Below are 55720 nucleotides of genomic sequence, written 5' to 3'. Positions count from 1 at the left end.
CTGGGACCCGGACGAGGCGATGTGCCCGTCCTGGAAGGGCACCCGCGAGCGCCGGCACTCGCCCAAGGGCCGCGCCCAGCTGATGCGCGAGTGGCTGCGCCGCCTCGCGGCGCAAGGCCACGATCCCGTCGCGGAGGCGCACGGCTTGCAGTCGTGGCCGGGCTGGCGCGCGTTCCCGGCCCGCCTCGTCGCGACCCTGCGGTGGCGGGAGGACTTCTCCCACGAGGTGCACGAGGCGATGGCGGGCTGCCTCGCCTGCAAGTCCTGCACGGGCCTGTGCCCGATCAAGGTCGACGTGCCGACCTTCCGGGCGAAGTTCCTCGAACTCTACCACGGCCGCTACCTGCGGCCCCTGCGCCACCACGCCATCGCCGCGCTCGAGGTGCTGGCCCCCTGGCTCGCCAGGGCGCCGCGCCTCGTCAACGCCGCCACCGGGCTCGGCCTGGCGCGAGCGGTCGGGCTCGTCCACGCGCCGCGCCTGTCCGGCCTCGACCTCGGGCGCGAGATCGCGCGCCGGGGCGTGGCGATCGCCGATCCCGCCGCGCTCGCGGCGCTGCCGACGCCCGAGCGCCTGGCGAGCGTCGTGGTGGTGCAGGACGCCTTCACCAGCCATTACGACACGCCGGTCCTCTTGGCCCTCCTCGACCTGCTGATCGGGCTCGGGATCCGGCCCTGGCTCGCGCCCTACCGCCCCAACGGCAAGCCGCTGCACGTTCACGGCTTCCTCGGGACGTTCGAGCGGATCGCGGCGGCGAATGCCGAGGATCTCGGCCGGCTCGCCGCCACCGGCGTGGCGCTGATCGGCGTCGACCCGTCGATGACCCTGACCTACCGGTCGGAATACGCCCAGGCCCTCCCGTGGCGCGACCTGCCGCGGGTCCAGCTGGTCCAGGAATGGCTCGCCTCCCGCCTCGACGGCGCGGCGAAGCCGGAGGCCGAGCCCTACTGGCTCCTGCCGCACTGCACCGAGCGCGCGACCGCGCAGCCGTCCGTGGCGGCGTGGTCGACGGTCTTCGCCTCCTTCGGCCTGCGCCTCGCGGTGCTGCCCTCCGGCTGCTGCGGCATGGCCGGCACCTACGGCCACGAGGCCGAGAACCGGGCGACCTCCGAGCGGATCTACGCCCTGAGCTGGGCCCCGCATGTGGCCGGGAAAGGCAGGGACGGCCGGCTCCTCGCCGACGGCTATTCCTGCCGCTCGCAAGTCAAGCTCGTCGACGGCGTGCGGCTGCCGCACCCGGTCGAGATCCTGCGCGACCATCTCGCGACGACGAAAACCCCCGCGCCCCGCACGGAAGCGGCGGCGCCCCGACCCCAACCCATCTGACACCAGGAGCACAGCATGGCGGATCGCACGCAATTCCGGCTCGGCCTCGTCGGCTACGGCGAGATCGGCAGCACCCTCGGCGCGGGCCTGCGCGGTGCCGGGCTCGAGCGGATCGCCTGCTACGACAAGTACGCCTTCGACGGGCCGTATGCCGACCTGATCCAGGGCCGGGCGCGGCAGGCGGGCGTCACCCTGGTGCGCTCGAACGCCGAGCTCGCCGAGACGGCAGACCTGATCGTCAGCGTCACGCCCGGCGCCGCCTCCCTCGAGAGCGCCGAGGCCTTCGCGCCGGTGCTCTCCGGCCGCCACACCTTCCTCGACTTCGCCTCCGCCACCCCCAAGGTGAAGCAGGGCGTCGCCGCCAAGCTCGAGGCGACCGGCGCCCTCCTCGGCGACGGCGCGATCGAGGGCACGCCGCTGCACGGCTATTCCATGCGCATGCTGTCGAGCGGCCCCGCCGGCGAGCGGGTGTGCGACCTCCTGGTGCCCTGGGGCATGCAGATCGCCTTCATGGGTCCGGCGCTCGGCACGGCGTCAGGCATCAAGATCCTGCGCTCGGTCCTGATCAAGGGCATCGAGGCCCTGCACGACGAGATGCTGCTCGCCGCCCGCCAGTACGGCATCGACGAGATCGTGCTGGCCTCCGCCTCAAAGACCCTGGCCCGGCCCTGGATGGACACGGTGCAGAGCCTCACCCCCTCGGGCGTCATCCACGCCAAGCGCCGGGCGGAGGAACTCGAGATGTCGGCCGATGCCGTGGCGGATTCCGGCGTCGAGCCGATCATGGCCCGCGCCATCGCCCAGCGCCTGCGCTGGAAGGAGAGCCTCGGCCTGAAGGACCACTTCAAGGGCGTCGTGCCCGCCACCTACCAGGAGGCGCTGGACGCGATGGAGCTGAAGGCCGGGCTCAAGGCGGGAAAGTAAACCTCAAGCTTCGTCCGAATTCCTGGACGAGCTTGATACCCTCCTGGCCATCCCGGGGCCGCGCAACGGAACCCGGGATCCATGAGCGCTGACGTTATCAAATAAAAACAGCCGGCATTACGCTTCGTTCTGCACTGTCGGCAGTCATGGATCGCGGGTTCCGCTACGCGGTCCCGGGATGACGTAGCGTATTTCCGAGATCGCGGCGGCGAGACCCTCATCTGCGAGAATGCAAGCCTCGATCGTCACTCGATCCCTCTCATCTTCGGAAGATCCCACCATGCCGATCGGCTTCAAGATCCATCCCCGCACCCGTACGGTCGACGCCGCCACGGTCGAGAAGTTCAAGGCGATCGCGGTCGCCAACATCAGCGATTCGATGGGCCGGATGGTCCATGGCGGGCCGCGCCTGCGCCCGCTCCATGCCGGCGGCGTCCTCTGCGGCGTCGCGCTCACCGTGAAGACGCGGCCGGGCGACAACCTGATGATCCATGCCGCCCTCAACCGCGCCAAGCCCGGCGACGTCATCGTCGTCGATGCGGGGGGCGACCTCTCGAACGCGCTGATGGGCGAATTGATGCTGGCCCATGCCCAGGAGATCGGCGTCGCCGGGGTGATCGTGAACGGCGCCATGCGCGATTCCGGCTGGATCCGCGCCAACACGCTGCCGGTCTACGCCGCCGGCATCACCCATCGCGGTCCCTACAAGGACGGGCCCGGCGAGGTGAACGTGCCGGTCGCCCTCGACGGGATGGTGATCGCGCCGGGCGACCTCGTCGTCGGCGACGACGACGGCATCGTCTGCGTGCCCTTCGACCATGTCGAGGCGGTCTACGCCAGCGCGAACGCCAAGCAGCAGGGCGAGGCCAAGACCATGGCGGCGATCAGGGCGCGCACCGTCGATCGCTCGTGGGTCGAGCGCGCCCTCGAGAAGGCCGGCTGCGAAGGCCTGTGACCGTGACACCCTAACGAGAGACGGGAGGACAGGACGTGAGCGCCACCGGAGACACACCGCAGACCCTCGAGACCACCACCATGCGCCGGGTGATCCTCCGGCTCGTGCCGTTCCTGATGGTCTGCTACTTCTTCGCCCTGCTCGACCGGGTGAATGTGGGCTTCGCGGCCCTGCAGATGAACCACGATCTCGGGCTGACGCCGGCGATGTTCGGCTTCGCCGCGAGCCTGTTCTTCGTCTCCTACTTCCTGGTCGAGGTGCCGAGCAACCTGGCGCTGCAGCGCGTCGGGGCGCGCCGCTGGATCGCCCGGATCATGATCACCTGGGGGCTGATCACGATGGCGATGGCCCTCGTGACCGGGCCGTACTCGCTCTACGCGATGCGCTTCGTGCTGGGAGCGGCCGAGGCCGGGTTCTTCCCGGGCGCGATCCTGTACCTGACCTACTGGCTGCCGAGCCGGTACCGGGCCCGGGTGCTCGCCACCTTCACGGTCTCGATCCCGCTCGCGACCTTCCTGGGCTCGCCGCTCTCGGTCTCGCTCCTCGAGCTCAACGGCATCCTCGGGCTCAAGGGCTGGCAGTGGCTGTTCGTGCTCGAGGGCCTGCCGACCGTGCTCCTCGGCTTCGCCTGCCTGTTCGTGCTGACCGACAAGCCGAAGGACGCGACCTGGCTCGCGCCCGCGCAGCGCGAGTGGCTGGTCGCGCGCCTCGCCGCGGAGGCGGCCGGCAAGACGCCGGTCGGCCACATCTCCCTGTGGGGGCTCGCCCGCAACCGGTACTTCCTCACCATGGCGCTCGTCTGCGCCGGGGCGTCCGCCACCGGCAGCACCCTGTCGGTGTGGCAGCCGCAGATCATCAAGTCGTTCGGGCTCACCAACCTGCAGACCGGCTTCGTCAACTCGGTGCCGTACGGCATCGCCACGGTGCTGATGATCCTGTGGGGCCGCCACTCCGACCGCCAGGCCGAGCGCACCTGGCACACCGCGATCCCGCTGCTGCTCGCGGGCTTCGGCCTCGCCTACCTCAACCTCGCCGGCGGCATCGTGCCGACGATCGCGGCGGTGTCCTGCGCGCTCGTCGGCGCCTACGCCTTCAAGGGGCCGTTCTGGGCCCTGTCGTCGGGCTGGCTCTCGGCCGGCACGCTCGCGGCGGGGCTCGCCGGCATCAACGCCATCGCCAACCTGATCGGCGGCGGCCTGATGGTGAACGTCGTCGGCCTCGTGAAGGAGGCCACCGGCAGCTTCGCCCTCGGCCTGCTGCCGGTGGCCGCCCTCGACGCGGCGGCGGCGGTGAGCGTGCTGATGATCAGCCGCGCCCATGCCCGGTCGGTCCGGGCCGAGGCGGCGCCGGCCTAGCAGACCAAAGATAATCCACACTCGCGCTTCCGCCTCAGAGCCTGTTCGAGCGGGATTTTCTTTTCAAGATTTGAGACGAGTGGAATTGTCCTACCCTCTCACCGCATCCTGAGGTGCCGGCGATCGAAGATCGCGAGTGAAAGGAGCCTCGAAGGAGGGCTCCAGGGATCGCAGCGGCTTCTGGAGCCCTCCTTCGAGGCTCCCTGTGGTCGCACCTCAGGATGAGGTGAGGGGTAGGATATTTCATGCTCGCCTTCAGCTTTTTTCGGCAGATCAACCCGCTCAAACACGATCCCACAGGATCATCGGGTGCTGCTAAAGCGGAGCCCGGGACCTGGAATGACAGATGGTGCAGGGCGGGTGGAGCGCGTTCCGCTTTATTATGGACGTCTTGCGCTTCTGAATCACGGTCTCCGCTGCGCGGCCCCAGCATGACGCCGCGGTCGTCAATCAGGTCGTCAGGCGCTCAGCATCGTCTGCAAAAAACTCTTCGAGGCCCCCGATGTACTTCGCTCCCCCGCCTTCCGTTACGGCCGAGGTGTTCACGCGCCTGCCCGACCGCTACCGCGTCCGCAAACCCACCGCCTGGGCCAACGCCAATCGCGGCGGCGAGGCGATCGACAGCTTCCTCGAGGGGCCGGTCTTCGACCGGGCCGGGCGGCTCTACGTCACCGACATCCCGCACGGCCGCATCTTCCGGATCACGCCGGACGGGGCCTGGGACCTCGTCGCCGAGTATGACGGCTGGCCGAACGGGCTGAAGATCCACGCCGACGGGCGCATCCTCATCACCTGCTACAAGAACGGCATCATGCGGCTCGATCCGGAGAGCGGGTCGGTCACGCCGGTCCTCGAAACGGCGGGCTCGGAAGGGTTCCGGGGCGTCAACGACCTCACCTTCGCGCAAAACGGCGACCTCTACTTCACCGACCAGGGCCAGACCGGCCTCCAGGACCCGACCGGCCGGGTCTACCGGCTGCGTCCCTCCGGCGAGCTGACCTGCCTGATCGACACCGTGCCGAGCCCGAACGGCATCGTGGTCGACACCGCGATGAAGAACCTGTTCGTGGCGGTGACGCGGGCGCAGCAGATCTGGCGCATCCCGCTCAACCCGGGCGGCCTCGTCTCGAAGGTCGGGGTGTTCGCGCAGCTCCACGGCGGGATGGGCGGGCCGGACGGCATCGCCCTCGACGAGGAGGGCTGCCTGATCGTCGCTCATACGGGCTTCGGCTCGATCTGGCGCCTCTCGCCGGTCGCCGAGCCGCTGCTGCGGGTGACATCCCCCGCCGGCCACTCGACCACCAACGTCGCGTATGGCGGCCCGGACCGAACGACCCTGTTCATCACCGAATCCGCCACGGGGAGCATCCTGACGGCGCCGATGCCGGCCCCGGGCCAGCTCCTGTTCTCGCACGCCTGAGGCCCACGATGACCGAGATGACGCGGCGCGGCCACCTCGCCCTCCTGGCCGCCGGGCTGGGTCTCGCCACAGGCGCTCGTCCGGCGGCGGCGCAGGCCGTGCGCTGGTCCGGCGGCACCGGGCGGCCCACGCTCGCCGTGCCGGCGAACGCCACCGATTGCCACCACCACGTCTACGACGCGCGCTTCCCCCCGGCGCCGGCCGCGACCCTGCGGCCGCCGGACGCGAGCGTCGACGACTACCGGGCCCTGCAGCGGCGGCTCGGGCTCTCCCGCCACGTCGTGGTGCAACCCTCGACCTACGGCACCGACAACCGGCTCCTCGTCGAGGCGCTGCAGGCCTTCGGGCCGGAAGCCCGCGGCGTCGCGATGCTCGACGCCAGCGTCACGCCCGACGAGCTGCGCCGCCTCGACGCCGCCGGGATTCGGGGCGTCCGCTTCGGCACGCGCCTGCCGGGCGGCGCGCCGATCGCCGACCTGGAGCCGGTCGCCCAGAAAATCGCGGATCGCGGCTGGCACATCCAGCTCGTCTCGGAGGGCGAAAAGATCGTCGAGCTGCAAGACGTGCTGCGGCGGCTGCCGGTCCTGGTGGTGTTCGACCACATGGGCCACCTGCCGGAGCCCGCTGGTCCCGATCATCCGGCCTTCCGGGTGATCGCCGACCTGATCGAGACGAAGGGCGCCTGGGTGAAGCTCACCGGGGCCTATATCCTGTCGAAATCCGGCCCGCCCCTTTACGCCGACCGCAGCCGGCTCGCCCGCGCCTTCGTGGCGCTCGCCCCCGAGCGCCTGGTCTGGGGGACCGACTGGCCGCACCCGACCTCGCCGGCGGACGCGAAGCCCGACGATGCCGGGCTCCTCGACCTGTTCGCCGAGTGGGCACCGTATCCGGCCTTGCAGGCCAAGATCCTGGTCGCGAATCCGGCGCGGCTGTACGGGTTCTGAGGTGCGGTCCGGCAGGTCTGACCAGACTTTATGAAGTTGCGGGATCTCCTCTCCCACACGGGAGAGAGGAAGCGCAATTTATTGTGAAACGACAATACAGACACGAACAGGGAGGTCACCCATGACACCGAACACGCCATCCCGCCGCACCATCCTCAAGGCCGCCAGCGCCCTGGCGGCGATCTCCGTGCCTGGCGCTCGCGCCCTTGCCCAGGACGCCGTCCCGTTCTCGGCCGGCACCGCGCCCCCGACGACCCCGGTGCCGCCGAACGCCTGCGACTCCCACATCCACATCTTCTCGAAGGCATTTCCCGCCTCGCCGCACTGGAAGGGCGAGCCGGTGGTCGACAGCGACGTCGCGGCCTACCGGCTGTTCCAGAAGCGGATCGGCACCAGCCGCACCGTCGTGGTGACGCCCTCGACCTACGGCATCGACAACCGCGCCACCCTCGACGGCGTCGCGCAGTTCGGCGCCTCCGCCCGCGCCGTGGTGGTGGTCGACCTCGACATCTCGGAGGCCGAGCTCCGCCGGATGGCGGCGCAGGGCGCGGTCGGCATCCGGGTGAACTTCGTGTCCCCGCAATCCTGGGGCGTCACCACGGCGGAGCGGCTGGAGACGATGGCCCGCAAGGTCCATCCCCTCGGCTGGCACGTCCAGGTCTACATGACCGGCGACCAGATCGCCGACCTCGCCGAGGTGCTGGCGCGCCTGCCGACGCCGCTGGTCATCGACCACCTCGCCCGCCTGCCGCCGGCGCAGGGGGTGAGCCACCGCGCCTATCCGGTGGTCCGCCGGCTGCTCGATGGCGGCCGGACCTGGATGAAGCTGTCGGGCGCCTACCTCAACACCGTGAGCGGCCCGCCCGGCTACCCCGATGCGAGCGCGGTGGCGAAGGCGTTTGCCCAGGCGGCGCCGGAGCGCATGGTCTGGGGCAGCGACTGGCCGCATCGCGGCGAGAAGCACATGCCGGACGATGCGGGCCTGTTCGACCTGCTGGCCGCCTGGGCCCCGGACGAGGCCGCGCGCCGACGGATCCTCGTCGACAACCCGGCGACGCTCTACGGTTTCGGGGCGGCGTGAGCGGGTAGCCCCCGCCGCGGGTCCGGCCGACGAGGCTAGCCGCTGCCGTCGGTGACCGGAGCGCCGGTCTGTCCGCAGGCGTACCGAAGCGGAAAGTGCGTGGGGGCGGAATCGCTTGACCCCGGCCCGAACCCGTGGCTTCTGAGCCCGCGTGGCACCCAGGCCCCGTAGCTCAGCTGGATAGAGCAGCCGCCTTCTAAGCGGCAGGTCGTAGGTTCGAGCCCTACCGGGGTCGCCAATAGTCTCAGTAGATTAGCTGAGAGCTTGCGCGCCGCAGTCACATTCAGGACAGCCTGAGGACAGTTTCGGTCCCGGGCCCGGTGATCCATGCGGACGGGTGGCGGGGGATGCGAGGCGCATCGCGCCCGCAAGAACGGTCAGGCCGGGACGCGCCAAGCCTCCCCGGACCCGACGCGTCCGCCTCGCTGAACCGTGACTTGCGCCGCCGGTCGTTCGCCCCGATCTCCGCTGCAAGATCGCTGCTCCCGAGGGGACGAGCCATGCACATCAAGGTCAAGCGCGGCTGGGAGATGCCCGAGCGCCTCGCCACGCCCGAATCGGTCTTCCTCAACCGCCGGGCGCTCCTGGGCGGCAGCCTCGGGATGGCGGCGGCCTCGCTCGCCGGCGGACCGGCGCTCGCCGCCGTCCCCGGGGAAGGGACAGGTGCGGTCAAGACCGCCGACCTCTACCCGGCCAGGCAGAACCCGGCCTATACCCTCGATCGCGCGGTGACGCCGGAGCGCTACAGCGCCGACTACAACAACTTCTATGAGTACGGCACCAACAAGACGGTGACGCCGGGCTCGAACGCCCTGAAGGTCCAGCCCTGGTCGATCAAGATCGACGGCCTGGTCGAGAAGCCGTTCGAGATCGCCTTCGAGGACCTGGTGCGCAAGATGGCGCTGGAGGAGCGGCTCTACCGCCACCGCTGCGTCGAGGCGTGGTCGATGGCGGTGCCGTGGACCGGCTTCCCGCTCTCCGCCCTGGTGGCGCTCGCCAAGCCCACCGGCGACGCCAAGTACATCCAGATGCAGACCTTCCTGGACAAGGCGATGGCGCCGGGCCAGCGGGCGTTCTTCTATCCCTGGCCCTACACGGAAGGGCTGACGCTGGCCGAGGCCAACAACGAGCTCGCCTTCATGGTGACGGGCGTCTACGGCAAGCCGCTGCTCAACCAGTTCGGCGCGCCGTTGCGCCTCGCCGTGCCGTGGAAGTACGGCTTCAAGTCGGTGAAGTCGATCAACCGCATCACCTTCACGGCGGAGCGGCCCAAGACCTTCTGGGAGGGGCTGCAGGCGTCGGAATACGGGTTCTGGGCCAACGTGAACCCGGCGGTGCCGCATCCGCGCTGGAGCCAGGCGAGCGAGCGGGTGCTCGGCACCGACGAGCGGGTGCCGACGCTGATCTACAACGGCTACGGCGCGCAGGTCGCCGAGCTGTACAAGGGCCTCGAGAAGGAACGCCTGTTCGCCTGACGAAGACGCCGGCGCGTCGGACGCGCCGGCGCCGCCATCGACGGCGGTGCCGCCTCGCCTATATCCGGCGCACCCCCAAGGCTGCCTATAGGTCTCGCGCGTGCCCGGTTACCTGCCCTTCGCGGGCGCCCTCGCTCTCCCCGCCTTCGTCTGCGACAATTGCGGCTTCTGGCAGCGCCATTTCGCGGCCCCGCCGAGCTGCCCGCTCTGCCTCGACGCCCGGCACGTCGTGCCGCAGGAGGGCTGGCGGTTCCGCGGCGTGGCGGAGGCGCAGGCCTCGTTTCCCTGCCACTGGGCCGAGGTCGAGCCGGGGGTGTGGAAGTTCTGGAACGAGCCCGTCACCGGCATCGGGCCGAGCGCCTACCTGATCGTGACGCCCGACGGCACCATGGGCTTCGAGGGGTGCCCGGTCTTCAGCGAGGCGGCGCTCGACCACATCGCGTCCCTGGGCGGCATGACGATCCTGTCCGCCTCGCATCCCCACAGCTATGGCGCGCTGCCCCAGCTTCAGGACCGGTTCGACCCCGAGCTGTGCCTGCCGGCGGCCGACTTCGCCTGGAGCGCGGCGCTCCAGGTCTCGTGGCCGTACGACGACGTCCTGGAACCGCTGCCGGGGCTCACGCTCCACCGCACCGCCGGCCATTTCGACGGCCACGCCGTGCTGCACGACCGCCGCCGCGGCATCGTGTTCTGCGGCGATGCGCTGAAGTTCGAGCTCGACCCGGACGACCCGCGCCGGGCGCTGACGATCTCGGCGCACAAGGCCTTCGTGCGCGGCGTGCCGCTGACCCACGCCGAACTCGCCCGCTACCGCGCGGTCTTCGCCGCCCTCGACTTCCACCAGACCTGGACGCCGTTCGAGCAGGCGGCGAATGTCGGGCGCGGGGAGGTGCTGGCCCTCATCGACGGGATGCTGGCCGGGCGGCCGCACGCCTATCCGGTGCCGGTCGCGGAGCTGAACCCGGTTGCCTGAACGCTCATGATGCCGCCGGCATCGCGCCCGTGGCCCCTGTTTGAAGGGGGCGATGCCCTTCCGGGCACAGGGCAGCCTTCGGGTCTCGACGAAGGCGTTCGGAGGGGTGGTGGGCGCGACAGGGGTTGAACCTGTGACCCTTCGCGTGTGAAGCGAATGCTCTCCCGCTGAGCTACGCGCCCTGAGCCGGCCTCGTGCGGGGCGTTGCGCAAGCGCAGCGCGGGCCGGACCTGATGAGCGAGGCCGCGTGACGCCGCACGGCCCAGCAAATGTTCTCGAGAAGGGTGGTGGGCGCGACAGGGATTGAACCTGTGACCCTTCGCGTGTGAAGCGAATGCTCTCCCGCTGAGCTACGCGCCCTGTGAGCCGGCTTCTAGGCGGGGCGGGCTTGCGCGTCAAGGCGCTTCGTCGCGCTCGCGTCGGGCGGTGTCGGGGCGGCGAAAATCGGCTAGAGGACCGCCATGGCACCCGTCGTTCGCTTCGCCCCCTCGCCCACAGGCTTCCTCCACATCGGCAATGCCCGGCCGGCCCTGTTCAACGCGCTGTTCGCGCGGCGGACGGGCGGGCGGTTCTGGCTGCGCCTCGACGACACCGACACGGCGCGCTCGACGGCCGCGTTTGCCGCGGCGATCGCGGAGGACCTGTCCTGGCTCGGCATCGTGCCGGACGGGACGTTTCGCCAATCCGAACGCCTCGCGGTCTACGACGCGGCGGCCGGGCGGTTGAAGGCAGCGGGCCGGCTCTACCCGGCCTACGAGACGGCGGAGGAGCTGGAGCGCCGGCGCCGGCGCCAGCTCGGGCGCGGCCTGCCGCCGGTCTACGACCGCGCCGCCCTGACGCTCACCGCAGAGGAGCGGGCCGCTCTCGAGGCCGAGGGACGCCGGCCGCATTGGCGCTTCCGCCTCGATCCCGGCACCGTCGCCTGGGACGACCTCGTGCGCGGGCCCTGCCACGTCGAGGCCGACAGCCTGTCCGACCCGGTGCTGATCCGCGAGGACGGCAGCTACCTCTACACCCTGCCCTCGGTGGTCGACGACGCCGAGACCGGCATCACCCACGTGATCCGCGGCGAGGACCACGTCACCAACACGGCGGTGCAGATCCAGATCTTCTCCGCCCTCGGCGCCCCGGTGCCGGTCTTCGCCCACCACAACCTGCTCACCACGGCGAGCGGCGAGGGGCTGTCGAAGCGTCTCGGCCACCTCTCCCTGCGGGGCTTACGCGAGGCGGGCTACGAGCCCATGGCCGTCGCGGCCCTCGCGGTGCTCACCGGCTCGGCCGAGGCGGTGCGGCCGGTGGCGGACCTCGACGAGCTGGCCGCCCTCGTCGACCTCGCTCACGTCTCCCGGGCGCCGGCGAAGTTCGACGAGCACGAGCTCGACGGGCTCAACGCCCGCGTGGTCCACGGACTGCCCTACGCGGCCGTGGCCGAGCGGCTCACCGCCCTCGGGGTCGCGCCCGAGCAGGGGCAGGCCTTCTGGGAGGTGGTGCGGGCGAACCTGACCCGGGTGTCGGACGCCGCCGGATGGTGGCGGGTGGTGCAGGGCCCGGTGACGCCGGTGGCCTGCGAGAACCCGGACCTCCTCGCCGCCGCCCGCGCGGCGCTGCCGCCGGAGCCGTGGGACGCCGGCACGTGGAAGCGGGTGACGGAGGCGGCGCGCGCGGCGACCGGCCTCAAGGGCAAGGCCCTGTTCCTCCCCTTGCGCCTCGCCCTCACGGGCCTCGATCACGGGCCGGACCTCGCCGGCCTGCTGCCGCTGATCGGGCGCGAGCGGGCGCTGGCGCGGCTGGGTGGGGAGACGGCTTGAGGGTGGGCGGTCTGCCGGATTGCTGCGGCACCTGCTTCTTCCCACTCGCGAGACCTCATCCTGAGGTGCCGCGTAGCGGCCTCGAAGGATGGCTCCAGGGACAGCGAGACGTCTGGACCCCTCCTTCGAGGCTGCCGCAAGCGGCAGCACCTCAGGATGAGGTCGTGGGTGGGATAAGTCGAAAAAACTGCCGAACGGAATTTGGTTCAAACCATCGTCATTCCGGGGCCGCGCAGCGGAGCCCGGAATGACCCGGTTGGTGTGACATCCGTCGTGCGAGCGTCCTGCTCGTCGACCTACCCCACCACCGGCCACGGCCGCAGGGCCGGCCGGATCGTCTCGAACGCCCGCGCCAGCCGCAGCACGCCGACATCGTCGAAGCGCCGTCCGGCGATCTGCAGGCCGACCGGGAGCCCGTCGGGCGTGAAGCCGGCGGGCACCGCGATCGCCGGCTGCTCGGACATGTTGAACGGCACCGTGTAGGCGATATGGGCCATGGCCCGGGCCGGGTCGTTGGTCGGCGAGGCGTGCTCGGCCGGGAAGGGCGGGTTCGGCGAGACAGGGCCGATCAGAAAGTCGAACGGACGGATCGCAGCGAGTGCGGCGTCGCGCATCGCCGCCATCTGGCTCATGCCGTGGAAGACGGCCGCGCCGCTCAAGGACTGGCCCCCCGCCGCCCAGTCGCGGATGAAGGGCAGCACGCGGGCGCGGCGCGCCTCCTCCAGGGCCTCGATGTCGAGGGAGGCGCGCTGGCGCCAGAACAGGTCGAGCCCGTCGAGCATCGCTTGCGTCAGGAAGGCCGGGACCGGCTCGACGACGGCGCCTGCCTCGGCCAGCAGGCGCGCCGCCGCCTCGACCACCGCGCGGTTGGCCGGATCGAGGGGCAGGCCGGCGCCGGCCTCCATCACCAGGCCGAGGCGCAGGCCCGTCAGGTCCAGCCCGTCGAGGTCGTCCCAGGGCAGGTCGGACGGGGGCAGGGCCGTGGGGTCGCGCGCGTCCGGGCGGCTCAGGGTCCGCATCATCAGCGCCGCGTCGGCGACGGTGCGGGTGAGGGGTCCGGCGCAGCGGCCGTAATAGGGCGGGTCGAGCGGCACGCGGCCGTGGCTGGGCTTGAGCCCGACGACGCCGCACCACGAGGCGGGCAGCCGGATCGAGCCGCCGATATCCGTGCCGAGATGCAGCGGGCCGTAGCCGGCGGCCGCCGCCGCGCCCGAGCCGGCCGAGGAGCCGCCCGGGCCCTTGGCGAGGTTCCAGGGGTTGCGGGTGAGGGGATGGAAGCTCGACAGTCCCGAGGACAGCATGCCGTAATCCGGCATGGTGGTCCGTGCGACGATCACCGTGCCGTCCTCGCGCAGGCGCGCGGCGGCCGGGGCGTCGGCGGGGCTCGGGGGCGCGTCGTCCCGGGCGGCGGTGCCGAGCGGCATCGGCACGCCCTCGGTGGCGACGTTCTCCTTGATGGTGACCGGCACCCCGTCGAGAGGCAGGGCCTCCCCTCGCATCCAGCGCGCCTCGGAGGCGCGGGCCGCCGCCAGGGCCTGCTCCGGCGCGAAGGCGTAGAGGGCGTGCAGGGCCGGCTCGGAGGCCTCGGCCCGGGCGATCACCGCCTCGGCCACGGCGACCGGCGAGAGGGCGCGACGGGCGTAGAGCGCGAGGAGCTCGGTGGCGGGAAGGTCGGCGGGGTTCGTCGCGGAGGGCTGGGCGGAGAGTTGGGACGGCATGCTGTCAGCGGGTCTCGGGAGCCTTGTCGGGCCGCCCGGCGAGGGCGACGTAGAAGCCGAGCCCGTCCTGGGCCGGCAGGGTCTGCAGCCGGTCGACCCAGCCGCGGCGCTTGGCGTCGAGGAGCAGGCGGCCGATCGGCTGGAACAGGGTCTCGCCGCCCCCGGGCACCGGCCCGTCGAGGCGCACCGCCACGGTCTTGCCCTTGGCGAAGCGGCTGCGCTCCAGCATGTCGGAGAGCGAGGCCTCGGCCTGCGGCCGGGGCGCGCCGCGCAGGTCGAGCACCGATTCGGCGTCGGTCACCCCCAGGGTGCCGCGCAGCTTGTTGGCGTAGAATTCGTCGAAATGGGGCAAGGGCGGCTCGGGCGTCAGAGGGGGATGCCGTTGTACAGGGCGGCGACCGGGATCTCCCCGCCGAGATCCGGCAGCGGGATCGCGTCGTCGCGGCCGAGGACGCGCAGGGCCCAGTCCGGGCCGTTCCCGCGCGACCAGACCTCCACCCGGGCCTCGTCCTGGTAGATGATCAGATAGGCGCGCAGAGTCTGGAGGCTTTGATAGAACTCAGCCTTGCGCCCTCGGTCCTTGTGCATGGTCGAGGGTGACAGCACCTCGGCGACGACGAGCGGATCGCGGGCATAGCCGTCAGGAAGGAGCGGGCCGCACCGGACGATCATGTCAGGAATCGGCGCAAAGTCGTCGATGAAGTCGTTGCGGACACCCATCCCCGACAGCGCCCGGCAGCCGAGACGATCGGCAAGTGCCGCGAGCTGGCGTCCCAGGTTCATGGCGATCTGGTTATGGCGCTCGCTGGACGGCGCCATCATCACGGCCTCGCCGTCGAGAAGCTCCCAGCGCTCCTCGTCCGGACGGTCGCGGATCGTCTCGATGAATTCGGCGACCCGCATCCGCGGGGCGCGACGCAGCGCGAGCGACATCACGGCTCCCTGTCACCGCCAGGATCGTAGCACCGGGCGGGGACGGGCGACAGCCTGCGGCGGCGCAGCACCGCGCCCGATCTTCGGGCGCGGTGCTGCGTGTTTGCGCGTCAAGCCCCGTGCACCAGCACGTTGCGGAACTGCCAGGGATCGCTCGCGTCGATGTCCTCCGGGAAGAGGCCGGGGCGGCCGGAGAGCGGCGTCCAGTCGGTGTAGACCCCGATCACGGGACCGAGATACGGCAGCTGCACCTCGAGGCAGCGGCGGAAGTCGACCTCGTCGGCCTCGACGATGCCGGCCTCGGGGTTCTCCAGCGCCCAGACCATGCCGGCGAGCACGGCGGAGGTCACCTGCAGGCCGGTGGCGTTCTGGTATGGGGCGATGCGGCGGGTCTCCTCGATCGAGAGCTGCGAGCCGTACCAGTAGGCGTTCTTGCCGTGGCCGTAGAGCAGCACGCCGAGCTCGTCGATGCCGTCGACGATCTCGTTCTCGTCGAGGATGTGGTGCTGCTCCTGCACCCGGCCGGCCTGGCCCCACATCTCGTGCAGCGACAGCACCGCCTCGTTGCAGGGATGGTAGGCGTAATGGCAGGTCGGCCGGTAGACCGCCTTCCCGTCCTGGCGCACCGTGTAGTAGTCGGCGATCGAGATCGCCTCGTTGTGGGTGACGAGGAAGCCGAACTGCGCCTGCGCGGTCGGGGTCCAGGAGCGCACGCGGGTGTCGGCGCCGGGCTGGAGCAGGTAGATCGCCGGGGCGTCATTCGGGAGGGTGCGGCCGTTCTCCGGCATCCAGGTCTCGTGTGTGCCCCAGCCGAGCTCGGCCGGCTGGTTTCCTTCCGAGACGAAGCCCTCGACCGACCAAGTGTTGACGAACACGCCCTGCGGCTTCTCGGACTTGGCGCGCTGGGTGTCGCGCTCGGCGATGTGGATGCCCTTGACGCCGGTCTCGCGCATCAGCGCGGCCCAGTCCTCGCGGGTCTTCGGCTCGGGCGTCTGCAGGCCGAGATCGGCCGCGACGTTGAGGAGCGCCTGCTTGACGAACCACGACACCATGCCGGGATTGGCGCCGCAGCACGACACCGCGGTCGGCCCGCCGGGCTTGCGGCGGCGCGCGTCGAGGATCTGCTCGCGCAACGCGTAGTTGGTGCGGTCGGCCGGCCCGGCGTTCTTGTCGAAGTAGAAGCCCGGCCACGGCTCGGCGACGGTGTCGATGTAGAGCGCGCCGATCTCGCGGCACAGCTCCATGATGTCCCGCGACGAGGTGTCGACCGAGAGGTTGACGCAGAAGCCCTGGCCGCCCCCCTCGGTGAGGAGCGGCGTCAGCACCTCGCGATAATTGTCCTTGGTCAGCGCAACCTGCCGGAAGCGCAGGCCGTGCTTGTCGGCGAGCGCCTTGTGGGAATCCGACGGCTCCACCACCGTGAACCGGGCCTTGTCGTAGGTGAAGTGGCGCTCGATCAGGGGCAGGGTGCCCCGGCCGATCGAGCCGAAGCCGATCATCACGATGGGGCCGCTGATGCGGCCGTGGACGGGCCAGTCGGTCGTGGCGCGGTCGGTCATGGCGCTCAAGGTCTCCGGATTGTGGCTGCGGTGCCCCGCCTGCGGGGACAACTCCCCCCGAGCCGGTCGGCTCGCCTAGCAGGCCAGGATGACGCGCGGGCGACGGGGTGCAGGCGACCGGGTGATTGACGCCTCGGATCCGCGGGGTCAACCCGTTGGCGCGCAGCACCGAAGCTTTACCGGCGGGTTAACCGGGCCGGCCCGCTCGGCATGCCGGATGCGCATGGCGCCGCTGCACCGGCGACGCTTGTGTGCACCGCGATAGCGACCATATTGCATTGCAACAAGAACACCGGAAACGCCCGCGCGCAATCTCAATGGAGATCCCCATGCTCGCGGTCATCACCCACTCGCTCATCACCCCCGCCGAGGAGCGCTCCGACATGGAGCCCGGCATCCTCACCCTCGTCAGCCGCATGGTCCGCGCGGTCCACGACGCCAACCAGCGTCGCCTGGAGCGCCAGATCGGCGAGTACGTCGAGACCAACGGCGGCCGCATCACCGACGATCTCGAGCGCCGCATCGGCCAGTACTTCTGCTGAGCCGCGCGCCCCGGTCCGCCGGGGTGACGGACGCTCGATGTTCCAAGCAGGCGCCAGGGGCGGTCACACGCCCCTCAGGCGCCTTCTTCGTGTCTGGAGTCGTGCCGACATCGATCGACCGGCGCGGCCGGCTCGACATCCTCCATCGTCACCTCGGGGTCGCGACCATAAGTGCGGTTGTGGCGGATAGGCCTGAATCTGCCAAATGCCGGACCTGCCAAGTGCAAGTCGGATCCGGCTTGGATCGCTGAGGAGACTCTTGCGCCCATGAGCGGATCTGCGCAACATGGCTCAACGCATTGAACTCTAGGGCATGGAGTCAACTCAGTGATCGCCAGGTCGTTGGTCGCATTGGCTCTGCTCTGTGGTCCCGCTCATGCGCAATGCCAATGCTTCGTAGTCGCCATTCAAGATTTGGGCGAATGTCGCTCGCAATGGAAGGACCGTACAACCAAATCTAAAGATATAATTGCAAAGGAAGAGATCAATGCTGTTTTTCTTGGTTTCGAGAAGGACAAAAATTGCGCAGGTGCGATTAAAATAACGGGAGAAGACGCTCAGAAATTGGGGATTGAGTCACTCCCCCGCCCACGTTGTTTGTTCATATATCCGCCTTTCGGAACTCGGATCGATTTGTCCGTGTATCAAACAACGGATCGACGCTGGCACCTCGCTTGCCCGAGAGATTTCTGACAGGCAGGCACAGCCGCGGGAAACCCACCTTCAGCACGTCCGGTCCGAGGCAGCGTCTCGTTGGTGCGAGAGCCGCTCGGCTGGCCCCGCGATCGAAAGCTCCTTAATCGCCCACCAACGCCAGATCGTCCCGATGCACCATCGCGGCCCGGCCCGGATAGCCGAGCACCGCCTCGATCTCCCGGCTCGACCGCCCGAGGATCCGGCCGGCATCGTCGCTGTCGTAGGCCACGAGGCCGCGGCCGAGCACCGTGCCGTCGCCGGCCCGGATCGTCACCGCGTCGCCGCGGCTGAAGCTGCCCTCGACCCGCGTGACGCCGACCGGCAGCAGGCTCGCGCCGCCCTGGAGCGCGCGCGCCGCGCCCGCGTCGATCGTCAGGGTGCCGCGGGGCTCGAGCGAGCCGGCGATCCAGGTCTTGCGGGCCGCACCCGGCGTCGAGCCGGCGAGGAACCACGAGCAGCGCGCGCCCGACGCCACCGCCTTGAGCGGGTTCTTGCCCCGACCGTCGGCGATCAGCATGTGCGTGCCGCCCGAGACCGCGATCTTGGCCGCCTCGACCTTAGTGCGCATGCCGCCGCGCGACAGCTCCGAGGCCGGGCCGCCCGCCATGGCGTCGATCTCCGGGGTGATCCGGGCGATGACAGGCAGGTGCTCGGCATTCGGGTCGCTCGCCGGCGGCGCGGTGTAGAGCCCGTCGATGTCGGAAAAGAGCACCAGCAGGTCGGCGCCGATCATCGTGGCGACCCGGGCGGCCAGCCGATCGTTGTCGCCGTAGCGGATCTCCGAGGTCGCCACCGTGTCGTTCTCGTTGACGACCGGGACGGCGCGCTCCTCCAGGAGCTTGAGGGTGGTGGCGCGCGCATTGAGGTAGCGCCGGCGCTCCTCGGTATCCTGCGGCGTCACCAGGATCTGGCCGGCGACGATGCCGTGATGGGCGAGCGCCTCCGACCAGTGGCGCGCGAGGGCGATCTGTCCCACCGCCGCCGCGGCCTGACTCTCCTCGAGCCGCAACGGCCCGGGGCCGAAGCCGAGCACCGTGCGCCCGAGCGCGATCGAGCCGGAGGAGACTACCAGCACGTCGATGCCGCGCCCGTGCAGGTCGGCGATGTCCTCGGCCAAAGCCGCGAGCCAGGCGTGGCGCAGCCGCCCCCGGGCGCGATCGACGAGGAGCGCCGAGCCGACCTTCAGGACGACGCGGCGGAACTGGTCGAGGGTGGGGGTCACGACCGGGGGCTCGCTGCGGACGGGGGCGGTCATGCTGGAGGTCGTGTCCTTGCTGGCGGAACGCGGCAGGAGCGGAGCCATAGGACGGACCGTCCGCAAAGGCGAGGCCGCACCATCCGCGATCGTCACCGCAGGTCGGGATCGTCGTCGAGTTCACCCTGGTCCGTGTTCGCTCCAGGGGGAAGCGCGGCTCTTGCCGATGCGGCGCGGGCGAGGGCCCGGCCGATGAAATCGGACGGTTCGGCCGCAATGCACGCGGTCGCATGGTCGACAGGAGGCAGCATGGCCTCGAAGGCGCGCAGGGCCCGAAGAACCACATCCTCCGGCGTCGTTCCGAGCCTCACGGCTTCACGATGCACGAGAGCGATCGTATCCGGATCAGTGATGACCAGCCTCTCGGTCACAATCGATCCTCGTTCCCGAATCCCTCGCCCGGCGCCTCAAGGCTGCCAGGCCACCCGCTCCGCCGGCGTCTCGGCCGCGACCGCATCCATGCGCGCCATCAGGGCGCGCAGGGCCTCCGTCACGCCCTGGCGCGTGGCCGAGGACAGGACGAGGGGCTTTTGGCCCGTCTCGGCCTCGAGCCGCTCGAGCTGGAGCGCCAGGGTCTCGGGGTCGAGGGCGTCGGCCTTCGACAGGGCCACCACCTCGGGCTTGTCGGCAAGGCCGTGGCCGTAGGCCTCGAGCTCGGTGCGCACCAGCCGGTAGGCGGCGCCGGCATCCTCGCTCGTGCCCTCGACGAGGTGGAGCAGCACCCGGCAGCGCTCGACATGGGCCAGGAACTTGTCGCCGAGGCCGACGCCCTCATGCGCCCCCTCGATCAGGCCCGGGATGTCGGCGAGCACGAATTCGCGGGTGTCGACCCGCACGACGCCGAGGCCCGGATGCAGGGTGGTGAAGGGATAGTCGGCGATCTTCGGTTTCGCCGCCGTGACGGCGGCGAGGAAGGTCGACTTGCCGGCATTCGGCAGCCCGACGAGGCCCGCATCGGCGATGAGCTTCAGCCGCAGCCAGAGCCAGTGCTCCTCGCCCTCGAGGCCCGGATTGGCGTGGCGGGGCGCGCGGTTGGTCGAGGTGGTGAAGTAGGCGTTGCCGAAGCCGCCGTTGCCGCCCTTGGCGAGCCGCACCCGCTGGCCGACCTGCGTCATGTCGGCGATCAGGGTCTCGCGGTCCTCCGACAGGATCTCGGTGCCGGCCGGAACCTTCAGCACCACGTCCTCGCCCTTGCCCCCGGCGCGGTTGCGGCCCGAGCCGTGCTCACCCTTGCGGGCCTTGAAGTGCTGCTGGTAGCGGTAGTCGATCAGGGTGTTCAGTCCCTCGACGCACTCGACCCAGACGTCGCCGCCCCGGCCGCCGTCGCCGCCGTCGGGCCCGCCGAACTCGATGAACTTCTCCCGCCGGAACGAGACGCAGCCGGCGCCGCCGTCTCCCGAGCGGACGTAGACCTTGGCCTCGTCGAGGAACTTCACGGGACAAACTCCAGAATGGGGTGAGGACGGCCGGGGAGGGCCCCGGCCGCCGGTCGCGGTCAGATCAGGCGCCGGCCCGGCATTCCGGCCGGTCGTGGCGCGCGAAGACGAGGCCCGCCGCGTGCCAGGTCTTCAGGCTGTCCCAGGCCCGCCGGTCGAGCCGGAAGCGGTCGACCGGGAAGACGCCGCCGCGGGCCGGGAACGCCTGCAGGCCGGAGCCGACCGAGGCGAAGCCGCACTTCTCCAACACCCGCCGCGAGGCGGGGTTCACCACCCGGGCCGACGCGCTGAGCTCGCTCCCCTCCGTATAGGCGAAGAAGGCGTCGATCATCGCCCGCGCGGCCTCCGTGGCGAGCCCCTGGCCCCAATGCGGCGTGCCGAGCCAGTAGCCGAGATGGGCTGAGCCGCCCTCCGGGTCGGGCTCGATGCTCACGACGCCGATCGCCTGCGTCGGCTGGCGCCGGGGCGTGATCGCCATGATCAGCGCATGCCCGTCCGCATTGGCCCGCCGCGACTCGAGGATGAACTGATCCACGGCCGGCGGGTCGAGCGGATGCGGAATGCGGGCGGTCATCCCGGCTACGGCTTTCTCACCGGCGAGGCGGACGAGGGCTTGCGCGTCGCCCTGGCGGGCCCAGCGCAGCCACAGCCTCCGGGTCTCGAGCCGGAAGACATCGTCGCGGGTGAGGTCGGGAAACATCGCCTGACTCCGATCCGAACCCAGAGCCTGCCGCTCGGGCGCGGTTACGAGAACGACGAAGGGGAAGGTGGTGCCCCACCTTCCCCTCGTGATCTCGCTCGGAGCTCGGCCGTATCGAGGCCTAAGATGAGCAGGAGTCGCCGGGTCGGTGTGGGGACACCGGCGGAGCTCCCTCGTCACTGGCTCCGTCGGGTTACTCAGCGGCCTCCAGGGCCGGGGCGGGGTCGTTGGCGACCACCGCTACGAAGGCGCGGCCTCGTTTCGTCACGAATTGCACGCGGCCATCGGTGAGGGCGAAGAGGGTATGGTCGGTGCCCATGCCGACATTGGTGCCGGGATGCCACTTGGTGCCGCGCTGACGCACGATAATGTTGCCGGCGATCACGGCTTCGCTGCCGAACTTCTTCACGCCGAGACGACGACCGGCCGAATCGCGACCGTTGCGGGACGAACCGCCTGCCTTCTTGTGAGCCATGGGGCTAACTCCTGAATCTGGGAAAAGGGCTCGCGGCCAGCTTTACGCGGCGCTGATGCCCGTGACGCGGACCACGGTGAGGTCCTGGCGATGACCGCGCTTGCGGCGCGAGTTCTGGCGGCGGCGCTTCTTGAAGGCGATGACCTTCGGGCCGCGGGTCTGCTCGACGATCTCGCCGGCGACGCTGACGCCCGAGACCAGCGGGGCGCCGACCTGGGTCGCGCCGGCGCCGTCGGTGAACAGCAGCACCTCGCCGAAGGTGACCGCGGTGCCGGCCTCGCCCTCGAGCTTCTCGATCGTGATGACGTCGTTGGCGGCGACGCGGTACTGCTTGCCGCCGGTCTTGATCACTGCGAACATCGTTCTCGTCCGTGTTCCATCCGGCCTCCGGCGCATGGCCGGGGTCGTCTTTTTGACAGTTGACGTCCGGGCGCCCGATTCGGCTGCCGCGAACGCGACGGCGCGCGGACCGGCCGGTCCGCGCGCCAGGCAACACCGTTACGGGCGCGGGCGGCGTCTGTCAACGCTCAGGTCCCCGGTTTCGGGGCCCGCCTTGATTTCCCGCCGGCCTTCGCCGAAGACCGCCCGGCGGCGTGCCGGCCGGCAGTCGCACGCTGACGTGCGGGAGACCACGATGGAAGAGCTTGTTGCCCGGGTGACGCAGGCCACGGGACTCGACGCGACCACGGCCCAGAAGGCGATCGGGCTCATCCTGGCCTTCCTGCAGAAGGAGGGCCCGCCCGAGGAGGTCGGCCGCCTGATCGCGGCGATGCCGGGTGCCGAGACGGCGATCGCCCAGTCCGGCGACGGCGGGCCCGGGGAGGGCGGCGGCGGCCTGATGGGCATGCTCGGCGGCATGATGGGCGGGGGCGTGATGGCGCTCGGCCAGAAGCTGATGTCGGCCGGCGTGCCGATGGGCCAGATGCAGCCGCTCGGCCGCGAGCTGTTCGCCTATGGCCGCGAGAAGGCCGGCGAGGACGTGATGGGCCCGATCGTCGGCTCGGTCCCGGGCCTCGGCCAGTTCGTCTGACCGTTCGACGCGGCGGGGCGGTGCCGCCCCGCCAACCGATTGTCGCTCAATGTAAACGTCTGTCATATTCCCGTGCCGGCTTCGTGGTGTCCTGTCGCCACGCGGGGGCGGTCGCGGCGACCGCCTCACGGGCGCCGGATCGGTCGGCGCCGCACGGGATGCCTCGACCATGGTTCCGTTCCTCACCCGCGGCCCCGCTGGCGACGGCCGCGCTGCTCCGCCCGGCATCCCCCTCGCGCGCCTCCTCGGCCGCGCCGCCGAAGGTGGCATCCACCTCAAGGGATTTGGCCAGAAGGGGCTTGGCCAGAAGGGCTTCGGCCAGCCCTCGCGGCTCTTCCCGCGCCTGAAGCATTTCCCCACCCCCGGGCTCGACCCGGTGCTCGGCCGGATCGGCTCCCTCGAGGTGCGCCTCGCGACGACGCCGAAGGAGGTCAAGCGGGCCCAGCGCCTGCGCTACCGCGTCTTCTACGAGGAGATGGCGGCGATCCCGACCGGCCTGGCGCTGATCAAGCGCCGCGACGCCGACGAGTACGACGCGGTCTGCGACCACCTCCTCGTCATCGATCACGCCGCCCAGGAAGCGAAGCCCTTCCGCAAGCCCAAGCCCCGGGTGGTGGGCACCTACCGGCTGCTGCGCCAGGAGCAGGCCGACCGCCATTTCGGCTTCTACACCGCCGGCGAGTACGACCTCGGCCCGGTGCTCGAGGCCAATGCCGGCAAGCGCGTGCTCGAGCTCGGCCGCTCCTGCGTGCTCAAGCCCTACCGCACCAAGCGCACCGTCGAGCTCTTGTGGCACGGCATCTGGACCTACGTCCTGCATCACCGCATCGACGCGATGCTCGGCTGCGCCAGCCTCGAGGGCACCGATCCGGACCGCCTCGCGCTGCCCCTGAGCTTCCTGCACCACTTCGCCCGCGCCCCCGAGGGCTGGCGCGCCCGCGCGCTGCCGGGCCGGCACGTCGCCATGGACCGCCTCAGCCGCGAGGCGATCGACCCCAAGGCCGCCCTCCAGGCGCTGCCGCCGCTGATCAAGGGATATCTCCGGGTCGGTGCCACCTTCGGCGACGGCGCGGTGGTCGATCACCAGTTCGGCACGACCGACGTCTTCGTGGTGCTCCCCGTCGAGGCGATCGCGCCGCGCTACATCGGCCATTTCGGCGCCGGGGCCGACCGCCACGCGGCGTGACCTTCCAGGGGCTCGTGCCTCGGGAAGGGCGTCGCGGCCCGGCGCAGCTGGCCGGCGCAAGCCTCAGGGCAGGGCGGCCCGGGTCCCCGTGCCGGCGGGCAGGGAGGCGAGGGCGCCGCGCAAGGACGCCTCGGTGAGGATCTGCGGCAGCACCGCGACGCCGCCCCGTCCGTCGTAGAGCAGGTAGAGCGGCACGCCCGAGCGGCCGTTCGCCTCGAGCACCCGGGTGATCTCTGGGTTCTGGTTGGTCCAGTCGCCCTTCATCTGGGCGACGTCGTGGGCCTTGAAGGCGGCCCGCACCGCGGCGCTTCGCAGGGTGGTGCGGTCGTTGACCTGGCAGGTGATGCACCACGCCGCCGTCATGTTGACGAAGACCGGCCGGCGCTCGGCCAGGAGCGCGTCGAGGCGGGCCTGGCTGAACGGCTCGATCCCGTCCGCGGCGGCCAGCGCCACCGGCCCGGCGCGGTCCCGGTCGAGCGCAGCCAGCAGGCCGAGAAGGGCGAGGAGGCCGACGACCAGGGCGGCCTGGCCCGCGCGCCGGGCGAGCCCGCCCATCGTCGCGGTGCGCGCAACGAGCCAGGCGCAGAACCCGACCAGCACCAGGCCGGTGAGCCCGGCCATCAGCCCGGCGGGCCCGACCTGCTGGCTCAGCACCCAGACCAGCCACGCCACGGTCAGGTAGAGCGGGAAGGCGAGGAGCCCCTTGAGGGTCTCCATCCAGGCGCCGGGCCGCGGCAGGCGGCGCAACAGCCCCGGCCAGGCCGCCAGCAGGGCGAAGGGGAGGGCGAGGCCGAGGCCCAGGGCCGCGAAGACCGCGAGCGCCACGGCAGGCCCCTGCGTCAGGCCGTAGCCGACCGCCGCGCCCATGAACGGCGCCGTGCAGGGGGTGGCGACCACGGTCGCCAGCACGCCGGTGAAGAACGAGCCCTCGAGCCCGGCGCGGCGGGCAAGCCCGTCGCCGAAGGACGCGGCCCCGAGATGCCAGACGCCGGACAGGCTCAACCCCATGGCGAACAGCCCGAAGGCGAGGCCCGCCACCACCAGGGGCGATTGCAGCTGGAAGCCCCAGCCGATCTGCGCACCCCCGGCCCGGAGCGCGATCAGCAGGCCGGCGAGGCCCAGGAACGTCGCCAGCACGCCGGCCGCGTAGGCGAGCCCGTGCAGCCGCACCCGGCCCGGGCTCTCGCCAGAATGGCGCACCAGGCTCAGGACCTTGATCGACAGGACCGGGAAGACGCAGGGCATCAGGTTGAGCAGCAGCCCGCCCAGGAAGGCGAGCAGCGCCGCCTGCCACAGGCCCTCGGCCTCCGCCGGCGCCGCGGCCGTCGCGACCGGTGCCGCCGCGGGCGCGGCGGCCGGAGGGGCGGGCGTCGCCTCGCCGAGGGCGTAGGCGCGCCGGACCGGGCCGGTTTCGGTCTCTTGCGTGAGCGTCAGCACGCCGTCGGCGCGGGGGGACGGCGCATCCGGAGCGGCCTGGCTGCTGCGCTGGAGCCGTAGATGAAGGCCGGTGGCATCGGTCGTCGCGACCTGCGCGGCGGCGTGCTCGAGGGCGGTCTCGGAATAGGGGAAGAACGCGACGTCGCGGGCCTTGAGGCCCGGCGCGTCGAGATGGAGCACCGGCGTCGCCCCATCCTGCACCATCCGGGCCGGCCAGGGCGCGGGCACCGGCAGCCGCTCCCGGGCCTGCGCGAAGGCCGCCGCCGCGCGGGGATCGGGCCGCGGGCTGGTGCCGGCCGGCGCCACCGGCAGGCTCGCCGCGAGGGCCGCCTCGCCCGGCACGCATTCGCGCTCGCAGACGAGGTAGGAGACCTTGGCGCGCAACGACACGGGCCCGGGCCCGACCGTCTCCGGCACGGTGAGCGGCACCGCCAGCAGCACCTCGCCCTCGTAGCCGAAATTCATCAGGTCGCCGACCGGGATCCGCTCCGGCGCCGGCCACGCCACGGTCCCGGCGGCGAAGCCCGGGGGCAGCGACCAGGCGATCTCCGGCGGCAGGCCCGAATCGCCCGGGTTGCGCCAGTAGACGTGCCAGCCCGGCTTCATCGTCAGCCGCACCCCGGCGGTGAGCGTGCCGCCCGGCGCGACCGCGCTCTCCTCGGTGAGAAGCTCGGCCCGGACGAGGTCGGCGTATTTCGAGGGGCGCGGCGCCTGCGCGTCGGCGGTCCCGACGGCGAGCCAGGCGGCCAGGAGCGCGAGGAGGAGGGCGGAAACGCGGGGCGGGCACATGCCCCTCCGGTTACCCGGACTCTGCGGCGCTGGCGAGGCCGGGCGGATCGCGTTCGCGTGAGGGGAGGCGGTCCCGGCAACGCGCCGGCCGGCTTTCCCTCCCGGCCGTCATGCTCTAGAGCAGCGCCCGATCGCGGCCGGGTCGGTCCAGGCCGCACGACGTTTTTGCCAGAGGCCCGGTTGCGCGATCGCTCGCCCTTCCCACCCGGATCGGACCGCTCGACCCGGATGAGCGCGCGCGACGACCGGGCGAAGATCTTTCTGCTCGACGAGCCGGACGAGTTCCTGCGGGTCTTCCTGGCGCAGGCGGCGGTGACGCGCGTCGCGCGCCCCGACGAGTGCGACGTGGCCGTCTATCCCCGGCTGGTGCGCGACATCCGGCACAATCACCGCTGCGACCTCGGCCCCTATGGCGGCCTCCGGGACGGCCTGCGCGGCCGGCCGCTGCTCGTCTTCTCCCAGAACGACTACGAGGGGGTCATCGATTGCGACGGCCTGCGGACGCTCGTCTACCGCACCGGTCTGTCGCGGCGCTGGCGGCTGCCGAACGAGTTCACGCTGCCGTTCCTCTGGATCGTGCATCCGGACGGCTTTTCCGAGCGGGTCCCCGGCGAGAGGCCGGTGATCGGGTTCTGCGGCACGCTCAAGAACCGCCGGCTGCGGCGCAGGACCCTGGACTACTTCGCGGGGCGACGCGACTTCACCAGCAACTACCTCGTCCGGGAGCGGTTCTGGGCCGAGGGCATCCCGGCCGACCAGGCGAAGGCCGAGTACGAGCAGAACATCGATTCCTCCGACTTCGTCATCTGCGACCGCGGCATCGGCAACTGGACGGTGCGGATGTACGAGGTCCTGTCTCGCGGCCGGATCCCGGTCCTCCTCGATACCGGCGCGGTCCTGCCCGGGATCCGCTCCGGGTCCTTCGACGACACGATCATCCTGGCGCGGACCCGCCGGCAATTGGCCGAGCGGATCCTGGAGGTCTGGCGCACCGACGACCTCGTCGCCCGCCAGCGCCGCTGCCGCGCGCTCTGGCTCGACAATTTCAGCATGGCGGGCTTCGCCGGTACCCTCTCGGCCCATCTGGCGCGCCTCGCGGCCGATCCGGACTATCGCGAGCAGGTTTTCGCGACCGGTCCGGCAAGCCGGGCGAAGGCCGCGATCCGGCGGGCGATCTACCGTTAGCCGGACCGCGACCGCCAGGGCGGCGGGTCGAGCGTGCCCGCCAGCGCCTCGAGGAAGCGTCCGGTTCGGGCGGCGCGGGCCCGGCGCGCGCCGAGGAGCGCCACGACGGGCGCGTCCGGCAGCGCGTAGGGGCCGAGGAGCCGGACGAGGCGCCCCGCCCGGAGGTCGTCCGCCACGTCCCATTCCGAGCGCAGGATGATCCCCCGCCCGGAGAGCGCCCAGCGGCGCACCACCTCGCCGTCGTTGCTGGCCAGGCGCGGCTCGACCCGGATCCGCTCCTCCGCTCCGTCCTCGCGCCGGAAGCGCCACAGGGTCACGTCCTCGTCGTTCTCCCGCAGGGCGATGCAGGCGTGGTCCCGCAGGTCGCCCGGCGTCGCCGGCGTGCCGCGGGCGGCGAGGTAGGCCGGCGCGGCGCAGACCAGCCGGGCGTTGGGGGCGAGGCGCCGCGCGATCAGCCCGGGCGCCGCCTGGGCGATCTCGCCGACATGGATGGCGAGGTCCCAGGTCCCGGACGGCACGCCGCCGATCCGGTCGGAGAGCAGGAGATCGATCGCGACCTGCGGATGCGCCTGCTGGAACGCCGCCGCGACGGGCGCCACGTGGCGGCGGCCGAAGCCGAGGGGGGCGACGATCCGCAGGTGCCCGACCACCTGCCCGCGCCGGGCGGCCAGCGCCTCGTCGAGGTCGCCGAGGGACTCGAGGACCGCCCGCCCGCGCTCGGCCAAGAGCTCGCCCTCGTCGGTCAGCGCGAGGTGCCGCCCGGCCCGGTCGACGAGGTGGACGCCCAGCCGCTCCTCGAGGGCGCGCAGGCGCTGCGTGACCGCCGGCGGCGACACGTCGAGGGCCCGCGACGCGGCCGCGAGCGAGGGCGCGTCCGCGATGGCGGCGAAGAAGCGGAGGTCGTCGGTGTTGAGCATTAAGCCGAAGCTTAATTCAGAAGGCAGGCGGCGTTAATGGCATTCGCCCTGCGGACGTGATCTCTACGATGAGAGACATCGTTGCGCGAGCGCCCTGACCCCATGGCCGAGACGAGCGGAGAGCCGCTGGACACGCTGCAGACCCCCTGCCTGCTCCTCGACGAGGCCCGCCTGCGCGCCAACGTCGCGCGGATGCGCGCCCACCTGACGGGGCTCGGCGTCGCGTTCCGGCCGCATCTCAAGACGGCAAAATCCCTCGACGTCGCCCGCCTCGCCATGACCGCGCCGGAGGGGCCCGCCACGGTCTCGACCCTGCGCGAGGCGGAGTATTTCGCGGCCGGCGGAGTGCGCGACATGATCTACGGCGTCGGCATCGCCCCGGCGAAGCTGCCCCGCGTCGCGGCGATCCGGGCGGGCGGTGCCGACCTCGCGGTGATCCTCGACAGCCTGGAGCAGGCCGAGACGGTGGCGGGCCACGCGAGACGCGGCGGCGACGCCCTTCCGGTCCTGATCGAGGTCGATGCCGACGGTCACCGCTCCGGCGTGGCGCCGCACGACCGCGACACCCTGGTGGCGATCGGCCGGTGCCTCACCGCCGGGGGGGCGACCCTGCGCGGCGTCCTGCTCCATGCCGGCGACAGCTACGCCTTGAGCGACCCCGACGCCCACGCGGCGGCGGCCGAGGCCGAGCGGGTCGCGGCGGTGACCGCGGCCGATGCCCTGCGGCAGGCCGGCCTGCCCTGTCCGGTCGTCAGCGTCGGCTCGACCCCGACCGCGCGCTTCGCCCGCGACCTCACCGGGATCACCGAGGTCCGGGCCGGCGTGTTCATGTTCGGCGACCTCTTCCAGGCCGGGACCGGCGCGGTCGAGGTGGAGGACATCGCCCTGTCGGTGCTCGCCACCGTGATCGGCCACCAGCGGGCGAAGGGCTGGATCGTCGTTGATGCCGGCTGGATGGCGCTCTCGCGCGACCGCGGCACCGCGCGCCAGGCGGTCGACCAGGGCTACGGCGTCGTCTGCGACCGGGCCGGTCGGCCCTATCCCGACCTCCTCGTCACGGACGCCAACCAGGAGCACGGCATCCTGGCGCTTCGGCCCGGCTCCGGCGCGGCCCTGCCGGACCTGCCGGTCGGCGCGCAGGTGCGCATCCTGCCCAACCACGCCTGCGCCACCGGCGCCCAGCACGACCGCTACCACGTCCTCGACGCGGCCGGCCGCGCCGCGGCCGTCTGGCCCCGCATCAACGGCTGGTAGGAGCGCCGCCATGACCGATCCGACATCCGATCCGACATCCGATCCGATCGCCCGCGTCGCCACGGCCGCCGCGCCGGCCCCGGCCGGGCATTACGCGCAGGCCACCGCGTGGCGCGACCTCGTCTTCGTCTCGGGCCAGCTCGCCGCCCGGCCGGACGGCAGCCACACGGCCGACCGGCCGTTCGAGGAGCAGGCGCGCCAGGCGCTGGCGAGCCTGCTCGCCATCCTGGCCGAGGCCGGGAGCGGGCCGGACCGCATCCTGCGGGTGACCGCCTACATCGTCGGTGTCGAGCACTGGCCGGACTTCAACCGGGTCTATGCCGAGATGCTGGGCGAGGCGCGGCCGGCCCGCACGGTCGTGCCGGTGCCGGAGCTGCACCACGGCTACCTGGTGGAGGTCGAGGCGACCGCCGTGCGGGGCCGGTGAGGATCGCCCCCGCCGTCACCGTCGCGTGTTGCCTGGAAAGGAAGAGACGATGCCCGCGAGAGCCTACGACGCCGTGCTGTTCGACTTGCTGACCGCGCTCCTCGACAGCTGGACCCTGTGGAACGCGATCGCCGGCGACGACGCTCTCGGCCGGCGCTGGCGGGCCGAGTACCTGCGGATCACCTACCGCACCGGCGGCTACCAGCCCTACGAGGACCTCGTCGCGCAGGCCGCCGAGGCGGTCGGGCTGCCGCGCGGCGCGGCGGCCGAGCTCGGCGAGCGCTACGGCGAGTTGCGGCCCTGGCCCGGCGTGACGCAGGCCCTGCGGGCGCTCATCCGCGCGTCCGTGCCGCTCGGCATCGTGACGAACTGCTCGGAGCGGCTCGGCCGCATCGCGGCGGAGTGCGTCGGCGTCGATGTGGCGGTCCTCGTCACGGCGGAGCGGGCCGGCTTCTACAAGCCCGATCCGCTTCCCTACCGGCTCGGCCTCCGGGAGATCGGCGTCGCCGCGCCGCGCTGCCTCTTCGTCGCCGGCTCACCCTACGACCTCGCCGGGACGGCGACGGTCGGGCTGCCAACCTACTGGCACGACCGCTCCGGCCTGACGCCGCCGCCCGGCACCCCCGCGCCGCTCGCCCGCGCGACGACGCTCGACGGGCTGCCGGCCTTCGTGCTCGGCTGAGCATCATTCCGCCGGTCGCGAATGACCGGTGCCGAAGCGGTCACCGGTTCGGCGGAGAAAATGATGCAAAAACAATAAGCTAAGCAGAATTGCGCCATGCGATTCTGCTTAGCCGGCATCCTCCGGCTCCGGGCCGCGGGTCAGGTCCAGGCGCCTGCCGGCCGCATCCTTGCCGGCCTGGTCCTTGGCCGGTTCCTTGTCGCCCCGGGCCACCACCCCTTCCGGCCCCTTCAGCGTCACGGTGGCGCCGGTGCGGGCGGCTTCGTAGATCGCCTCCATCAGGATCTGGTCCTGCAGGCCCTCCTCGCCCGGGGTGCGGGGCGTGCGGTTCTCCAGGATGCAGGTCGCCATGTGGTCGATCTCGAGGGCGAACTGGTTCCTCGCCCCGAGCACCCGCTCCTCCCTGGCCTCGGCCTTCCCCTCGCGGTGGCTGAGAAACAGGCGCTGGCCCTCATACGCGAAGGCGTTCTGGAGCTGGATCGCGCCGCCCTCGGCCTGGACGGTGAGCGAGCGGGTCTCGTGGGCGCCGTAGCTGGTGGAGCAGAGCGCGAGCGCGCCGGAGGGGAAGCGCAGGGTGAAGGCCACCGTATCCTCGACCTCGCGGAAGAGCGGATCGTCCGGCGAGTGGATCTGCGCCTGGACCGAGACCGGCTCCTCGCCCATCAGCGCCCGCACCCCGTTGAGGCAGTAGAGCCCGATATCCGGCAGGGCGCCGCCGCCGGCGAGCGCCTTCTTCAGGCGCCACTGCTCGGGCAGGCTCATGGTCTGGGTGTTCGTCGCCTCGATGAGCTTGACCTTGCCGTACTTGCCGCCGCGCGCGAGATGCACGACCTCGCGGTTGTAGGGCTCGTACTGGCAGCGATAGGCGATCATCAGCTTCACGTTCGCCTTGGCGCAGGCATCGATCATCACCCGGGCCTCCGCGGCGGAGGTCGCCATCGGCTTCTCGCAGAGCACGTGCTTGCCGGCGCCCGCCGCGGCGACGACCTGGTCGCGGTGCAGGGCGTTCGGGGTGACGATGTAGACCGCCTTCACGTCCGGGTTGCGCGACAGCGCGTCCCAGCCGTCGTAGCCGTAGACCGCCTCCGGCCTGATGCCGTGTTGCGCCGCCACCGCCTTGGCCTTGTCGGGCGAGCCCGACATGAGGGCGACGGCCTTCGCCTTGCGGCACTCGCCGAGCGCCGGAAGGATCTCCTCGAGGGACAGCCGCCCGAGCCCGACGATCGCGAAGCCGACCCGCTCGGCCGGCGGCAGGGGCGCGGGCGGGGGCGGGGAGGGGCGGTCGGAGGGGCCGCGCCAGTTCGGAAACGTCACCCGCCCGTTCTCGACCCTGCCGGTGTCGACCGGCCGCTCGGGCCCGGGCAGGCCCTGCGCCGACGCGCTGCCGAGGCCGACCAGGGTGGCGCCGCCCGCCATCATCAGGCTGCGGCGCGAGAGAGCGGTGACATCGTCCGGCATCGGCAACCATCCGTCATGGGGCGGGAGCCTGCGCAACGTATCCCGGGGGACAGGGTTCCTCCGCCGCCGGGCCCCGGCCCCTCCGCGGCGACGGCGCCTGCGATCCGACAACGGCCGATGACGCGAAAAAGGCCGGCCCTCGCGGGCCGGCCTTTCCGGAAGCGCGTCGCGGCGGGGCGGCTCACTCGCCCGCCATCATCTCCGGCGAGAAATGCCCGCACCAATCCTGGGCCGAGACCACCGGCCACAGGCCGTGGCCCTGCGGCTCCGGCTGGCTCACCGGCGGGTTGAAGCGGCACAGGCCCTCGTCGCCCTGCGGGGCGCCGGCGTTGAGCTTGTGGTCGTCGTAGTAGCGGCAGCTCCGGCAGTTCGCGGACGGGTTCGTCGCCATGCGGCCTCTCCTTGTGAATTAGAAGAACTCCAATCAGGCGGACAACGGCACGGCCCCGCCGCGGGTTCCGGGCTGTCCCGATGCGGCTTTCGACCACGGGGAATCCGGCGCTTCCGTCTTGAACAAATCAGGAACGGGAGCCAGGTTGCGGACATGGACGACGCCCTGAAGACGAAGCTCACGATCCTCGCCGACGCCGCGAAGTACGATGCCTCCTGCGCCTCGTCCGGCGCGCCGCGGCGCAAGGCCGAGGCCGGCGGGCTCGGCTCCACGACCGGGGCCGGCATCTGCCACGCCTACACGCCGGACGGGCGTTGCGTCTCGCTCTTGAAGATCCTGCTCACCAATTACTGCCTGTTCGACTGCGCCTATTGCGTCAACCGGCGCTCCTCGAACGTCCGGCGGGCCAAGTTCTCGGTCGACGAGGTGGTGACGCTGACGGTCGAGTTCTACAAGCGCAACTACATCGAGGGGCTGTTTCTCTCCTCCGGCATCATCCGCTCGCCCGACCACACGATGGAGCAGCTGATCCGGGTGGCGAAGGCCTTGCGCCAGCGCCACGGCTTTCGCGGCTACATCCACCTGAAGACGATCCCCGAGGCGAGCCCGTGGCTGATCGAGCAGGCCGGCCTCTACGCCGACCGGCTCTCGATCAACCTGGAGCTGCCGACCGAGGCGAGCCTGGAGCGGCTGGCGCCCGAGAAGGACGGCGCCGCGATCCAGACGGCGATGGGCCAGATGGGCGAGCGCATCCTGCAGGCCAAGGAGGAGCGCCGCCGCTTCGCCCCCGCCGGCCAGTCGACGCAGGTCATCGTCGGGGCGGATGCCAGCACCGACGAATCGCTGATCCGCACCAGCGCCCGGCTCTACGACCATTACGGCCTGAAGCGGATCTACTACTCGGCCTTCAGCCCGATTCCCGACGCGGCCTCGATCCTGCCGAGCCAATCCCCGCCGTTGCAGCGCGAGCACCGGCTGTACCAGGCCGACTGGCTGATGCGGTACTATGCGTTCTCGCCCGACGACGTCGCGGGGGCGACCGAATCCGGCATGCTCGCCCTCGACGTCGATCCCAAGCTCGCCTGGGCTTTGCGCCACCGCGACCGCTTCCCGGTCGACGTCAACCGGGCCGAGCGCGAGATGCTGCTGCGGGTGCCGGGCCTCGGGGTGCGGGCGGTCGACAAGATCGTGGCGGCGCGGCGCCACGCGACCTTGCGGCTCGACGACGTCGCCCGCCTGACCTCGGGGCTGAAGCGCGCCCGGCCGTTCCTCATCGCCGCCGACTACGCGCCGGTGCGGCTCACCGACCGGCTCGACCTGCGGGCGCGCCTCGCCGAGCCGCCGCGCCAGCTGAGCCTGTTCTAGATGCGCGCCCGCACGATCCGGCTGCGGCCCGGCGCCGACCTCGGCGGGTTTCGCGCGGCGATCCGGCACCTCGCCCAGGCGAACGTGCCGCCGGAGGCGGTGACCTGGGTCGAGGGCGATGCCGCATCGCTGTTTCCCGAGGAGGCCTCGGCCGCGGCGCCGGCGCTCGCCCTCCCGCGGGCGGTGGCCGCCCTCGTATCGCCGGTCGTGATGCACCGCGACCCGGAGCGCTACGGCCTGCTCCACCGCCTGGTCTGGCGTGTCTTGCAGGGTGAGCGCCACCTCGCCGAGGTGGCGAGCGACCCGCTGGTCCATCGCCTGTCCCTGATGCGCAAGGCGGTGGGGCGCGACCTGCACAAGATGCACGCCTTCCTGCGCTTCCGCCGCGCCGGGGCCGGGGAGGGCGGACGCGAGCGCTTCGCCGCCTGGTTCGAGCCCGAGCACCACATCCTGGCGGAGGCCGCGCCGTTCTTCGCCGCCCGCTTCCCGTCCTTCGACTGGTCGATCCTGACCCCGGACGGCTCGGCGCACTGGGACGGATCCTCCCTGAGCTTCGGGCCCCCCGGCCGGCGCGAGGACGTGCCGGAGGTCGACGCCTTCGAGGCCGGGTGGACCGACTACTATTCGAGCACCTTCAACCCCGCTCGCACCAACCTCGCGGCGATGCGGGCCGAGATGCCGAAGAAGTACTGGCACAACCTGCCCGAGACGGCGGCGATCCCCGGCCTCGTCCGCGAGGCCGGCCGCCGCGTCGGGCAGATGATCGCCCGCGCCCCCGAGCCGCCGGTCAAGCGCGTGCCGGCCCGGGCGCTCGCCGCCATGGCGGCGCAGGAGCCCGCCTCCCTCGCGGCGCTGAACGCGATCATCCGCGCCTCCGAGCCCCTGGTGCCGGGCGCGACGCAGGCGGTGCTGGGGGAAGGCCCGCTCGGGGCCGCCCTCGCCTTCGTGGGCGAGCAGCCGGGCGACCAGGAGGACCTGCAGGGCCGGCCCTTCGTCGGGCCGGCGGGCCAGCTCCTGTCCCGGGCCCTGCGGGAAGCGGGGATCGACCGCGACCGGGCCTACCTCACCAATGCGGTCAAGCACTTCAAGTTCGAGGTGCGCGGCAAGCGCCGCCTCCACCGGACGCCGACCGCCGGCGAGGTCGCGCATTACCGCTGGTGGCTCGAGCGCGAGCTCGCCTTCGTGGCCCCGCGTGTCGTGGTGGCGCTCGGCGCCACGGCCGCGCTGGCGCTCTCCGGCCGGCCGGTCCCGATCACCCGCGCCCGCGGCCCGGCCTCGTTCGGGGACAGGCCGTACCGGGGCTTCATCACCGTCCACCCCTCCTACCTGCTGCGCCTGCCCGACGAGGCGCGGAGCGAGGCCTATGCGGGCTTCCTCGACGACCTGCGGCGCGCCGCCGTCTCGGCAGCCGTCCTGGCCTCCGAAGCGGTGCCGGCCGCGGCGGGGCCGGTCCAGGATCGCGAGGACGCCTGCTGAGGAAACGCTGCACTGCGGCAACCAACCCCGTGCTGCCGAGTTTGTCGCCAGACCGAACCGGGAAACGAGGACCATGAGGCTGATCGTGTCCGCCCTCGCGGCGGGAGCTTGTCTGGCGGCCGCCGTCGCGCCCGCCCTCGCCGCCAAGGGCCGCGCCCAGGCACAGAACCGCTTCGACGGCACCTGGAGCGTCGAGGTCATCACCGAGAGCGGCTCCTGCGACCGGGCCTACCGCTACGGCGTCATCATCCAGAACGGCCAGGCCCGCTACGCGGGCGGCGGGGATTTCACCATCACGGGCCGGGTGCAGCCGAGCGGCGGCGTCCGGGCGACGATCAGCCGGGGCGACGCCGCCGCCCAGGTGGTCGGGCGCCTCGGCGACGGCACCGGCAACGGCACCTGGACCACCTCCGGCTCGACCGTCTGCAAGGGCCGCTGGAACGCCGAACGCCGCGGCTGATTCTCCCGGCCGCGCTCCGTCCGGCCAAGTTCCCGCAGACCGAATTTCTCCTGGCCTGGCTTCGCGGCAACACAGGCTCGGCCGGGACGCGTGTATATTTCTCCGTGTTTCGCCGCAGATCCGCCCATGATCGGCATGAGGCTTGCCCGGAACAAGGCGGTTGATTCGGCCGAGGCCCGGATGATGAGAGCTCTGCTTTACGGTGTGATCTGGACCCTCGCGGCGGTCGAGCTGGCCGCCGCGGCCCACCCGGCGGCGGCGGCGCCGGTCTCCCGGGCCGAGCACCGGCGCGCGGTGCTCGCGCCGCTGGAGCAGGCGGCGACCGACTGCTTCGCCGAGACGATCGGCAACAACCCGGCGGCCCTGGCCCATGCCCGGGCCGGCCGCTGGTACGAGGCGGCCGGGGTGATCGGCTTCCTGTGCCGGCCGGAGGTCGATGCGATGACCAAGGCCCGCGACCACCTCGAGGGCCGCGGCGCCGGCGGCCGCTACTTCACCGGCCCCTACGCCCGCCATCTCGGCCAGGAGCTGGCCCGCCGCCTCGAGCCGCTGCTCACCACCAAGGCCTTCGCCAACGCCGAGCCCCGTCCGGACAGCGAGGCGTCGGCGGTCGCGCCGGCCGCGGAGCCGTAAGGGACTCCGCGCGGTTCGACAGGGCCTGGATGGTCGTGCCGGTGCGGCGCCGCCGCGCGGCCTGCCCGCTGCGATGTCTTGCAGGGCCCGCAGCAAACCTCTCGCGCGCGAAGCGGGCCGGCGCGCCTCCCAGGACATCCCGTCTCCAGCCCCGCCGCATTTCATCCGATCCACTTAACTCCCCCGCAAGCCCGGACCGCTATCGAGGAGCCTCGCGCGGCGCGGGTTGGCGGAGCGGCGGGATGGCGGCCGGGGCTTCTCTCGGCGAGGCGGAGGCGGGCGGACGGGCCGGCACCGCGCTCGCGGTCTTCGGCGTGCGGATCGCCGCGGCGGCCTGCGCCTTCGTGGCCCAGGTGCTGATGGCGCGGCTGATGGGAGCCGGGGAATACGGGATCTTCGCCACGATCTGGGTCTGGACCGCGCTTCTCGGCCATGCCTCGACCTGGGGCCTGTCCCAGGCCGCCTGCCGGTTCCTGCCGACCTACCGGGCGAAGGAGGCCGGCGGGCCGGCGCGCGGCTTCCTCGTCTTCGGGGCCGTCTTCTCGCTCGCCGCCGCCGCGGCCCTGGCGGTGATCGGCGCCGCTGTACTGTGGTTTGTCCCGGGCCTCGTCACCGGTGCCCAGACGGCCGCGATCCTCGTCGCCGCGCTGGTGCTGCCGCTCTTCGCGCTCCAGGATTTCTGCGAGGGCGTGGCGCGCGGCCGCGACTGGACGCTGCTCGCCGTGGCGCCGCCCTACCTGCTGCGGCAGGGGCTGATCATGGGGCTGATGCTCGCGGCGGTCGGCATCGGCGCGCCGGCGGAGGCCTCCGTGGCCGTGGCCTGCACGCTCGCCGCCACCGCCCTGTCGCTCGCCTTCCAGGCCGCGATCCTGCTGCGGCGCCTTGCGGCCGAGGCGCGTCCCACCCGGGCGCTGTATCCGTGGCGCGACTGGATGCGGGCGGCGCTGCCGATGGCGCTGATCGACCTCGCCGGCTCCGGCTTCAACTTCGTCGACGTGCTGGTGCTCGGCTTCCTGCTGCCGCCCGCGGAGGTCGGCGCCTATTTCGCGGCGACGCGGCTTTTGCAATTCGTGGTCTTCGTCCAGTACGCCGCCTCCTCGGTCACCGCGCAGCGTTTCGCCGGGGCGCAGGCGCGCGGCGACCGGGCCGGGCTCGAGGCGCTGGTGCGGCGCTGGTCGCGGCTGACGTTCCTCGCCACGCTCGCCACCGGCCTCGCCGTGGTGGCGGCCGGCCCGCTGCTGCTCGGCCTGTTCGGGCCTGACTTCCGCGCCGCCCTGCCGCTCCTCGCCGTGCTGGTCGCCGGCCACGGCCTCGCCGCCGCCTGCGGGCCGGCGGAGGACCTCCTGACCATGCTGGGAGCCGAGCGCGCCTGCGCCGCCGTCACGGTCGCGCTCCTCGCGGCGGCGGTTCTCCTCACCCTGGCGCTGGTGCCGCTCCTCGGGCTCGGCGGGGCGGCGCTGGCCGCCGCCCTCGTCACCGCCGGCCGCGGCGGCGTGCTGGCCGTCCTCGCCCATCGCCGCCTCGGCCTTCTCACCCCGGCCTTCGCCCGATGAACGCCCACGCGATCCCCTTGCCCGGGCGGGCCGCGGACCTGGTCTGCGAGGTCACGGACCTGTCGCGGCTGAGCCGGGAGCCCGCCGCCTGGGACGCCCTGGCGGCCCGGGCCGCCGGATCGAATCCCGACTATTCCCGGCGGGTGCTGGAGGCGCATCGCGATCATCGCCTGGGGCCGGCGGATCTCGCCTGCCTCGCGGTGCGGGCCGGCCCGCAGCTCCTGGCCCTGCTGCCGTTCCGGACCGGGCGCGGCCCCCTCGGGCTCGGTCGTGTCGCCCGGCCCTTCGCCTCGCCCTACCTCACCGTGACGGCCCCGCTCGTCGCCGCGGGCCCCGAGGGCGCGCCGGCGCTCGCGAGCCTCGCCGCCGGCATGCGGGCGCTTGGCTGCCCGTGGTGGTGGCCGCTGCTGCCGACGGACGGGCCGGTCGGGCCGGCGCTCCTCGCGGCGCTTGCCCGCGACGGCTGGGGCCGGGCGGAGGTCGCGAGCGTCCTGCGCCCCGTGCTCGACCGGCGGGCGAGCCACGACGCCTTCCTGACGGCGCACCCGCACAAGGGCCGTCTCAAGGACCTGCGCCGGCGCCGGCGGCGCCTGGACGAGGCCGGCGCGGTGACGATCGAGGCCGTGGGGCCGGACGGCGATCTCGCCCGCGCGGTCGAGGCCTTCCTGGCGCTCGAGGCGAGCGGCTGGAAGGGGCGGGCCGGCACGGCGCTCGCGTGCCGCCGCGAGACCGCGGATTTCGCCCGGGACCTGTTTCGCGCCGGCGGCGGGCCGGTGACGGCGCGGGCCGACCTGCTGCGCCTCGACGGTCGGGTGGTCGCCGCGAGCCTCGCCCTCGTCGGCGGCGGCACCGCGACGCTCCTCAAGACGGCCTACGACGAGGCTCTGCGCCACCTCGCCCCCGGCGTGCTGCTCGAGGCCGAGATCGTGCGGGCCCTGCACGAGAGCCGCTTCGCCGACCGGCTCGATTCGGCGACCCTGGACAGTGCGGTCCTCGACGACCTGTACCCCGAGCGCACCCGCATCGCCGAGATCGTGCTCTCGCCCCCGGGCGGGCCGTCGCCGGAGCGCGTGGCGAACCGAGCCCGGCGCCAGCACGCCGCCAAGGGTTGGATCAAGGCGCGTCTCGCCCGCCTGCGGGGCCGCTGACCTCGGACGGGTCGGGCCCGCGGGCCGCGTCGGCTACGCGGGCGGCGTCCGCCTCGCGCCAGCCGACGCGGGCTTCCGGCCGCGCATCGGTCGAGGCGAAGTAGGGCTTGATGTCGAGGAGCGGCGTGCCGTCGAGGCAGTCGAGCCCGCGCACGCGCACCTGTCCGCCGGCGATGCCGAGGAGTTCCACCACCGAGACGGCGATCGGGTTGGGGCGGGCCGGCGAGCGCAGCGCGAAGGTGCCGCGCGGCTCGGGCGCGTGGCGGGGCTGCTGCGCCACCAGGTTCCGCGGCGCCCGGTCCATCCAGTAGAGGACGAGCAGGTGGGTGGTTCCGTCGAGGCGGCGCAGGGCCGGGGCGAAGCGGGGCTCGACCTCCAGGGTGCAGACCGCGTCCGACTGCGCCGAGTTGCGCGGGCACTCCTCCCGCCGGGTCCAGGGCGTGCGCACCCGGCCGACGAAGTAGAGCCCGGCATCGTAAGCCGCCGGCAGCGCGACCGCCTCCTCGCCCGGGCGCGGGCCGAACCCCGCGCCGGAATTCCCCGCATCCGCCTCGCTCATGCCTCACCTCGTCGAACCGTGCGGGATCCGGGTCGCCCCGCCGCCTCGCCCGGTATAGGCTGGCCCGCCGGGCATCAGGGAGACCGATCGACCGTGTTCGCCGACGAGCTGAGACCGATGGAGACCGTGGCCGACCCCGAGACGGCGGTCGACCGCCTGGCGGCGCTCCACGCCGCCGCCACCGGGAGCCTGCGGGACGCCCTGTCGCGCTTCCTCGCCGAGGGCGTCGCCCCGGACGCCGCCGAGCGGCTGACCTTCCGCTATCCCGAGCTGCGCCTGACCTATCGCCCCACGGGCCCGATGCCGCGCATCACCCGCGCCACCGCGAAGTTCCAGGGGCCGGGCGTCTACGCCACCACGCTCACCCAGCCGGCGCATTTCCGCGCCTACCTGCTCGAGCAGCTGCGCCCGCTGGTTCAGGATTACGGCGCCACGATCGAGGTGGGCCTGAGCGCCCAGGAGATCCCGTACCCCTACGTGGTCGAGCCCGGTGCGGAACTGGCCCGCGGCGTCACCTCGAGCGACCTCGCGCGCCACTTCCCGACCCCGATGCTGTCGAGCGTCGGCGACGAGATCGCCGACGGGCTGTGGCTCGACGCCGGCGACGAGCCCCGGCCGCTCGCCCTGTTCGACGGGCCGCGGGTCGACTACTCCCTGCGCCGCCTCGTGCACTATACCGGGGCCGACTGGCGCCAGATCCAGCCCTGGATCCTGCTCACCAACTATCACCGCTACGTCGACCAGTTCGTGCGGGTCGGCCTGAAGGCCTTGGCGGCGGAGCCGGAGCGCTACGCCCGCCTGGTCCTGCCCGGCGGGGTCTCGGTCGAGGCCGGGGAGGCGGCGGGCGCGCAGGCCGACGCGCTCATCGCCGCCTCGCCCTGGCACCGGTTCCAGATGCCGGCCTACCACCTCGTCGGCAGGGACGGCCAAGGACAAGGCACCAGCCTCGTCAATATCGGCGTCGGCCCCTCCAACGCCAAGACGATCACCGATCATCTCGCGGTGCTCCGCCCGCATTGCTGGCTGATGGTCGGCCATTGCGGGGGCCTGCGCCAGTCGCAGACCATCGGCGACTACGTGCTGGCGCATGCCTATCTGCGCCGCGACCGGATCCTCGACGAACTGGTGCCGCCGGACGTGCCGATCCCGGCGCTCGCCGAGGTCCAGGTGGCGCTGCAGGAGGCCGCCGCCAGCGTCACCGGCGAGCGGGCCGAGGCCCTCAAGCAGCGCCTGCGCACCGGCACCGTGGTGACGTACGACGACCGCAACTGGGAGCTGCGCTGGTCGCAGGAGCGCCGGCGGATCAACCTCTCGCGGGCGATCGGCGTCGACATGGAGAGCGGCACCATCGCGGCGCAGGGCTACCGGCTGCGGGTGCCCTACGGCACGCTGCTCTGCGTCTCCGACAAGCCGCTGCACGGCGAGATCAAGCTGCCGGGCGCCGCCAACGCGTTCTACGAGCGGGCGGTGGGCGAGCACCTGCTGATCGGGCTCGCGACCCTCGACGCCCTGCGGGGCAACCGGCACGGGCTGCACTCGCGCAAGCTGCGCAGCTTCGACGAGCCGCCGTTCCGGTAGGGCTCGGATGCCCCTGCCGATCTCGAACAGCCGCCACGTCGCCGTGGCGGAGGGCGCCGCCGCGCGCGTCGTGGCGGTGGCCGACCTCGCCGCCGCCTTGCGCGTCGACGCGCTGATCCGCCTGCACGAGGAGGATTTCTCCGGCCTCACCGAGATCGGCCGTGATCTCGTCCACTTCAACCTCGAGCGCACCATCAACCGGGTCGGGTCGCGCTACGCCCTGCTGCCGATCCTGCGGCCGGGACGGCGCGGTCCCGACGGCTCCGAGGAGCTGCCGGTCCTCGATCCGACCCGGTACCGCCGCGGCCTGTGCACGCAGGTGCGCCAGCGCGTCCCGGTCGCCGCCGTGACGCCGGACCTCTTCGCGGTCTCGCTGCCGGCGATCCGCGATGCCGGAGCCCTGGCGGCCGCCCTGATCCGCCGCTACGCCGGCCTGTTCCCGGACCTGGCCCCGAGCGAGATCGTCGCCCGCGGCTGTGCGATCACGCGGCTGCGGCTCGACGGAACATGACGATCCTCGGGGTTATCTGCTGGTGATGTCGCGTGGGGCTTCTCTGCGTCATCGGCCCCGTCGACAAGACGATCGTCCTGTCTGGACAATCACCCGCCCGGAGGGCTGCGGCGGGCCGGCCGCTTTCGGTCCCTTGACGGCGATGTTGACGCTGTTCGAGCCTGCCCGGCGGGGATTCGGCGGCGGCGTTTTTACCGGTTCGCAACCGCCCTTCGGTCAGGTTGCCCGAAGTCGAGGCCGGACGCGAACTTCCATGCTGCAGACCGCCGAAGCCCTGGTCTCTCTCCATGACGGGCGACTTGTCGGCCTGTCGCTCCTGATCGGCGTCCTCGCGGCGATCACCGCGATCGACCTGCTCCACCACGCCCGCGCCACCACCGGGACCAGCCGGGGGATCTGGCTGTCGGCCGCCGCGGTCGCGGGGGGCTTCGGCCTGTGGGCGAGCCAGGTCATCGCCCAGGTCTCGGTGCGCCCGGCCGACGACCTGCTGCGGCACCGCGAGTTCCTGCTGCTCAGCCTCGTCGTCATGACGCTCGTCGTCGGCGGCGGCCTGCGGGCTGCCGTCTCGGCGCCGCGCCGCATCGCGCCGGGACTCGGCGGCGGCCTGATCGGCTTCGGCCTCGCCGGAGTCGCCGCCGCGGTGTCGGTGGGCCTCCCGGGGGCGGGCGGGCCGGCCTGGCTCGCGGGGCTTTGCCTGTCCTTCGGCAGCGGCATGGTCCTGGCGGGCCTCGCCCTCGGCCTGAGCCTGCGGGAGAGCTCGGCGAGCCGGACCGCCGGCGCGCTGCTCCTCTCGGTCGCCGTGATACTGCCGCACGCCGTCGGGCTCCTGACGGCCGGCGGCGGGCTCGTCCCCGTGACCCTCGACGGTCAGTTCGCGGCCTCGCTGGGCTTTGCCAGCCTGACGCTCCTCGTCCTCGCCTTCACGGGCCTGACCCTCGACGGCCGGGCCCGCCGCCGGCGCGAGGCCCAGGAGCTGATGCGCAACCTCGCCGACGCTGCCGTGGAGGGCATCGCGGTCTGCGAGGGCGGGCGCATCGTGACGGTCAATACCAGCCTCGCCGAGCTGATCGGCCGGGCGCCGGCGGCGCTCGTCGGACGGCCGGTCACGGAGATCCTGCCGCAACCGGTGGCGCAGCGCCTCGACTCGGTTCCGGACGGCGTGGTCATCGAGGCCGAACTCGTGGGGGCCGACGGCGAGGCGCTGCCGGTCGACGTGATCCGCCGGCCGGTCGGCAGCCGGTCCTGCCACGCGGTGGCGATCCGCGACCTGCGGGCACGGCGCCAGGCCGAGCAGCACATCCAGTTCCTGGCCCATCACGACACGCTGACCGGACTGCCTAACCGGGCCAGTTTCCGCGCCCGTCTGGACGAGGCGATCGGGCAGGCGCGGAGCACCGGCCGTCTCGTGGCGGTGCTCTGCCTCGACCTCGACCGCTTCAAGGATGTCAACGACCTCTACGGGCACGCCATGGGCGACGGGCTCCTGCAGGCGCTGGCGCGCTGGGTCTCGCCGGTGCTGGGGCCGCGCCAGATGATGGCGCGCCTCGGCGGCGACGAGTTCGCGATCCTGATGCCGGACCTCGCCCGGCGAGAGGAGGCGGGCGACCTCGCCGAGGAGGTGCTGCGGGTGATCCGCGAGGGCAACGCCCGCGCCGGAAGCGGGCCGATCCTGGCGACCAGCATCGGCATCGCGCTCTGCCCGACCGATGCCGAGGACGGCCAGACGCTGCTCAACCACGCCGACGCCGCGCTCTACTGCGCCAAGAGCCACGGCCGCGGCGTCCACCGCTTCTTCGAGCCGGTCCTGGCCGCGCAGATCCGCGACCGGCGCTCCCTGGAGCACGACCTGCGCCACGCGGTGGAGCGGGGCGAGTTCCGGGTCGTCTACCAGCCGCAGATGGCGGTCGATACCGGCATCGTCGTCGGGTTCGAGGCTCTGCTGCGCTGGGAGCATCCGGAGCGCGGCAACGTCCCGCCCGACCTGTTCATCCCGATCTCCGAGGAGACCGGCAGCATCCTGGGCATCGGCGAGTGGGTGCTGCGCGAGACCTGCCGCGAGGCCGCCTCCTGGGAGAAGCCGCTGCGCATCGCCGTCAACGTCTCGGCGGTCCAGCTCCACGCCCCGGGCTTTTCCGAGCTCGTCCACGAGATCCTGTTCACCACCGGCCTGGCGCCGGCCCGGCTCGAGCTCGAGATCACCGAGACGGCGCTGATCCGCGACCTGCCGCGGGCGCTCGCGACCCTCAGGCGGGTCAAGGCCCTCGGCGTGCGGATCGCGATGGACGATTTCGGCACCGGCTACTCGTCGCTGTCGAACCTGCGGGCCTTCCCGTTCGACAAGATCAAGATCGACCGCTCGTTCATCCGCGCCGTCGACGTCAACCGGGAGACCGCCGCGATCATGCGGGCGGTTCTGGGCCTGGGACGAGGCCTCGGCCTGCCGGTCCTGGCCGAGGGCGTCGAGACCCGCGCCGAGCTCGCCTTCCTGGACGCCGAGAACTGCCACGAGGCGCAGGGCTACCTCCTCGGCCGCCCCGGCCCGATCGCCCTCTTCGCCGAGCACACCCGCGAGGCGCCCCGCGGCGGGACGGAGGCCGCTTGAGGGGCTGAGGCGCCGCCTGCTCGCGTGCGGCGGCACCCTTGATGGCTCGGTCGCCATCCCGGGATGGCGACGTCGGCGGGATGGCGGTCGGACGTGCGTCCGGTGCTCAGTCGACCCGCCGCAGCCCCTGCGCGAAGCGCCTCGCGTTCGCGACGTAGCGGTCCGCCGAGGCGCGCAAGCCCGCCACCGCCGCCTCGTCGAGCACCCGCACCGCCTTGGCGGGGGCGCCGACGATGAGGCTGTTGTCGGGGTACTCCTTGCCCTCGGTGACGAGCGCGTTGGCGCCGACGAGGCAGTTGCGGCCGATGCGGGCGCCGTTGAGGATCGTCGCGCCCATCCCGATCAGGGTGTTGTCGCCGACCGTGCAGCCATGCACGATGGCGCCGTGCCCGACCGTGATGCCCTCGCCCAGGGTGAGCGGAAAGCCCGCATCGGTGTGGAGCGTCGCCCCCTCCTGGATGTTGGTGCGGTCGCCGACGGCGATCGGCTCGTTGTCGCCGCGGATGACCGCGCCGAACCACACCCCGACCTCGCGCCCGAGCCGCACCCGCCCGATCACGTGGGCGCTCGGGGCGATCCAGGCGCTGCCGTCGTCCGGCAGGACCGGGCTGACGTCGTCGAGGGCGTAGAGCGGCATGGGCGTGTCCTCCGGTGTCGGTCGGCCTCTTTCGCACGCCCCGCCGGTCGCGTCAGCCCGCCGCCCGCGGCATCGGCGCGAGGCGGCCGCGCTACACCGAGCCGACGGTCTTCAGCCGGGCCCGCGGGTGGATCTCCGCCTGGCTCATCACCGGGGTCTCGCGGCGGAACCGCTCGATGATCGAGCGCACGAAGGGCCGGGCCTGGACCGAGGTGACGAGCACCGGCATCTCGCCGACCCGCGCCGCCTCCTCGAAGCGGTCGCGCACCGTGGTGACGAAGTCCGACAGCTTCGACGGCTGCATCGCCAGGTGGCGCTCGTCGCCGTGGCCGACGATCGCTTCGAGGAAGGCGCCCTCCCAGGCCGGCGACAGGGTGATGATCGGCAGGACGCCGCCCGGGCCCTGGTACTGGGCGCAGATCTGGCGGCCGAGGCGGGCGCGGACGTGCTCGACGATGTCGCGCGGGTTCTTGATGTGGCCGGCCACCTCGGCGATGCCCTCCACGATCGTGCCGAGGTCGCGGATCGAGACCCGCTCGGCCAGCAGGTATTGCAGGACGCGCTGGATGCCCGTGGTGGCGATCTGGCTCGGCACCACCTCCTTCAGGAGGTCGCCGTGCTCCTTCGGCAGTTCCTTCAGGAGCTTCTGCACCTCGACGTGGTTGAGGAGGTCGGCGACGTGGGCCTTGATCACCTCGGTGAGGTGGGTCGAGACCACGGTGGCGGCGTCGACCACGGTGTAGCCCTTGAGCTGGGCCTCGTCGCGCAAGGCCGCGTCGACCCAGGTCGCCGGCAGGCCGAAGGTCGGCTCCAGCATGTGCTGGCCCGGCAGCTGCACCTGGCCGCCCATCGGGTCCATCGCCATGAACTGGCCCGGGAAGACCTGGCCGGTCCCCGCCTCGATCTCCTTGACCCGCACCACGTAGGTGTTGGCGTCGAGCTGGACGTTGTCGAGGATGCGCACCGAGGGCATCACGAAGCCGAGCTCGGCGGCGAGCTGGCGGCGCAGGGCCCGGATCTGGTCCGTGAGCCGGTCCTGGCCGGCCGTGCCGTTGACGAGGGCGAGCAGCGCGTAGCCCATCTCGAGCTTCAGGTCGTCGAGCTTCAGGAGCTCGCCCGCCGTCTCCTCCTTGGCCGGGGCGGCCCCGCCCTCCGCCGCCGGCGCGCCGGCGATCTCCGCCTCCGTGGGCTTGGGCAGGAGGGCGATGCGGCGGGCGAGGTAGGCGGCGCCGAGGCCGAGGCTCAGGAACGGCAGCATCGGGATGCCGGGCAGGAGCGCGATGAGCAGCATCACGCCGGCCGACATGCCGAGCGCCTTCGGGTAGTTGGCGATCTGGCGCCCGAGCGCCCGGGCGGCGGCCCCGCGCACGCCGGCCTTGGAGACCAGCAGGCCCGCCGCGGTCGAGACGATCAGGGCCGGCACCTGGCTGACGAGGCCGTCCCCGACCGTGAGCAGGGTGTAGCTCTTGGCGGCGTCGGCAAAGCTCATGTTCTGCTGGGCGACGCCGATGATGATGCCGCCGACGACGTTGATGACCGTGATCAGCAGGGCCGCGATCGCGTCGCCGCGCACGAATTTCGAGGCGCCGTCCATGGCGCCGAAGAACGACGACTCGTCCTCGAGGGACTGGCGGCGGGTCCTGGCGGTCTTCTCGTCGATGAGGCCGGCCGAGAGGTCGGCATCGATCGCCATCTGCTTGCCCGGCATGGCGTCGAGGGTGAAGCGGGCCGCGACCTCGGCGATGCGGCCCGAGCCCTTGGTGATGACGACGAAGTTCACGATGATCAGGATCGCGAACACGATGATCCCGATCAGGAAGTTGCCGCCCATCACGAAGTGCCCGAAGGCCTCGATGACGTGGCCGGCCGCCGCCGTGCCCTCGTGGCCGTGGCCGAGGATCAGGCGGGTCGAGGCGAGGTTGAGCGCGAGCCGCAGCATCGTGGCGATGAGCAGCACCGTCGGGAAGACCGTGAACTCGAGCGGGTTCTCGATGAACAGCCCGGTCATCAGGATCAGGACCGACAGGATGATCGAGACCGCGAGCAGGAGGTCGAGGAGGAGCGCCGGCAGCGGGAAGATCAGCACCACCAGGATGGCGAGCACCGAGACGGCCAGCACCAGGTCGCTGCGGCGCGTGAGCCCGATCAGGTCGGCCCGCGACGGCAGCGCGAAGATGCGGCCCGCGCCGATGGCTCCCGTCTCGCTCATCCGATCCACCCCGCCGGCCGAACCCGCGCCGGCCCGGCAATTCCTGCCGGGTGCATGGTTAGGGATCGGTTAACGCGCGCCCGGGACCGGGTGCCGGTGCCCGGTTCATGGGCCTCGGCGCCTCACGATGAACGAATGTCCTGTTTCGGACAGGAACAATCATTCCGTTCTGTTTTTGTGCGACGCAGCACGGATTAAAAACAAAACTGCCGGCTTCAATGGTGAAGCTGAAACACAAGTGTCACGAGCGTGGCAGCGTTCGTGCGATCAACGTTCCTCCTGCGGAACCAAGCCGGCCGGCAATGATTGAGATGGCATCGATTGGTCAGACAAGGTTCGAGGAGACCATGCGCAAGACCCTCATCACCCTCGCGGCCCTCGGCGCTCTCGGAACCGGGATGGCGCAGGCCCAGACCACCGTGACGGGCGACCCGGCGCGCGACGCCAAGCCCAGCACCCAGTCCCAGGGCCAGGAGGCGGTGACCCGGCCCAACACCGACATGATGGACAAGAACAACCCGGGCACCACCGGCACCGTCGCCACCAACGCCAAGCTCGAGCCCGGCGCCAACAGCTTCACCGAGGCCCAGGCCCGCAGCCGGATGGAGCAGGCCGGCTTCAAGGACGTGAAGGACCTCAAGAAGGACGACCAGGGCATCTGGCGCGGTCAGGCGATGCAGTCCGGCAACACCGTGACGGTCGGCCTCGACTTCAAGGGCAACGTCTCGACCGCCCGCTGACGCAAAGCGCTCAGCACTCCCTCCTCTCGACCAGAAGGACGACGCCCATGGCGACCCGTACCATCACGGCCCTGTTCGACAGCTACGACGACGCCTCGGCGGCGGTGCGCAAGGTGGAGGCGGCCGGCGTGCCGCACGCCGACATCAGCATCGTGGCCAACAACCAGGACGATCGCTACTCGACCCATGTCGGCAAGACGCATGCCGGCGAGACCCATGCCGGCCATCGCGACGCGACCACCGGCGAGACCGCGCACGACGCCTCGAACGGCGCCGGGGCCGGGGCCTCGCTCGGCACCGTGCTCGGCGGCGGCGCCGGCCTGCTCACCGGCCTCGGCCTCCTCGCCATTCCGGGCGTCGGCCCGGTGGTCGCCGCGGGCTGGCTCGTCGCGACGCTCACCGGCGCCGGCGTCGGCGCGGCGGCGGGCGGCCTGATCGGCTCGCTCACCGGCGCGGGCCTCAGCGAGGAGCACGCCCATACCTACGCCGAGGGCGTGCGCCGGGGCGGCACCCTGGTGACCGTGCGGGCGGACGACGCCCATGCCGACCGCGTCACCGCGATCCTCAAGGAGCACGGCTCGGTCGACATGGACGACCGCACCCGCGGCTGGCGCCAGGAGGGCTGGACCGGCCGTCACGACGAGACCGCTCCCTCGCTGACCAACCCGGCGGCGGTCGCCGGCGGCTCGTCGGCGGTGGGCGCGGCCGGCAGCACCACCACCGGCCTCAACACCGGCGGCATGCCGTTCGCGGCCGGCGCCGCGCCGACCGCGCAGACCGTCGATCCCGGCCTGCCCGGCACCACCCGCGAGCGCCATCTCGGCATCGAGGACGAGCTGCCCCCGGCCCGTCAGCCCCTCGGCACCGAGCGGCGCTGAATCGGGCGGCGCTGATCCCAACCCAGACCGGACCTCTCGAACAACGATGCGGCGGCAGGGGCAACCCTGCCGCCGCTCCCTCATATCGGGTCCGGTATCGGCGGTGGGTGACCGTGACGGCGGCAATTCGGGTGGGCAGCCCGTCCCCCGTGCGAGAGCCCCACCCAATGCAGATCGAACCGTGACGTTGACGCCCTGCCGCTTCCCACTTCCCTCCAGGCCGTAAGTCCAAAGCGGCTTACCGGGCCAGGAGAGCGGTGTCTGGGGATTTTCGACGGGCGAGACTTGCTGGAATGAAATACTTCTTCGCCCCGGCCTCGTGCGCGATGATCGGCCGGCGAAATCCTCCGGATTGACATCTCTGGACTGTGCGGCGACGCACGTCACCTCCTTCAAGTGAACGACGCGCACCGCGCACATTTGGCATCTTTATGGATCCCGACCGGCGCTCGAGCCGCCCTTGCCCGAGCTGCCCCCTGGGGGATCCCTGATGTTCGATCACGAGACGTGGCCCGCCCTGCTCGGACCGCTCGTCACCACCTATGCGCCCGTCCTGGCCACGCCGGGGCCGAACCTGCTGGTGGTGGTAAGGGCGAGCGTCGCGGCGTCGGGGCAGGGGCCGGTCGCCGCCGCCCTCGGCGTCGCCTGCGGGGCCGGCCTCGCCGCGGCGATCGCCGGGCTCGGTGCTTCCCTGCTGCCGGCGAGCCGGCTCGTCACCGATCTCGGGACCGCCCTGTTCGTGCTGCTGATGCTGCGCGCCGCCTGCCGGCTCGTCAGGGACCGGGCCGGCCTCGCCGAGGATCGGGCCCGGATCGTGCGGGGGCGGGCCGCCGGGACCTTCGTGCTGGGCCTCGGGGCGGCGCTGACCAACCCGGTGAGCCTCGCCTTCTTCGCCGGGTTCTTCCTCGCCCATCCGAGCCGGGAGGCGATCCCGGCGGCGGGCGGGATCGTGTTCTGCATGGCGGCGACGTGGTTCGGCCTGATCGGGCTCGTCCTCGCCCGCCCCGCCTGCCGGGCGCGCCTGGCCGGGGGAGGGCGCCTCGCCCGCACCACCCTGGCGGCCGCCCTCGTCGCCTGCGCCGCCCTGGCGGTCTGGCGCGCGTTTCAAGGCTGAGCCCGGCAGCCCGGCACTGGCGCAGCCCGGTAAACCTCCCCTACACTGGACGGCAACGAATATCGGGAGGAACACCATGCGCTGGATCGCCGTCCTCGTCGCGCTCGTCTGCGCGGCGCCTGCCCTTGCGGAAGACCCTCCGACGTTCAAGGTCGATCCGTTCTGGCCGAAACCCCTGCCGAACAACTGGATCATGGGCCAGGCCGCGGGCGTGGCGGTGGATGCCGAGGACCACGTCTGGGTGATCCAGCGGCCCCGCACCCTCACCGACGACGAGAAGGCCGCGAGCCTCACCCCGCCCCGCAGCCGCTGCTGCGTGCCCGCCCCGCCGGTCCTGGTCTTCGACCAGGAGGGCAACCTCATCAAGTCGTGGGGCGGTCCCGGTCAGGGCTACGACTGGCCGCAGAACGAGCACGGCATCCACATCGACCACAAGGGCTTCGTCTGGCTTGCCGGCAACGGCGACCAGGACGGGCAGATCCTGAAGTTCACCCGGGACGGCCGCTTCGTGATGCAGATCGGGAAGTCCGGGCCGCAGACGAACAGCCAGGACACCACCCGGCTCGGCAAGCCGGCCAACATGCAGGTCGACCCGGAGACGAACGAGCTCTACGTCGCAGACGGCTACTACAACCACCGGGTCATCGTGTTCGACGCCGAGACCGGGGCGTTCAAGCGGATGTGGGGCGCCTACGGCGAGCCGCCGACCGACGAGGCGCTCGGCCCCTACGACCCGGCCGCGGCCCCGCCCCGGCAGTTCCGCAACCCGGTCCACTGCATCCAGGTGGCCCGCGACGGCCTCGTCTACGTGTGCGACCGCACCAACGACCGGGTCCAGGTGTTTCGCCGCGACGGCACCTTCGTCAAGGAGTTCAAGGTCGAGCCGCAGACCCGGGCCAACGGCTCGGTCTGGGAGCTGGCGCTCTGGCCGGACGAGGCGCAGAGCTACCTGATGAACGCCGACGGGGCCAACAACGAGGTCCGCACCCTGCGCCGCGAGGACGGCGCGGTTCTCGGCCGCTTCGGCCGCAACGGCCGCATGGCCGGCGACTTCCACTGGGTCCACAACCTCGCGATCGATTCCCGCGGCACCATCTTCACCACCGAGGTCGACACCGGCAAGCGGGCCCAGAAGTTCCTGCTCCAGGGCAACATGGTGCTGCGCAAGCGCACGCCGTGACGGGCCTAGGCGCCGGTCCCGGCCTCGGGCGCGGCGAAATCCGCCGCCCGTTCGGCGAGGTCGTCGAGGTTGCGCCTCAGCTGCTCCAGGCTGAAGGCGAGCCAGAAGATGCGGCCGACGCCGTCGGTGGACAGCGTCCGGGTCACCTGGCGCTGGCGCATGCCGTCGATGGCGTCGCGGTAGCCGGCGATCGCCGCCGCGAGGGCCGCGTCGTCGCCGGCGGGCCGGCGCCCGGACTCGAGGGCGTCGGCCGTCGCCCGCAGGCGTGAGGCGGCGGCCCTGGCGGCGGTGCCCCAGGCCTCGGCGAGATGGACCCGCAGCACGTCCTCGTCGGCTTCCGCGATGGCGCGGCGCAGGAGCACCAGATCGTGGCGCAGGCGCATCAGGGTGCGCAGCAGCGGGTCTGGATCGGGGGCGGCCGAGAGGCGGCTGCGGCGCTCCCGCGCCGCCTCGCCCGCCAGGGTCTCGAGGCGGGACAGCCCCCGGCGCACGGCCGGCGGCAGGGCCTTGGCCTCGGGCGTCTCGACCGCATCGAGGCGGGCCAGCGCGTCGAGCTGGTCGGCGAGCAGCCGGGCGAGGCTCGCGCCCTGCGCCGTCACCGCCCGGGCGGCCCGGGCCGGCGCCACCAGGAGCGAGACCGCGAGCCCGACGACGCAGCCGAGCCCGATCTCGAAGATCCGGTCGAGCGCGAAGGCGAGGGGGCCCAGCGTCGAGCCGGTGGTGGAGAGCAGCACGATGATGGCGGTGATCGGCGCGATCCGGAACCCCGCCGAGACCGCCGCCGCGAGCGTGAGCGGCGCCACCGCCACGAACAGGGCGGCGAGGGTCGCGGCGCCGCCGTGATGCGGGATCGCGAAGGCGACCGCGCCGCCGTAGCAGGCGCCGAGCACCGAGCCGAGGAAGCGGTCGAGCGCCGCCTTCAGCGATCCGCCGACGCTGCTCTGCGTCACGATGAGCGCCGTGATGACGGCCCAGTAGGCCTGCGGCAGGTCGAGGGATTCGGCCAGCACGAAGGTGGCGAGGCTCGCCGCGGTCATCCGCAGGGCCTGCGTCAGCCGCGACCGGTGGCGGGCGATGAGGCGCGGGACCCGCCGCAGGCTGTCCGGGAGTGAGGCCATGGCCGCGTAGGAGCCGGTGCGGGGCCCTCGAGTCAACCGCCGGAGGGCCGGTTCGCGTGTGGTCGAGCCGTCATGCTGGCTTTACCGGGCCCATGCGATATCCCTACGACAGACGCGTTAACGACAAGGCAGAGATCAGGGCGGTGACGATGCGCAAGCTCGCGGGTGTGATGGGGATCCTGGCCGTTGCGGCGGCGGTGCCGGCGGAGGCGCGGTCGCTGGCCGCGATCAGGCAGGACGGCACGCTGCGGGTCGGCCTGACCGGCGACTACGCGCCGTATTCCCTGCGCCTGCCCGACGGCACCATCAAGGGTGCCGACGTGACGATGGCGGGCGAGCTCGCCCGGGCCCTCGGCGTCAAGGTCGAGATCGTGCCGACCACCTGGAAGACCCTGAAGGACGACCTCCTCGCCGACCGCTACGACGTCGCCATGGGCGGCGTCAGCGTCACGCCCGACCGCGCGGCCGTGGCCGAGTTCTCGGTGCCTGTGCTGACCGACGGCAAGCGCCCGATCGTGCGCTGCGCCGACAAGGGCCGCTTCGTCTCGGTCAAGGACATCGACAAGCCGGAGGTGCGCGTCGTGGTCAATCCCGGCGGTACCAACCAGCGCTTCGCCGATGCCAACTTCCCGCACGCCTCGGTGCGGGTGTTTCCCGACAACCGCGCCATCTTCAAGGAGTTGGCCGAGGGCCGGGCCGACGTGATGGTCACCGACGGCGCCGAGGTCGACTACCAGTCGCGCCGCAATCCCGGCGTGCTCTGCCCGGCGGCCGTGCCCGACACCTTCGACAAGGCCGACAAGGCCTACTGGATGACCCGCGACCCGGCCCTGAAGGCGGCGGTCGACGGCTGGCTGACGAAGACGCTGAAGAGCGGCGCCTACCAGGCCGCCCTCGCCAAGGCGGCGGAGTAGGCGCGCGCGCCTCTGGGGTTCCTCGCGGACACTCCCCGTCTCACGTCATCCCGGGGCCGCGCGGCCCCGGGATGACGGTTGCCGGTCGAGAGAACCGGGTCCCCGACCCGCCTCAGCTCGCCAGGAATCCGATCGAGATCCACGGCACGAGGATCACCACCGCGAGGCCGACGAGCAGCGCCAGCATGTAGCCGACGATCGGCCGGATGCCGGCATCCGGGTGGATCCGGCTGATCGCGCAGGCGGCGTAGTACCCGACCCCGAAGGGCGGGGCGAACAGGCCGACGCCCATCGCCAGGATCACCACCATCGCGTAGTGCACCTCGTGCACGCCGACTTGGCGGGCGATCGGGAAGAGCAGCGGGCCGAACAGCACGATCGCCGGGATGCCCTCCAGCACCGAGCCGAGGATCACGAAGGCCACCGCCGACACGACCAGGAAGCCCAGCGCCCCGCCCGGCAGGCCCTTCATGATCACCGCCAGGCTCTGCGAGAAGCCCGATTGCGTCAGCGCCCAGGCCATGCCGGTCGCCGCGCCGATGATCAGCAGGATCGCCCCCGACAGCGACGCGGTCGAGACCAGCATCGGGTAGACCCGCCGCCAGTCGAACTGCCGGTAGATCAGGAGGCCGGCGAGGATCGCGTAGACGATGCCGATGGTCGAGACCTCGGTGGCCGTCGCCACGCCCTCCACGACCGCGGCGCGGATGACGAAGGGCAGGGCGATCGCCGGGAAGGCGATGACCAGCGCCCTGGCCACCTCGCCCTTGGTGGCGCGGCGCACGTGGCTGAGATCCTCGCCCCGGTAGCGCCACCACACCAGCAGGCAGAGCGTGATACCCAGCACGACGCCCGGCAGCAGGCCGCCGGTGAACAGGGCGGTGATCGACACCCCGGTGACCGACCCGATGGTGATGAGCACCAGCGAGGGCGGGATGGTCTCGGTCTGGGCGCCGGTGGCGGCGAGCAGCGCCACGAGGTCGCCCTCCTTGGCGCCGCGCTTCTTCATCTCGGGGAAGAGCACGGGCGCCACCGCCGCCATGTCAGCGGCCTTCGAGCCCGAGATGCCGGACACGAGGTACATGGCGCCGACCAGCACGTAGTGCAGGCCGCCGCGGACATGGCCGAGCATGCTGGCCAGGAAGCCCACCATGGCTTTCGCCATGCCGGTCATCTCGATCAGCAGGCCGAGGAACACGAAGAGCGGCACGGCGAGCAGGATGAGGTGGCTCATCCCCTCGTCCATGCGCCCGACCACCACCATGGCGGGGGCTCTCGTCGTCAGCATCAGGTAGCCGAAGGTGGCGAGCCCGAACGCGAAGGCGATCGGCACGCCGGTGAACACCAGGGCGCCGACGCCGAGGACGAAGAAGATCAGCAGGTTCCAGTTGCCGAGCGTGCGCAGGGTCGGCTCGGCCAGCATCAGGGCGGCGATGATGAGGCCGGTGAGCGCGACCGCGCCGACGGCGTGGCGCCAGTCGGCGCATTCGACGAGGCGGAGCGTCGCGATGACCAGCATCAGGGCGAAGCCGACCGGCAGGGCGGCGGCGCGCCAGGCATTGGTGATCTCGAGCGCCGGGGTCTGGACGAACACCTCCTCGGCCGCGAACTCGTAGGCCGGGTGGAGGAGGAGCAGCACGAAGGCGAGGCCGGCGGCGAGCGCCACGGCTTCCAGGAAGGCCTGGGTCTTCACTGAGGCCATGCTGACCAAAGCCGTCATCCGCATGTGCTCGGCGCGGCGATAGGCGACCACCGACCCCAGCATGGCGAGCCAGAGGAACAGGATCGAGGCGAGCTCGTCCGACCAGACGATGGGCGCGTGGAAGACGTAGCGGCTGACGACGCCGGCCAGCAGCACCACGATCTCGGCCACCACCAGGAGGGCGGCCGGGATCTCGATCAGCGGACCGAGCGCATGGTCGAGCGAGCGCGCCCAGGCGCGCTTGGCCGACGCCGCCGGCAAGGCAGGCGTCTCCGTCGCGATGTCGACATGCATGGTTGCCTCCCTCAGGCCAATTTGCCGGAGACGGCCTCGAGGTGCTCCCAAGCCGCGTCGCCGTACTTGTTCTTCCAGTCCTTGTAGAATGTCGTGCGGCCGAGCGCATCGCGAAATTTCTGGCGGTCGACCTCGACGAACGCGATTCCCTTGGCGGCGAGGTCCTGGCGCAGGGAGGCGCTGAGGCGGACGATGTCGGCGCGCTGGTCGTCGGCCGAGCGGTCGAGCTCGCGCGTCACGATGGCGCGCAGGTCCTCCGGCAGCCGCTGCCAGGCCTTCTTGTTGCCGAGGATCCAGTAGCCGTCCCAGACGTGGCCGGTGAGGCTGCAGCTCTTCTGCACCTCGTAGAGCCTCGTCGTCGCCGTGATGGCAAGCGGGTTCTCCTGGCCTTCGAAGATCTTGGTCTGCAGCGCCGAATACAGCTCGTTGAAGTTGAGCGGGGCGGCGCCGGCCTCGAGCGACTTGAACAGCGAGGTCAGCATCGGAGACGGGGGCACGCGGATCTTGAAGCCCTTGAGGTCCTCCGGCGTCTTGATCTCGCGGGTCGAGGAGGTGATGTGACGGAACCCGTTGTCCCAGACCTTCGAGACGGACTGGATCGGGGTCTTGGCGATCTGCTCGCGGACGTAAGTGCCCAGGCCCCCGTCCATCGCCTTCCAGACGTCGTCGTAATCCTTGAACGCGAAGCCGGTGTTCGGCAGCGCCGCGGCGGCCACGAAG

General features: G+C 72.1%; 51 protein-coding genes and 3 tRNA genes (2 of these 54 running past the window's edge). 32 read left to right on the top strand and 22 right to left on the bottom strand.

Features of this window, described 5'->3' with window-relative positions; genetic code table 11:
• From ydiJ to EU555_RS23055, 10 genes are all read left to right on the top strand, one after another.
• A protein-coding gene (gene ydiJ, locus EU555_RS23100) for a D-2-hydroxyglutarate dehydrogenase YdiJ (RefSeq protein ID WP_135417566.1) crosses the window boundary here: on the top strand, positions 1–1324 show its end. 1742 nt of this gene lie to the left of the window's left edge; 1324 of the gene's 3066 nt are visible here — the last part of the coding sequence; the start codon falls outside the window, past its left edge; the stop codon is at positions 1322–1324.
• 15 nt (positions 1325–1339) lie between these two features.
• Positions 1340–2248: a DUF1932 domain-containing protein gene (locus EU555_RS23095; protein WP_135417565.1), complete on the top strand. Its 909-nt coding sequence runs from the start codon at positions 1340–1342 to the stop codon at positions 2246–2248.
• 280 nt (positions 2249–2528) lie between these two features.
• Positions 2529–3203, top strand: coding sequence for an RraA family protein (locus tag EU555_RS23090; protein WP_135417564.1), 675 nt, complete (start codon positions 2529–2531; stop codon positions 3201–3203).
• A gap of 80 nt (positions 3204–3283) precedes the next feature.
• On the top strand, positions 3284–4558 hold the full coding sequence (locus EU555_RS23085) for an MFS transporter (protein WP_135417593.1): 1275 nt from the start codon (positions 3284–3286) through the stop codon (positions 4556–4558).
• A gap of 502 nt (positions 4559–5060) precedes the next feature.
• Positions 5061–5978, top strand: coding sequence for an SMP-30/gluconolactonase/LRE family protein (locus EU555_RS23080; RefSeq protein WP_135417563.1), 918 nt, complete (start codon positions 5061–5063; stop codon positions 5976–5978).
• 8 nt (positions 5979–5986) lie between these two features.
• Complete coding sequence (locus EU555_RS23075) at positions 5987–6922, top strand: amidohydrolase family protein (protein WP_135417562.1); 936 nt, start codon at positions 5987–5989, stop codon at positions 6920–6922.
• Positions 6923–7043: 121 nt separating this feature from the next.
• The gene (locus EU555_RS23070) at positions 7044–8003 is read left to right on the top strand and encodes an amidohydrolase family protein (protein WP_135417561.1); all 960 of its coding nucleotides are present in this window, start codon (positions 7044–7046) and stop codon (positions 8001–8003) included.
• Between the two features lie 161 nt (positions 8004–8164).
• Positions 8165–8241 (top strand) — tRNA-Arg (locus EU555_RS23065).
• 262 nt (positions 8242–8503) lie between these two features.
• Entirely contained in the window at positions 8504–9478 is a 975-nt protein-coding gene (msrP, locus tag EU555_RS23060; protein WP_135417560.1) for a protein-methionine-sulfoxide reductase catalytic subunit MsrP, read from the top strand.
• A gap of 100 nt (positions 9479–9578) precedes the next feature.
• Positions 9579–10451: an MBL fold metallo-hydrolase gene (locus EU555_RS23055; RefSeq protein ID WP_135417559.1), complete on the top strand. Its 873-nt coding sequence runs from the start codon at positions 9579–9581 to the stop codon at positions 10449–10451.
• Positions 10452–10558: 107 nt separating this feature from the next.
• Here EU555_RS23055 and EU555_RS23050 read toward each other — a convergent pair.
• Both EU555_RS23050 and EU555_RS23045 read right to left on the bottom strand, forming a co-directional pair.
• Positions 10559–10633, bottom strand: a tRNA-Val gene (locus tag EU555_RS23050).
• 103 nt (positions 10634–10736) lie between these two features.
• Positions 10737–10811: transfer RNA gene (locus EU555_RS23045), tRNA-Val, on the bottom strand.
• A 101-nt stretch (positions 10812–10912) separates the two neighbouring features.
• Here EU555_RS23045 and gltX point away from each other — a divergent pair.
• Positions 10913–12259, top strand: coding sequence for a glutamate--tRNA ligase (gene gltX / locus EU555_RS23040; protein ID WP_135417558.1), 1347 nt, complete (start codon positions 10913–10915; stop codon positions 12257–12259).
• 296 nt (positions 12260–12555) lie between these two features.
• Here the strand turns inward: gltX and EU555_RS23035 are convergent, their stop codons facing one another.
• The 4 genes from EU555_RS23035 to EU555_RS23020 all read right to left on the bottom strand — a co-directional run bounded on the left by EU555_RS23035 (position 12556) and on the right by EU555_RS23020 (position 16469).
• On the bottom strand, positions 12556–13977 hold the full coding sequence (locus EU555_RS23035) for an amidase (protein WP_135417557.1): 1422 nt from the start codon (positions 13975–13977) through the stop codon (positions 12556–12558).
• A gap of 4 nt (positions 13978–13981) precedes the next feature.
• Positions 13982–14329, bottom strand: a complete 348-nt coding sequence (locus tag EU555_RS23030) for a hypothetical protein (protein ID WP_135417556.1) — start codon at positions 14327–14329, stop codon at positions 13982–13984.
• 14 nt (positions 14330–14343) lie between these two features.
• The gene (locus tag EU555_RS23025; RefSeq protein ID WP_135417555.1) at positions 14344–14910 is read right to left on the bottom strand and encodes a Uma2 family endonuclease; all 567 of its coding nucleotides are present in this window, start codon (positions 14908–14910) and stop codon (positions 14344–14346) included.
• A gap of 110 nt (positions 14911–15020) precedes the next feature.
• Positions 15021–16469 (bottom strand): homospermidine synthase, encoded by a 1449-nt coding sequence (locus EU555_RS23020; protein ID WP_135417554.1) that lies wholly within the window; start codon positions 16467–16469, stop codon positions 15021–15023.
• Positions 16470–16798: 329 nt separating this feature from the next.
• Between EU555_RS23020 and EU555_RS23015 the strand changes: the two genes are divergently transcribed.
• On the top strand, positions 16799–17011 hold the full coding sequence (locus tag EU555_RS23015) for a hypothetical protein (RefSeq protein ID WP_135417553.1): 213 nt from the start codon (positions 16799–16801) through the stop codon (positions 17009–17011).
• A gap of 796 nt (positions 17012–17807) precedes the next feature.
• On the opposite strand, the gene proB is transcribed toward EU555_RS23015, so the two are convergent.
• From proB to rplU, 6 genes are all read right to left on the bottom strand, one after another.
• Positions 17808–18962 carry a glutamate 5-kinase gene (gene proB, locus EU555_RS23010; RefSeq protein WP_245524443.1) on the bottom strand — a complete coding sequence of 385 codons (1155 nt, stop codon included), beginning with the start codon at positions 18960–18962 and terminating at the stop codon, positions 17808–17810.
• 92 nt (positions 18963–19054) lie between these two features.
• Positions 19055–19333, bottom strand: a complete 279-nt coding sequence (locus EU555_RS23005; protein WP_135417552.1) for a hypothetical protein — start codon at positions 19331–19333, stop codon at positions 19055–19057.
• Between the two features lie 36 nt (positions 19334–19369).
• The gene (gene obgE, locus EU555_RS23000; protein WP_135417551.1) at positions 19370–20398 is read right to left on the bottom strand and encodes a GTPase ObgE; all 1029 of its coding nucleotides are present in this window, start codon (positions 20396–20398) and stop codon (positions 19370–19372) included.
• A gap of 64 nt (positions 20399–20462) precedes the next feature.
• A complete protein-coding gene (locus tag EU555_RS22995; RefSeq protein WP_135417550.1) occupies positions 20463–21098 on the bottom strand; it encodes a GNAT family N-acetyltransferase in 636 nt (211 codons plus the stop codon).
• 193 nt (positions 21099–21291) lie between these two features.
• Positions 21292–21573: a 50S ribosomal protein L27 gene (gene rpmA, locus EU555_RS22990; protein WP_135417549.1), complete on the bottom strand. Its 282-nt coding sequence runs from the start codon at positions 21571–21573 to the stop codon at positions 21292–21294.
• Between the two features lie 42 nt (positions 21574–21615).
• Complete coding sequence (rplU, locus tag EU555_RS22985) at positions 21616–21933, bottom strand: 50S ribosomal protein L21 (protein ID WP_135417548.1); 318 nt, start codon at positions 21931–21933, stop codon at positions 21616–21618.
• Between the two features lie 274 nt (positions 21934–22207).
• Here rplU and EU555_RS22980 point away from each other — a divergent pair, with 274 nt between their 5' ends.
• Positions 22208–22603, top strand: coding sequence for a DUF2267 domain-containing protein (locus EU555_RS22980; RefSeq protein ID WP_135417547.1), 396 nt, complete (start codon positions 22208–22210; stop codon positions 22601–22603).
• A 169-nt stretch (positions 22604–22772) separates the two neighbouring features.
• Positions 22773–23789, top strand: coding sequence for a l-ornithine N(alpha)-acyltransferase (olsB, locus tag EU555_RS22975; RefSeq protein ID WP_245524442.1), 1017 nt, complete (start codon positions 22773–22775; stop codon positions 23787–23789).
• Positions 23790–23852: 63 nt separating this feature from the next.
• On the opposite strand, the gene EU555_RS22970 is transcribed toward olsB, so the two are convergent.
• A complete protein-coding gene (locus EU555_RS22970) occupies positions 23853–26015 on the bottom strand; it encodes a protein-disulfide reductase DsbD family protein (RefSeq protein ID WP_135417546.1) in 2163 nt (720 codons plus the stop codon).
• A 228-nt stretch (positions 26016–26243) separates the two neighbouring features.
• Here EU555_RS22970 and EU555_RS22965 point away from each other — a divergent pair, with 228 nt between their 5' ends.
• Positions 26244–27200, top strand: coding sequence for a glycosyltransferase family 47 protein (locus tag EU555_RS22965; RefSeq protein ID WP_135417545.1), 957 nt, complete (start codon positions 26244–26246; stop codon positions 27198–27200).
• On the opposite strand, the gene EU555_RS22960 is transcribed toward EU555_RS22965, so the two are convergent.
• Positions 27197–28117: a LysR family transcriptional regulator gene (locus tag EU555_RS22960; RefSeq protein WP_135417544.1), complete on the bottom strand. Its 921-nt coding sequence runs from the start codon at positions 28115–28117 to the stop codon at positions 27197–27199. The genes EU555_RS22965 and EU555_RS22960 overlap by 4 nt on opposite strands.
• Positions 28118–28219: 102 nt before the next feature.
• Between EU555_RS22960 and EU555_RS22955 the strand changes: the two genes are divergently transcribed.
• Genes EU555_RS22955 through EU555_RS22945 form a run of 3 tightly spaced genes read left to right on the top strand, consistent with a single transcriptional unit; the run spans position 28220 to position 30480 of the window.
• Positions 28220–29371 carry a DSD1 family PLP-dependent enzyme gene (locus EU555_RS22955; RefSeq protein ID WP_135417543.1) on the top strand — a complete coding sequence of 384 codons (1152 nt, stop codon included), beginning with the start codon at positions 28220–28222 and terminating at the stop codon, positions 29369–29371.
• 10 nt (positions 29372–29381) lie between these two features.
• On the top strand, positions 29382–29798 hold the full coding sequence (locus EU555_RS22950) for a RidA family protein (protein ID WP_135417542.1): 417 nt from the start codon (positions 29382–29384) through the stop codon (positions 29796–29798).
• A 49-nt stretch (positions 29799–29847) separates the two neighbouring features.
• On the top strand, positions 29848–30480 hold the full coding sequence (locus tag EU555_RS22945; RefSeq protein WP_135417541.1) for an HAD-IA family hydrolase: 633 nt from the start codon (positions 29848–29850) through the stop codon (positions 30478–30480).
• Between the two features lie 108 nt (positions 30481–30588).
• Here the strand turns inward: EU555_RS22945 and EU555_RS22940 are convergent, their stop codons facing one another.
• Both EU555_RS22940 and EU555_RS22935 read right to left on the bottom strand, forming a co-directional pair.
• Positions 30589–31938, bottom strand: coding sequence for a Gfo/Idh/MocA family protein (locus tag EU555_RS22940; protein ID WP_135417540.1), 1350 nt, complete (start codon positions 31936–31938; stop codon positions 30589–30591).
• A gap of 181 nt (positions 31939–32119) precedes the next feature.
• Positions 32120–32329 carry a hypothetical protein gene (locus tag EU555_RS22935; protein WP_135417539.1) on the bottom strand — a complete coding sequence of 70 codons (210 nt, stop codon included), beginning with the start codon at positions 32327–32329 and terminating at the stop codon, positions 32120–32122.
• A gap of 153 nt (positions 32330–32482) precedes the next feature.
• On the opposite strand from EU555_RS22935, the gene EU555_RS22930 reads away from it, so the two are divergent.
• From EU555_RS22930 to EU555_RS22905, 6 genes are all read left to right on the top strand, one after another.
• On the top strand, positions 32483–33694 hold the full coding sequence (locus EU555_RS22930) for a putative DNA modification/repair radical SAM protein (RefSeq protein ID WP_135417538.1): 1212 nt from the start codon (positions 32483–32485) through the stop codon (positions 33692–33694).
• Positions 33695–35170, top strand: coding sequence for a UdgX family uracil-DNA binding protein (locus tag EU555_RS22925; RefSeq protein ID WP_135417537.1), 1476 nt, complete (start codon positions 33695–33697; stop codon positions 35168–35170). It begins immediately after the preceding gene.
• A 73-nt stretch (positions 35171–35243) separates the two neighbouring features.
• Positions 35244–35630, top strand: coding sequence for a hypothetical protein (locus EU555_RS22920; protein ID WP_205820984.1), 387 nt, complete (start codon positions 35244–35246; stop codon positions 35628–35630).
• A gap of 183 nt (positions 35631–35813) precedes the next feature.
• Positions 35814–36263 carry a hypothetical protein gene (locus EU555_RS22915; RefSeq protein WP_135417589.1) on the top strand — a complete coding sequence of 150 codons (450 nt, stop codon included), beginning with the start codon at positions 35814–35816 and terminating at the stop codon, positions 36261–36263.
• Between the two features lie 242 nt (positions 36264–36505).
• Positions 36506–37816 carry a lipopolysaccharide biosynthesis protein gene (locus EU555_RS22910; RefSeq protein WP_135417536.1) on the top strand — a complete coding sequence of 437 codons (1311 nt, stop codon included), beginning with the start codon at positions 36506–36508 and terminating at the stop codon, positions 37814–37816.
• Positions 37813–38964 (top strand): GNAT family N-acetyltransferase, encoded by a 1152-nt coding sequence (locus tag EU555_RS22905; protein ID WP_135417535.1) that lies wholly within the window; start codon positions 37813–37815, stop codon positions 38962–38964. The genes EU555_RS22910 and EU555_RS22905 overlap by 4 nt, the downstream gene beginning before the upstream one ends.
• On the opposite strand, the gene tsaA is transcribed toward EU555_RS22905, so the two are convergent.
• Complete coding sequence (tsaA, locus tag EU555_RS22900) at positions 38930–39523, bottom strand: tRNA (N6-threonylcarbamoyladenosine(37)-N6)-methyltransferase TrmO (RefSeq protein ID WP_135417534.1); 594 nt, start codon at positions 39521–39523, stop codon at positions 38930–38932. The genes EU555_RS22905 and tsaA overlap by 35 nt on opposite strands.
• A 93-nt stretch (positions 39524–39616) precedes the next feature.
• Between tsaA and EU555_RS22895 the strand changes: the two genes are divergently transcribed.
• From EU555_RS22895 to EU555_RS22885, 3 genes are all read left to right on the top strand, one after another.
• Positions 39617–41101, top strand: a complete 1485-nt coding sequence (locus EU555_RS22895; RefSeq protein ID WP_135417533.1) for an AMP nucleosidase — start codon at positions 39617–39619, stop codon at positions 41099–41101.
• Positions 41102–41108: 7 nt separating this feature from the next.
• A complete protein-coding gene (locus EU555_RS22890) occupies positions 41109–41612 on the top strand; it encodes a hypothetical protein (RefSeq protein ID WP_135417532.1) in 504 nt (167 codons plus the stop codon).
• 253 nt (positions 41613–41865) lie between these two features.
• On the top strand, positions 41866–44214 hold the full coding sequence (locus EU555_RS22885) for a putative bifunctional diguanylate cyclase/phosphodiesterase (protein WP_135417531.1): 2349 nt from the start codon (positions 41866–41868) through the stop codon (positions 44212–44214).
• A gap of 106 nt (positions 44215–44320) precedes the next feature.
• Here EU555_RS22885 and EU555_RS22880 read toward each other — a convergent pair whose 3' ends face one another.
• Together EU555_RS22880 and flhA are read right to left on the bottom strand one after the other, a co-directional pair.
• On the bottom strand, positions 44321–44851 hold the full coding sequence (locus EU555_RS22880; RefSeq protein WP_135417530.1) for a gamma carbonic anhydrase family protein: 531 nt from the start codon (positions 44849–44851) through the stop codon (positions 44321–44323).
• Positions 44852–44942: 91 nt separating this feature from the next.
• Positions 44943–47060, bottom strand: a complete 2118-nt coding sequence (gene flhA / locus EU555_RS22875; RefSeq protein WP_135417529.1) for a flagellar biosynthesis protein FlhA — start codon at positions 47058–47060, stop codon at positions 44943–44945.
• A gap of 347 nt (positions 47061–47407) precedes the next feature.
• Between flhA and EU555_RS22870 the strand changes: the two genes are divergently transcribed.
• The 4 genes from EU555_RS22870 to EU555_RS22855 all read left to right on the top strand — a co-directional run bounded on the left by EU555_RS22870 (position 47408) and on the right by EU555_RS22855 (position 50972).
• Complete coding sequence (locus EU555_RS22870) at positions 47408–47800, top strand: PepSY domain-containing protein (RefSeq protein ID WP_135417528.1); 393 nt, start codon at positions 47408–47410, stop codon at positions 47798–47800.
• 47 nt (positions 47801–47847) lie between these two features.
• Positions 47848–48678, top strand: coding sequence for a hypothetical protein (locus EU555_RS22865; RefSeq protein WP_135417527.1), 831 nt, complete (start codon positions 47848–47850; stop codon positions 48676–48678).
• Between the two features lie 490 nt (positions 48679–49168).
• On the top strand, positions 49169–49792 hold the full coding sequence (locus EU555_RS22860; protein WP_135417526.1) for a LysE family transporter: 624 nt from the start codon (positions 49169–49171) through the stop codon (positions 49790–49792).
• Positions 49793–49868: 76 nt separating this feature from the next.
• Positions 49869–50972: an NHL repeat-containing protein gene (locus EU555_RS22855; RefSeq protein ID WP_135417525.1), complete on the top strand. Its 1104-nt coding sequence runs from the start codon at positions 49869–49871 to the stop codon at positions 50970–50972.
• Between the two features lie 5 nt (positions 50973–50977).
• Here EU555_RS22855 and EU555_RS22850 read toward each other — a convergent pair whose 3' ends face one another.
• Complete coding sequence (locus EU555_RS22850; RefSeq protein WP_135417524.1) at positions 50978–52090, bottom strand: FUSC family protein; 1113 nt, start codon at positions 52088–52090, stop codon at positions 50978–50980.
• 149 nt (positions 52091–52239) lie between these two features.
• On the opposite strand from EU555_RS22850, the gene EU555_RS22845 reads away from it, so the two are divergent.
• A complete protein-coding gene (locus EU555_RS22845) occupies positions 52240–53004 on the top strand; it encodes a transporter substrate-binding domain-containing protein (protein ID WP_135417588.1) in 765 nt (254 codons plus the stop codon).
• Between the two features lie 112 nt (positions 53005–53116).
• Here EU555_RS22845 and EU555_RS22840 read toward each other — a convergent pair whose 3' ends face one another.
• Positions 53117–55000, bottom strand: a complete 1884-nt coding sequence (locus tag EU555_RS22840) for a TRAP transporter large permease (protein WP_135417523.1) — start codon at positions 54998–55000, stop codon at positions 53117–53119.
• An 11-nt stretch (positions 55001–55011) separates the two neighbouring features.
• Positions 55012–55720: the 3' portion of a TRAP transporter substrate-binding protein gene (locus EU555_RS22835; protein WP_135417522.1), read on the bottom strand. 305 nt of this gene lie beyond the right edge of the window; the window shows 709 of its 1014 coding nt (coding positions 306–1014); the start codon falls outside the window, past its right edge; it ends in the stop codon at positions 55012–55014.

This window comes from Methylobacterium nonmethylotrophicum (genome assembly GCF_004745635.1).
Lineage (GTDB): Bacteria > Pseudomonadota > Alphaproteobacteria > Rhizobiales > Beijerinckiaceae > Methylobacterium > Methylobacterium nonmethylotrophicum.
The sequence above is the reverse complement of the archived record's forward strand: the minus strand, read 5'-3'. Positions and strand labels throughout refer to the sequence as shown.

Coding starts and splice junctions, on each gene's coding strand:
- EU555_RS23095 (WP_135417565.1), top strand. CDS start 1,340: ATGGCGGATCGCACGCAATTCCGGCTCGGCCTCGTCGGCTACGGCGAG.
- EU555_RS23090 (WP_135417564.1), top strand. CDS start 2,529: ATGCCGATCGGCTTCAAGATCCATCCCCGCACCCGTACGGTCGACGCC.
- EU555_RS23085 (WP_135417593.1), top strand. CDS start 3,284: ATGCGCCGGGTGATCCTCCGGCTCGTGCCGTTCCTGATGGTCTGCTAC.
- EU555_RS23080 (WP_135417563.1), top strand. CDS start 5,061: ATGTACTTCGCTCCCCCGCCTTCCGTTACGGCCGAGGTGTTCACGCGC.
- EU555_RS23075 (WP_135417562.1), top strand. CDS start 5,987: ATGACCGAGATGACGCGGCGCGGCCACCTCGCCCTCCTGGCCGCCGGG.
- EU555_RS23070 (WP_135417561.1), top strand. CDS start 7,044: ATGACACCGAACACGCCATCCCGCCGCACCATCCTCAAGGCCGCCAGC.
- msrP (WP_135417560.1), top strand. CDS start 8,504: ATGCACATCAAGGTCAAGCGCGGCTGGGAGATGCCCGAGCGCCTCGCC.
- gltX (WP_135417558.1), top strand. CDS start 10,913: ATGGCACCCGTCGTTCGCTTCGCCCCCTCGCCCACAGGCTTCCTCCAC.
- EU555_RS23035 (WP_135417557.1), bottom strand. CDS start 13,977: ATGCCGTCCCAACTCTCCGCCCAGCCCTCCGCGACGAACCCCGCCGAC.
- EU555_RS23025 (WP_135417555.1), bottom strand. CDS start 14,910: ATGTCGCTCGCGCTGCGTCGCGCCCCGCGGATGCGGGTCGCCGAATTC.
- EU555_RS23020 (WP_135417554.1), bottom strand. CDS start 16,469: ATGACCGACCGCGCCACGACCGACTGGCCCGTCCACGGCCGCATCAGC.
- EU555_RS23015 (WP_135417553.1), top strand. CDS start 16,799: ATGCTCGCGGTCATCACCCACTCGCTCATCACCCCCGCCGAGGAGCGC.
- proB (WP_245524443.1), bottom strand. CDS start 18,962: ATGACCGCCCCCGTCCGCAGCGAGCCCCCGGTCGTGACCCCCACCCTC.
- EU555_RS22995 (WP_135417550.1), bottom strand. CDS start 21,098: ATGTTTCCCGACCTCACCCGCGACGATGTCTTCCGGCTCGAGACCCGG.
- rpmA (WP_135417549.1), bottom strand. CDS start 21,573: ATGGCTCACAAGAAGGCAGGCGGTTCGTCCCGCAACGGTCGCGATTCG.
- rplU (WP_135417548.1), bottom strand. CDS start 21,933: ATGTTCGCAGTGATCAAGACCGGCGGCAAGCAGTACCGCGTCGCCGCC.
- EU555_RS22980 (WP_135417547.1), top strand. CDS start 22,208: ATGGAAGAGCTTGTTGCCCGGGTGACGCAGGCCACGGGACTCGACGCG.
- olsB (WP_245524442.1), top strand. CDS start 22,773: ATGGTTCCGTTCCTCACCCGCGGCCCCGCTGGCGACGGCCGCGCTGCT.
- EU555_RS22970 (WP_135417546.1), bottom strand. CDS start 26,015: ATGTGCCCGCCCCGCGTTTCCGCCCTCCTCCTCGCGCTCCTGGCCGCC.
- EU555_RS22965 (WP_135417545.1), top strand. CDS start 26,244: ATGAGCGCGCGCGACGACCGGGCGAAGATCTTTCTGCTCGACGAGCCG.
- EU555_RS22960 (WP_135417544.1), bottom strand. CDS start 28,117: ATGCTCAACACCGACGACCTCCGCTTCTTCGCCGCCATCGCGGACGCG.
- EU555_RS22955 (WP_135417543.1), top strand. CDS start 28,220: ATGGCCGAGACGAGCGGAGAGCCGCTGGACACGCTGCAGACCCCCTGC.
- EU555_RS22950 (WP_135417542.1), top strand. CDS start 29,382: ATGACCGATCCGACATCCGATCCGACATCCGATCCGATCGCCCGCGTC.
- EU555_RS22945 (WP_135417541.1), top strand. CDS start 29,848: ATGCCCGCGAGAGCCTACGACGCCGTGCTGTTCGACTTGCTGACCGCG.
- EU555_RS22940 (WP_135417540.1), bottom strand. CDS start 31,938: ATGCCGGACGATGTCACCGCTCTCTCGCGCCGCAGCCTGATGATGGCG.
- EU555_RS22935 (WP_135417539.1), bottom strand. CDS start 32,329: ATGGCGACGAACCCGTCCGCGAACTGCCGGAGCTGCCGCTACTACGAC.
- EU555_RS22930 (WP_135417538.1), top strand. CDS start 32,483: ATGGACGACGCCCTGAAGACGAAGCTCACGATCCTCGCCGACGCCGCG.
- EU555_RS22925 (WP_135417537.1), top strand. CDS start 33,695: ATGCGCGCCCGCACGATCCGGCTGCGGCCCGGCGCCGACCTCGGCGGG.
- EU555_RS22920 (WP_205820984.1), top strand. CDS start 35,244: ATGAGGCTGATCGTGTCCGCCCTCGCGGCGGGAGCTTGTCTGGCGGCC.
- EU555_RS22915 (WP_135417589.1), top strand. CDS start 35,814: ATGAGAGCTCTGCTTTACGGTGTGATCTGGACCCTCGCGGCGGTCGAG.
- EU555_RS22910 (WP_135417536.1), top strand. CDS start 36,506: ATGGCGGCCGGGGCTTCTCTCGGCGAGGCGGAGGCGGGCGGACGGGCC.
- EU555_RS22905 (WP_135417535.1), top strand. CDS start 37,813: ATGAACGCCCACGCGATCCCCTTGCCCGGGCGGGCCGCGGACCTGGTC.
- tsaA (WP_135417534.1), bottom strand. CDS start 39,523: ATGAGCGAGGCGGATGCGGGGAATTCCGGCGCGGGGTTCGGCCCGCGC.
- EU555_RS22890 (WP_135417532.1), top strand. CDS start 41,109: ATGCCCCTGCCGATCTCGAACAGCCGCCACGTCGCCGTGGCGGAGGGC.
- EU555_RS22885 (WP_135417531.1), top strand. CDS start 41,866: ATGCTGCAGACCGCCGAAGCCCTGGTCTCTCTCCATGACGGGCGACTT.
- EU555_RS22880 (WP_135417530.1), bottom strand. CDS start 44,851: ATGCCGCTCTACGCCCTCGACGACGTCAGCCCGGTCCTGCCGGACGAC.
- flhA (WP_135417529.1), bottom strand. CDS start 47,060: ATGAGCGAGACGGGAGCCATCGGCGCGGGCCGCATCTTCGCGCTGCCG.
- EU555_RS22870 (WP_135417528.1), top strand. CDS start 47,408: ATGCGCAAGACCCTCATCACCCTCGCGGCCCTCGGCGCTCTCGGAACC.
- EU555_RS22865 (WP_135417527.1), top strand. CDS start 47,848: ATGGCGACCCGTACCATCACGGCCCTGTTCGACAGCTACGACGACGCC.
- EU555_RS22860 (WP_135417526.1), top strand. CDS start 49,169: ATGTTCGATCACGAGACGTGGCCCGCCCTGCTCGGACCGCTCGTCACC.
- EU555_RS22855 (WP_135417525.1), top strand. CDS start 49,869: ATGCGCTGGATCGCCGTCCTCGTCGCGCTCGTCTGCGCGGCGCCTGCC.
- EU555_RS22850 (WP_135417524.1), bottom strand. CDS start 52,090: ATGGCCTCACTCCCGGACAGCCTGCGGCGGGTCCCGCGCCTCATCGCC.
- EU555_RS22845 (WP_135417588.1), top strand. CDS start 52,240: ATGCGCAAGCTCGCGGGTGTGATGGGGATCCTGGCCGTTGCGGCGGCG.
- EU555_RS22840 (WP_135417523.1), bottom strand. CDS start 55,000: ATGCATGTCGACATCGCGACGGAGACGCCTGCCTTGCCGGCGGCGTCG.